The organism is Anaerococcus jeddahensis (genome assembly GCF_001182725.1).
Classification (GTDB): domain Bacteria; phylum Bacillota; class Clostridia; order Tissierellales; family Peptoniphilaceae; genus Anaerococcus; species Anaerococcus jeddahensis.
Genome location: NZ_CWHU01000005.1, coordinates 230686 through 288356 on the forward strand (window position 1 = coordinate 230686; position 57671 = coordinate 288356).

The 57671-nt window shown below is 29.0% G+C and carries 55 protein-coding genes and 2 other annotated features (2 of these 57 only partly in view); of the genes, 41 read left to right on the forward strand and 14 right to left on the reverse strand.

What is annotated here, in order from left to right; translation table 11 throughout:
• Nucleotides 1-744 carry the 3' portion of an IS3 family transposase gene (locus BN2087_RS04200; protein WP_049690609.1) on the forward strand. 111 nt of this gene lie to the left of the window's left edge, so 744 of the gene's 855 nt are visible here — the last part of the coding sequence; the start codon falls outside the window, past its left edge; it ends in the stop codon at nt 742-744.
• Between the two features lie 19 nt (nt 745-763).
• On the opposite strand, the gene BN2087_RS04205 is transcribed toward BN2087_RS04200, so the two are convergent.
• The 3 genes from BN2087_RS04205 to BN2087_RS04210 all read right to left on the reverse strand — a co-directional run bounded on the left by BN2087_RS04205 (nt 764) and on the right by BN2087_RS04210 (nt 3066).
• On the reverse strand, nt 764-1633 hold the full coding sequence (locus BN2087_RS04205) for an IS110 family transposase (protein WP_082144176.1): 870 nt from the start codon (nt 1631-1633) through the stop codon (nt 764-766).
• A 265-nt stretch (nt 1634-1898) separates the two neighbouring features.
• Complete coding sequence (locus BN2087_RS09410; protein ID WP_245190820.1) at nt 1899-2105, reverse strand: aldehyde ferredoxin oxidoreductase C-terminal domain-containing protein; 207 nt, start codon at nt 2103-2105, stop codon at nt 1899-1901.
• Nucleotides 2077-3066: an aldehyde ferredoxin oxidoreductase N-terminal domain-containing protein gene (locus BN2087_RS04210; protein ID WP_245190821.1), complete on the reverse strand. Its 990-nt coding sequence runs from the start codon at nt 3064-3066 to the stop codon at nt 2077-2079. The genes BN2087_RS09410 and BN2087_RS04210 overlap by 29 nt, the downstream gene beginning before the upstream one ends.
• Nucleotides 3067-3263: 197 nt before the next feature.
• Here BN2087_RS04210 and BN2087_RS04215 point away from each other — a divergent pair, with 197 nt between their 5' ends.
• The 13 genes from BN2087_RS04215 (at nt 3264) to BN2087_RS04275 (ending at nt 17861) form a co-directional block, all read left to right on the forward strand.
• Nucleotides 3264-4859: an alpha-glucoside-specific PTS transporter subunit IIBC gene (locus tag BN2087_RS04215; protein ID WP_049690610.1), complete on the forward strand. Its 1596-nt coding sequence runs from the start codon at nt 3264-3266 to the stop codon at nt 4857-4859.
• A gap of 51 nt (nt 4860-4910) precedes the next feature.
• Entirely contained in the window at nt 4911-6236 is a 1326-nt protein-coding gene (locus BN2087_RS04220; RefSeq protein ID WP_049690611.1) for a 6-phospho-alpha-glucosidase, read from the forward strand.
• Between the two features lie 64 nt (nt 6237-6300).
• The gene (locus tag BN2087_RS04225) at nt 6301-6993 is read left to right on the forward strand and encodes a MurR/RpiR family transcriptional regulator (protein WP_049690612.1); all 693 of its coding nucleotides are present in this window, start codon (nt 6301-6303) and stop codon (nt 6991-6993) included.
• Nucleotides 6980-7756, forward strand: coding sequence for a MurR/RpiR family transcriptional regulator (locus BN2087_RS04230; protein WP_049690613.1), 777 nt, complete (start codon nt 6980-6982; stop codon nt 7754-7756). The genes BN2087_RS04225 and BN2087_RS04230 overlap by 14 nt, the downstream gene beginning before the upstream one ends.
• Nucleotides 7757-7854: 98 nt before the next feature.
• Entirely contained in the window at nt 7855-8265 is a 411-nt protein-coding gene (rpsL, locus tag BN2087_RS04235; protein WP_049690614.1) for a 30S ribosomal protein S12, read from the forward strand.
• A gap of 132 nt (nt 8266-8397) precedes the next feature.
• On the forward strand, nt 8398-8868 hold the full coding sequence (gene rpsG, locus BN2087_RS04240) for a 30S ribosomal protein S7 (RefSeq protein ID WP_049690615.1): 471 nt from the start codon (nt 8398-8400) through the stop codon (nt 8866-8868).
• A gap of 8 nt (nt 8869-8876) precedes the next feature.
• Nucleotides 8877-10949 (forward strand): elongation factor G, encoded by a 2073-nt coding sequence (gene fusA / locus BN2087_RS04245; RefSeq protein ID WP_049690616.1) that lies wholly within the window; start codon nt 8877-8879, stop codon nt 10947-10949.
• Nucleotides 10950-10962: 13 nt separating this feature from the next.
• Entirely contained in the window at nt 10963-12159 is a 1197-nt protein-coding gene (tuf, locus tag BN2087_RS04250; protein ID WP_049690617.1) for an elongation factor Tu, read from the forward strand.
• Between the two features lie 107 nt (nt 12160-12266).
• Nucleotides 12267-14771, forward strand: a complete 2505-nt coding sequence (mprF, locus tag BN2087_RS04255; RefSeq protein ID WP_049690618.1) for a bifunctional lysylphosphatidylglycerol flippase/synthetase MprF — start codon at nt 12267-12269, stop codon at nt 14769-14771.
• A 72-nt stretch (nt 14772-14843) separates the two neighbouring features.
• Nucleotides 14844-15632, forward strand: coding sequence for a hypothetical protein (locus tag BN2087_RS04260; protein ID WP_049690619.1), 789 nt, complete (start codon nt 14844-14846; stop codon nt 15630-15632).
• Nucleotides 15633-15644: 12 nt separating this feature from the next.
• Complete coding sequence (locus BN2087_RS04265; protein WP_049690620.1) at nt 15645-16163, forward strand: peptidylprolyl isomerase; 519 nt, start codon at nt 15645-15647, stop codon at nt 16161-16163.
• A gap of 91 nt (nt 16164-16254) precedes the next feature.
• Complete coding sequence (locus BN2087_RS04270; RefSeq protein WP_049690621.1) at nt 16255-17316, forward strand: guanine permease; 1062 nt, start codon at nt 16255-16257, stop codon at nt 17314-17316.
• Nucleotides 17317-17324: 8 nt separating this feature from the next.
• Nucleotides 17325-17861, forward strand: a complete 537-nt coding sequence (locus BN2087_RS04275) for a phosphoribosyltransferase family protein (RefSeq protein WP_049690622.1) — start codon at nt 17325-17327, stop codon at nt 17859-17861.
• A gap of 251 nt (nt 17862-18112) precedes the next feature.
• On the opposite strand, the gene BN2087_RS04280 is transcribed toward BN2087_RS04275, so the two are convergent.
• The 5 genes from BN2087_RS04280 to BN2087_RS04300 all read right to left on the reverse strand — a co-directional run bounded on the left by BN2087_RS04280 (nt 18113) and on the right by BN2087_RS04300 (nt 21624).
• Nucleotides 18113-18670: a manganese efflux pump MntP gene (locus BN2087_RS04280; protein WP_049690623.1), complete on the reverse strand. Its 558-nt coding sequence runs from the start codon at nt 18668-18670 to the stop codon at nt 18113-18115.
• A gap of 76 nt (nt 18671-18746) precedes the next feature.
• Nucleotides 18747-20072 carry a S41 family peptidase gene (locus BN2087_RS04285; RefSeq protein ID WP_049690624.1) on the reverse strand — a complete coding sequence of 442 codons (1326 nt, stop codon included), beginning with the start codon at nt 20070-20072 and terminating at the stop codon, nt 18747-18749.
• A gap of 44 nt (nt 20073-20116) precedes the next feature.
• Nucleotides 20117-20680 (reverse strand): tRNA 5-(aminomethyl)-2-thiouridylate-methyltransferase MnmM, encoded by a 564-nt coding sequence (gene mnmM / locus BN2087_RS04290; RefSeq protein WP_049690625.1) that lies wholly within the window; start codon nt 20678-20680, stop codon nt 20117-20119.
• Nucleotides 20667-21218 carry an ImmA/IrrE family metallo-endopeptidase gene (locus BN2087_RS04295; RefSeq protein WP_049690626.1) on the reverse strand — a complete coding sequence of 184 codons (552 nt, stop codon included), beginning with the start codon at nt 21216-21218 and terminating at the stop codon, nt 20667-20669. The genes mnmM and BN2087_RS04295 overlap by 14 nt, the downstream gene beginning before the upstream one ends.
• Before the next feature lie 7 nt (nt 21219-21225).
• The gene (locus tag BN2087_RS04300) at nt 21226-21624 is read right to left on the reverse strand and encodes a helix-turn-helix domain-containing protein (RefSeq protein WP_049690627.1); all 399 of its coding nucleotides are present in this window, start codon (nt 21622-21624) and stop codon (nt 21226-21228) included.
• 139 nt (nt 21625-21763) lie between these two features.
• On the opposite strand from BN2087_RS04300, the gene dinB reads away from it, so the two are divergent.
• A complete protein-coding gene (dinB, locus tag BN2087_RS04305; RefSeq protein ID WP_049690628.1) occupies nt 21764-23002 on the forward strand; it encodes a DNA polymerase IV in 1239 nt (412 codons plus the stop codon).
• A 107-nt stretch (nt 23003-23109) separates the two neighbouring features.
• On the opposite strand, the gene BN2087_RS04310 is transcribed toward dinB, so the two are convergent.
• Nucleotides 23110-23517, reverse strand: coding sequence for a VOC family protein (locus tag BN2087_RS04310; RefSeq protein WP_049690629.1), 408 nt, complete (start codon nt 23515-23517; stop codon nt 23110-23112).
• Nucleotides 23518-23607: 90 nt separating this feature from the next.
• On the opposite strand from BN2087_RS04310, the gene BN2087_RS04315 reads away from it, so the two are divergent.
• The 8 genes from BN2087_RS04315 to BN2087_RS04350 all read left to right on the forward strand — a co-directional run bounded on the left by BN2087_RS04315 (nt 23608) and on the right by BN2087_RS04350 (nt 32160).
• Nucleotides 23608-24552 carry an NAD(P)-dependent oxidoreductase gene (locus tag BN2087_RS04315; protein WP_049690630.1) on the forward strand — a complete coding sequence of 315 codons (945 nt, stop codon included), beginning with the start codon at nt 23608-23610 and terminating at the stop codon, nt 24550-24552.
• Between the two features lies 1 nt (nt 24553).
• Nucleotides 24554-25168: a uridine kinase gene (gene udk / locus BN2087_RS04320; RefSeq protein ID WP_049690631.1), complete on the forward strand. Its 615-nt coding sequence runs from the start codon at nt 24554-24556 to the stop codon at nt 25166-25168.
• A gap of 1 nt (nt 25169) precedes the next feature.
• On the forward strand, nt 25170-26975 hold the full coding sequence (gene glgB, locus BN2087_RS04325) for a 1,4-alpha-glucan branching protein GlgB (protein WP_049690632.1): 1806 nt from the start codon (nt 25170-25172) through the stop codon (nt 26973-26975).
• A complete protein-coding gene (locus BN2087_RS04330) occupies nt 26968-27438 on the forward strand; it encodes a hypothetical protein (RefSeq protein WP_049690633.1) in 471 nt (156 codons plus the stop codon). The genes glgB and BN2087_RS04330 overlap by 8 nt, the downstream gene beginning before the upstream one ends.
• 2 nt (nt 27439-27440) lie before the next feature.
• Nucleotides 27441-28589: an FAD:protein FMN transferase gene (locus BN2087_RS04335; protein ID WP_082144177.1), complete on the forward strand. Its 1149-nt coding sequence runs from the start codon at nt 27441-27443 to the stop codon at nt 28587-28589.
• A gap of 300 nt (nt 28590-28889) precedes the next feature.
• Nucleotides 28890-30368, forward strand: coding sequence for a DUF1846 domain-containing protein (locus BN2087_RS04340; RefSeq protein WP_049690634.1), 1479 nt, complete (start codon nt 28890-28892; stop codon nt 30366-30368).
• A gap of 374 nt (nt 30369-30742) precedes the next feature.
• Nucleotides 30743-31519, forward strand: coding sequence for an enoyl-CoA hydratase-related protein (locus tag BN2087_RS04345; protein WP_049690635.1), 777 nt, complete (start codon nt 30743-30745; stop codon nt 31517-31519).
• A gap of 50 nt (nt 31520-31569) precedes the next feature.
• Nucleotides 31570-32160 carry a membrane lipoprotein lipid attachment site-containing protein gene (locus BN2087_RS04350; protein ID WP_049690636.1) on the forward strand — a complete coding sequence of 197 codons (591 nt, stop codon included), beginning with the start codon at nt 31570-31572 and terminating at the stop codon, nt 32158-32160.
• Between the two features lie 49 nt (nt 32161-32209).
• Here BN2087_RS04350 and BN2087_RS04355 read toward each other — a convergent pair whose 3' ends face one another.
• Nucleotides 32210-34351, reverse strand: a complete 2142-nt coding sequence (locus BN2087_RS04355) for a metallophosphoesterase family protein (protein WP_049690637.1) — start codon at nt 34349-34351, stop codon at nt 32210-32212.
• 179 nt (nt 34352-34530) lie between these two features.
• Nucleotides 34531-34751: a binding site (T-box leader), on the forward strand.
• Between the two features lie 51 nt (nt 34752-34802).
• Between BN2087_RS04355 and BN2087_RS04360 the strand changes: the two genes are divergently transcribed.
• The 12 genes from BN2087_RS04360 (at nt 34803) to serS (ending at nt 46853) form a co-directional block, all read left to right on the forward strand.
• Entirely contained in the window at nt 34803-35906 is a 1104-nt protein-coding gene (locus BN2087_RS04360) for an ABC transporter substrate-binding protein (RefSeq protein WP_049690638.1), read from the forward strand.
• Between the two features lie 19 nt (nt 35907-35925).
• Nucleotides 35926-36891, forward strand: coding sequence for an ABC transporter permease (locus tag BN2087_RS04365; RefSeq protein WP_049690639.1), 966 nt, complete (start codon nt 35926-35928; stop codon nt 36889-36891).
• 1 nt (nt 36892) lies between these two features.
• Nucleotides 36893-37639 carry an ABC transporter ATP-binding protein gene (locus BN2087_RS04370; RefSeq protein ID WP_049690640.1) on the forward strand — a complete coding sequence of 249 codons (747 nt, stop codon included), beginning with the start codon at nt 36893-36895 and terminating at the stop codon, nt 37637-37639.
• 110 nt (nt 37640-37749) lie between these two features.
• Nucleotides 37750-38637, forward strand: a complete 888-nt coding sequence (locus tag BN2087_RS04375; RefSeq protein ID WP_049690641.1) for a DUF2232 domain-containing protein — start codon at nt 37750-37752, stop codon at nt 38635-38637.
• Nucleotides 38634-40637: a DHH family phosphoesterase gene (locus BN2087_RS04380; RefSeq protein WP_049690642.1), complete on the forward strand. Its 2004-nt coding sequence runs from the start codon at nt 38634-38636 to the stop codon at nt 40635-40637. The genes BN2087_RS04375 and BN2087_RS04380 overlap by 4 nt, the downstream gene beginning before the upstream one ends.
• Nucleotides 40618-41058, forward strand: coding sequence for a 50S ribosomal protein L9 (gene rplI, locus BN2087_RS04385; protein ID WP_049690643.1), 441 nt, complete (start codon nt 40618-40620; stop codon nt 41056-41058). Before BN2087_RS04380 ends, rplI begins: the two co-directional genes overlap by 20 nt.
• Nucleotides 41058-42380 carry a replicative DNA helicase gene (gene dnaB / locus BN2087_RS04390; RefSeq protein WP_049690644.1) on the forward strand — a complete coding sequence of 441 codons (1323 nt, stop codon included), beginning with the start codon at nt 41058-41060 and terminating at the stop codon, nt 42378-42380. Before rplI ends, dnaB begins: the two co-directional genes overlap by 1 nt.
• 1 nt (nt 42381) lies before the next feature.
• On the forward strand, nt 42382-42945 hold the full coding sequence (locus tag BN2087_RS04395; RefSeq protein ID WP_049690645.1) for a GNAT family N-acetyltransferase: 564 nt from the start codon (nt 42382-42384) through the stop codon (nt 42943-42945).
• Nucleotides 42935-43696, forward strand: coding sequence for a DnaD domain-containing protein (locus tag BN2087_RS04400; RefSeq protein WP_049690646.1), 762 nt, complete (start codon nt 42935-42937; stop codon nt 43694-43696). The genes BN2087_RS04395 and BN2087_RS04400 overlap by 11 nt, the downstream gene beginning before the upstream one ends.
• Nucleotides 43693-44652, forward strand: a complete 960-nt coding sequence (locus tag BN2087_RS04405) for an ATP-binding protein (RefSeq protein WP_049690647.1) — start codon at nt 43693-43695, stop codon at nt 44650-44652. The genes BN2087_RS04400 and BN2087_RS04405 overlap by 4 nt, the downstream gene beginning before the upstream one ends.
• 8 nt (nt 44653-44660) lie before the next feature.
• Complete coding sequence (locus tag BN2087_RS04410) at nt 44661-45323, forward strand: NAD(P)H-hydrate epimerase (protein ID WP_049690648.1); 663 nt, start codon at nt 44661-44663, stop codon at nt 45321-45323.
• A gap of 35 nt (nt 45324-45358) precedes the next feature.
• Nucleotides 45359-45524 (forward strand) — a binding site (T-box leader).
• Nucleotides 45525-45563: 39 nt separating this feature from the next.
• Nucleotides 45564-46853: a serine--tRNA ligase gene (gene serS / locus BN2087_RS04415; protein WP_049690649.1), complete on the forward strand. Its 1290-nt coding sequence runs from the start codon at nt 45564-45566 to the stop codon at nt 46851-46853.
• Nucleotides 46854-47095: 242 nt separating this feature from the next.
• On the opposite strand, the gene BN2087_RS04420 is transcribed toward serS, so the two are convergent.
• Genes BN2087_RS04420 through BN2087_RS04435 form a run of 4 tightly spaced genes read right to left on the reverse strand, consistent with a single transcriptional unit; the run spans nt 47096 to nt 51106 of the window.
• Nucleotides 47096-47632, reverse strand: a complete 537-nt coding sequence (locus BN2087_RS04420) for a 5-formyltetrahydrofolate cyclo-ligase (RefSeq protein ID WP_049690650.1) — start codon at nt 47630-47632, stop codon at nt 47096-47098.
• The gene (locus BN2087_RS04425; RefSeq protein ID WP_049690651.1) at nt 47632-48324 is read right to left on the reverse strand and encodes a radical SAM protein; all 693 of its coding nucleotides are present in this window, start codon (nt 48322-48324) and stop codon (nt 47632-47634) included. Before BN2087_RS04425 ends, BN2087_RS04420 begins: the two co-directional genes overlap by 1 nt.
• Entirely contained in the window at nt 48324-49199 is an 876-nt protein-coding gene (locus BN2087_RS04430; protein ID WP_049690652.1) for a YihY/virulence factor BrkB family protein, read from the reverse strand. Before BN2087_RS04430 ends, BN2087_RS04425 begins: the two co-directional genes overlap by 1 nt.
• The gene (locus BN2087_RS04435) at nt 49196-51106 is read right to left on the reverse strand and encodes an alpha/beta hydrolase family protein (protein ID WP_049690653.1); all 1911 of its coding nucleotides are present in this window, start codon (nt 51104-51106) and stop codon (nt 49196-49198) included. Before BN2087_RS04435 ends, BN2087_RS04430 begins: the two co-directional genes overlap by 4 nt.
• A gap of 113 nt (nt 51107-51219) precedes the next feature.
• Between BN2087_RS04435 and hpf the strand changes: the two genes are divergently transcribed.
• The 6 genes from hpf to secA all read left to right on the forward strand — a co-directional run.
• Nucleotides 51220-51753, forward strand: a complete 534-nt coding sequence (gene hpf / locus BN2087_RS04440; RefSeq protein ID WP_049690654.1) for a ribosome hibernation-promoting factor, HPF/YfiA family — start codon at nt 51220-51222, stop codon at nt 51751-51753.
• 111 nt (nt 51754-51864) lie between these two features.
• Nucleotides 51865-52896: a 3-dehydroquinate synthase gene (aroB, locus tag BN2087_RS04445; protein WP_049690655.1), complete on the forward strand. Its 1032-nt coding sequence runs from the start codon at nt 51865-51867 to the stop codon at nt 52894-52896.
• Nucleotides 52883-54112, forward strand: a complete 1230-nt coding sequence (aroA, locus tag BN2087_RS04450; RefSeq protein ID WP_049690656.1) for a 3-phosphoshikimate 1-carboxyvinyltransferase — start codon at nt 52883-52885, stop codon at nt 54110-54112. Before aroB ends, aroA begins: the two co-directional genes overlap by 14 nt.
• On the forward strand, nt 54113-55600 hold the full coding sequence (locus tag BN2087_RS04455; RefSeq protein WP_049690657.1) for a shikimate kinase: 1488 nt from the start codon (nt 54113-54115) through the stop codon (nt 55598-55600).
• The gene (gene aroQ / locus BN2087_RS04460) at nt 55581-56009 is read left to right on the forward strand and encodes a type II 3-dehydroquinate dehydratase (protein ID WP_049690658.1); all 429 of its coding nucleotides are present in this window, start codon (nt 55581-55583) and stop codon (nt 56007-56009) included. Before BN2087_RS04455 ends, aroQ begins: the two co-directional genes overlap by 20 nt.
• 129 nt (nt 56010-56138) lie before the next feature.
• Nucleotides 56139-57671, forward strand: partial view of a preprotein translocase subunit SecA gene (gene secA, locus BN2087_RS04465; protein ID WP_049690659.1) — the 5' portion only. The gene runs 1182 nt beyond the window's last position; 1533 of the gene's 2715 nt are visible here — the first part of the coding sequence; the start codon lies at nt 56139-56141; its stop codon lies beyond the right edge, outside the window.

Here is a 57671-nt window from a genome sequence, read left to right on the forward strand (position 1 = left end):
ATTAGAAATAAAAATATAGAAAATAAAATATCCGAAATATACAACAATCATAAAGGAAGATATGGTGTAAGAAGAGTATATAGAGAATTATTGAATCAAGGATATACAATAAATCATAAAAAAGTTCAGAGAATAATGCATGAATTAAAACTATTTGGTAAAAGACCTAGAGAAAAATACCATTCATACAAAGGAAAAGTAGGAAAGATTGCTGACAATATAATAAGCAGAAATTTTAAAGCTGATAAGCCATTACAAAAATGGAGTACTGATGTATCTCAATTTAACTTTCCATGGGGTAAATGCTACATTTCACCAATACTTGATATGCATACAAATGAGATAATCTCGTATGACTTATCGTTAAGTCCTAATTTAGAGCAAATATCTAATATGTTAATGAAAGCATTTAACAAATTTCCGAAACTAAATAGCTTAATATTGCATTCAGATCAAGGTTGGCAATACCAACATAAATATTATATAAATGAGCTCAAGAAACATGGTATTATCCAATCAATGTCAAGAAAAGGTAATTGTTATGATAACTCAATTATGGAAACATTTTTTGGAAGATTAAAGAACGAAGTTTATTATGGTTACGAAAAGAGCTATAGCTCTTTTGAAGAATTTTCTAAAGCAATAGAAAAATATATCTATTATTACAATAACGAAAGAATTCAGAAGAAAACAAAATGGATGCCACCTACAAGATATAGGTTGGCATCAACAACAACTAATTAATTAAATATTGTGTCCAGTTTTATTGGTACACTTCAATTCCTGAAAATTCTTTTGCTATTTTGTATTCTTCTAATTCTGTGGCGATTTCTTTCATTTGTGATAGAATATTATTAAGAGTTTTGTTTATTACTCTTAGAAATTCAATCGAGTCTAGGACATTCGCATCTATTTTTGAGTTACTAGATGAGATTGTTGGGATTGATTCTAAGGCATTTTGGTAAATGGTTATTGCTTTTTGTGCGTTTGGATGATATCCCTTTTTCTTTGCCCATTTTTCATAATCATTTACAAATTGCTCTTGACTTCTTTTTAATATCTTTTCACTATTAGTCCATCTTTCTACAAAGTCTATTAGTTTATCTTTTTGATAATTACCATTTGCATGGGGGATTAGTTTTTTTAGTCCTGGATGTCTTTTTTCTATTTCTTTGTCTAAATAGTTTAAGTGATTTATTCTTAGTTTTTGGTAATGTTGATAGGATCTGTTTAATTGTTTTAATCTTACATATTCTTCTTTATCTTCTTTGAATTGTATTAGATCATTCCAGTTCATTAAACCATATTCAGCTATGTGTATAGCATCTTTTTTATCTGTTTTTACATTTCTAAAACTTAAGGCTTGGCAAAATCTTTTCATTTTTAATGGATTTATTACGCTTACAAAAAATCCTTCATTTACTAAACTAATTAAGATAGGAATATGATAAATTTCTGTTGCTTCCATAACTATTTTTACATCTTCATCTAAAGATTTAATTTTAGCAATTAATTTATTTACATCATTTTTTACATGATAAATATTAAATGGTTTAAAGATGACTTCTTTCCCAAATCCTAAGGCTGCAACTGTACTTTTAGATTTTGATACATCAATTCCTATTGAAATCATAAATACCTCCAATAAATTTTTATCTACCTACACAATTATCCACTCAGTTTAGCTCGTTACACGGGTGTATTAACCCAACCTGCTTAATCGAATTCTTGATAATGGAAGGTAGCAGACTGTTTCGAGTACGGGTGTATTATCCCAAATGGGCTGCGTCTGTTACCTTCATTATATTAAAAAAAGTGTAGGTAGAAAGTTTTTTCTACTTACACTTTTATAGTACTAAATGGATATTTTTTTAGTTTGTTAACAGCCTGAGCTTAAATTACTTTAGGCTCTTTTCTAATTTTTCTATTTTTTCACTTAAATCTTCCAAATCTTTTTTACTATAAGAAGAATTTGAAATCTTATTTACAGTATCTTTAATATTTGATAAATCTTTAGGATCTACCGAAAATAAACAAAGTCCTGCTGAATCTATTATTTTGGCATTTGATTTAAATTTATTTTTTTTTCTTTTTCTTTTTTTCAATCTCTATACCATATTTTTTTTCTAAATATTTTTCACCATTTGCAAGGTCAGTATAAATTTTTTTTCTATTTTTATCCACAAGATCTTTGGAAATTTTTTCTAACTCATCAAGTCCTAGATTTTTAAAATTATAAATACTGTTTAAATTTTTGTAGGAAAATTCAATTGCATTTGATAGGCCAAATTGGTCAATCCCATATTCATCGAGCCTATTTTTTATCCTTTCTAACTTATTAATTTCATCATCAGAAAAGCTTTCTTTTACGGAAAAAATACTTTCTTTCTTGGATATTTTTTTAGAATAACAACCCAAAAGGCAAGATTTACAAATCCTATTTTCATTTTTTTCAAATATAGTAGGAGTTTTAATTTCTCTTAAATTATTTTTTTTGATTGTTATGGAAAAAACATTTTTTTCTAATAAAAAATTTCCCATATTTTTTGAACAGCCACGATACTCATCTTCAATCAATCTTGATAAATAATCTCCCCTAAGTGCAGATTCGGTGATATAAATTGAAGAAGTATCCTCTCCGTATTTTTCTTTTAAATATTTATTTTTTAAACTATTGGAATTTTCCATTTCTTCTATCTCGTTAAATAAAACTTTATCTCCATCAATAAAAATTTCACAAGGTTTTTCGCTTTTTTCATATAAAACAAGCCCATAATAAGAAGAACTTTTTAAAAAATAAGAAAAATTTCCACCCATACTAGCACTTTTTATTTTATTTTCCTTATTTTTAACCATTAGCATAAATTTATTAATAGGATTTTTAAAATCAATCAAAGATGAAGAAAAAACTATAAAGGGATTTTCTATATCTTTATTTTCATTAAGCCACCAAAGAGATAGTCCAAATCCTCCCAAATAAAAATCACTAATTTTTTTATCAATATATTGGATTTTTGTTTTCTTTTTGCAAAGATCCACTAATAAAATTTTATAATTATCTTTCATACTAACCTCATTTTTTATTTTTAAAGCTTTTAAACATGGTACTAGTATTTTTTTAAAATTATATGTGAAAATTCACAAAAGAAAAATTTACAATGCAATTTGTTAAGAAGCCCTAAATTCCAATCTTTATTGACATTTGTTTAAATTTCTAATATTATATAGGAGAAGATAGCGTTTACCTAAAGGAGGTTTTAAAAATGATGGAGAAAATTCAGAAGTTCGGAGGAGCGATGTTTACTCCAGTAATGTTATTTGCTGTTTCAGCAGTACTTATTGGATTTGGGATATTGTTTACCAACGAACAAATACTAGGATCTATTGCTGCAGAAGGAACTTTCTGGAGAGGATTCTGGGATATGGTTCTATCTGGTGGATGGACTGTATTTAATCAATTGCCACTTTTATTTGCAGTTTCCTTACCAATCGGACTTGCAAATAAACAAAATGCTAGAGCTTGTATGGAATCATTGGTTATTTATTTAATATTCAATTATTATGTAGCTTCCATACTAGGAACTTGGGGATCAGTTTTTGGTGTTGATTATGCACTTGAAGCTGGAGCAGAAACAGGACTTGCAAATATTGCCAATATTAAAACTCTTGATATGGGTATGATGGGCGCTTTGTTAATTTCAGGGCTTGCAATATTTTTACATAATAAATATTTTGATACAAGACTTCCTGAATGGCTTGGAGTTTTTAGAGGCTCAGCCTTTGTTGTAGGACTTGGATTTATTGTAATGATTCCAACAGCAGTTCTTGCTTGTTTGATCTGGCCAAAAGTTCAAATGGGAATTTCAAGCTTCCAAGGATTTGTAACTTCTGCTGGTGGATTTGGAGTTTGGGTATTTATTTTACTTGAAAGATTATTAATACCTTTTGGTTTACATCACTTATTGTATGCACCAATCTATTATGATTCAGTTTTAGTTTCTGGTGGAATTTATGCAGCTTGGGCAAGACAATTACCAGAAATTGCAGCAAGCACAAAACCATTACTAGACCTTGCACCTTATGCAGCCTTTACTGCTACAGGTTGGTCAAAATTATTTGGTTGTGCTGGTATAGGACTTGCTTTTTATAAAACTGCAAAGCCTGAAAACAAAAAGAAAGTTGCAGGACTTATGATTCCAGTTGTAATTTCAGCTATAATGTGTGGAGTAACTGAACCAATTGAATATACATTCTTATTTATTGCACCACCACTATTTATAGTTCATGCAATTCTTGCAGCATGTCTTTCAACAATCATGTATTACTTGGGAGTTGTAGGAATATTTTCTGGAGGAGCTATTGAGATGGCATCTTTAAACTGGATTCCACTAATGGCAAATCACTGGCCAACTTATTTAAAAATGTTAATTGTTGGAATTGTTTCCATTGCCGTTTGGTATTTTGTATTCACATTCTTGATTGAAAAATTTGACTTTAAAACTCCAGGTAGAGAAGTTAAAAGTGATGTTAAACTTTATTCTAAAAAAGAATACAGGGGCAAAAAAGGTGAGACAAGCCCTAAAGATGCAACAAAAATTGACGCAAAAGATGAGTTCCAAGTTATGGCAGATGAAATTTTAATAGGACTAGGTGGCCCTGAAAATATAAAAGATTTCACAAACTGCGTAACAAGACTTAGGGTAAATGTAAAAGATCCTGAAAAAGTTATGGAAAATGAATACTTTAAGCAAATCGGAACTTATGGAACAAGTAGAAACGGTAACTCTGTCCATGTAATTGTTGGAACAAATATCCAATATGTTGCTGATGAATTTGGACAAATTTTAGAAAACGAATAAAAAAATAAGAAAAAATAAAAAAATAAAAAATTTAAAACAAGGAGAAAAACAATGAAAAAATACGCTATAACAATTGCAGGTGGTGGATCAACATTTACACCAGGAATGATCTTAATGCTTATGGATAACCTTGATAGATTTCCAATTAGATCAATTAAATTATATGATAATGATGAGGACAGACAAAATATAATAGGGAATGCATTTGACATTTTCATGAAAGAAAGACATCCTGATATTGAATTTATTCACACACTTGATCCTGAAACTGCATTTTCAGACACAGACTTTGTAATGGCACAAATCAGAGTTGGTAAATATGAAATGAGATCAAAAGATGAGAAAATTCCACCAAAATATGGAGTAATCGGACAAGAAACTTGTGGACCAGGTGGAATTGCTTATGGACTAAGATCAATCGGTGGAGTAATTGAAATTTTAGATTATATGGAAAAATACTCACCAGATGCTTGGATGTTAAACTATTCAAACCCAGCAGCTATAGTTGCAGAAGCAACAAGAAGATTAAGACCAGACTCAAAAATTATAAATATTTGTGATATGCCAATTGACTTAATGTACAAGATGGCAGATATGGTTGGTCTAAAACACTGGAAAGAGTTAGATTTCTCATACTACGGACTTAACCACTTTGGTTGGTTTACAGAAATCAAAGATAAAGATGGAAATGATTTGATGCCACAAATCAAAGATCACGTATCAGTAAATGGATTTGCTGATGGAATAGGAACAGCACAACATCTTGATGAATCTTGGATTGAAACATTTACAAAGGCAAAAGATGTTTATGCACTTGATCCAGAAACAATACCAAACACATATCTAAAATACTATCTCTACCCAGATTTCGTTATGGAACATACAGACATTAACCACACAAGAGTTGATGAAGTAAAAGAAGGAAGAGAAAAAGAAGTATTTGGTTTATGTAATACAATCACAGATAGGGGAACAGCAGAAGGAATCGACTTTGAAATTGACGCTCACGCATCATATATAGTTGATCTTGCAATAGCTCTTGCAGAAAATACAAAAGAAGTATTTCTATTAATAGTAGAAAATGATGGAGCAGTATCAAACTTCGACCCAACAGCAATGGTAGAAGTTCCATGTATAGTTGACAAATCAGGATACAAGAAAATTTGCCAAGGAAAAATTCCACAATTCCAAAAAGGAATGATGGAAGAGCAAGTTTCAGTAGAAAAACTTGCAGTAGAAGCTTGGATAGAAGGATCTTACCAAAAATTATGGCAAGCACTTACACTTTCAAAAACAGTACCAAGTGCAAAAGTTGCAAAATTAATTCTAGACGATTTAATCGAAGCAAACAAAGACTTCTGGCCAGAACTTCATTAAAAATAAAAATAAATCCTAGTAGCAGTATAATGTTACTAGGATTTTTTTATTTAATGGAGGAGATATGAAGTTTGAAGATTTAATAAAAGAAAACAAGGAAAAATTTACCCAAACAGATATTGCTATAATAGACTTTATTGTAAATAACAAGGATAAAAAATTAGATTTATCCATAAATGAGCTTGCAAAAAAATGCCTTACATCAAGGACAAGTATATTAAGATTTAGCAAGAAATTGGGATTTGATGGCTATAGCGAATTTAAATATTTTATAAACAAAAAAGAAGAAGCAGAAAAGCTGGAAAAAACCTACCAAGAAGATGAAAAACTTGACAACTTATTTGAAAAAATTAAAAATTCAAACAATATATTTATCTACGGAAATGGGGATTATGAAGATATAATTAAAAATATTATAAAATCATATTTAAAAGATCTTGGACAACTTTCAGAAAGTTATCAAGGAAGAGATGAAATAACAACCTTCAATAAAAATTCTCTAAAAGATTCAACCATATTTGTAATAGACCTATCAAACGATCCAGATTGTCTGGAATTATTAAGCCAGATATCAAATGAAAGTATAAAAAAAATCCTCATTACTGATAGCTTTTCCAAGGACTTTTTGGGAGAGTACACAATTCATATAAAAAAGCTAGAAAAAAACAAGCTAAATTTGCTATCAGAAAATTTAAAAGAAATAGAGAAATTTTTTATAAAATATGAAAGCTACAGGATAAAAAATGAAAATAAATGATTTAATAAAAGAAAATTATAAATTTCTAGACAATAACGACATAAAATTATATTCCTACATAATCCAAGAAAAAACAGATTTTATAGAAAAAACCCTCAAAGAATTTTCGAAAAAATCAAAATTTAGTGAATCAGCCATAGTAAGTTTTGCCAAAAAAATTGGACTTGAAGGATATTCAGAATTAAAATACCTAATGAAGTGGGAAAGAGAAAAAATAGTAGATTTTGATGAAAAAGAGATAGACTATATCTACAACGATATAACTTTATCAATGAATATGATTAAGGCCTTAAATTTAGATGATTTATTTAAAAATCTAGAAAAATCACATAGGGTTTATGTAATTTATACTGGCTATATCCAAAAAAATCTTGCAGAAGAGCTAAAAAGAAACTTACTAAATATAGGTTTAATTGCCTACACTTTAGATATAAAAAAAGATTTAGACTTACTAAATAATAATATAGAAAAAAATGATATAGTTTTTGCCCTATCATTTTCAGGAGAAAACAAAAGCTTGATAGACTTCATAAAAAAAATAAAAAAAGAAATAATCCTAGTATCAATTACAAAACTTTCAAACAATAAACTGTCCCAAATGTCAAATTATAATTTAGCCTTTCAATCACACGAAGTATATAGGTATGAAGAAAACACATCAATAAGACCAGTAAGTCAATATTATGTCATAATAGATTTTTTAGTTTTAAAATTTTTAAATTATAGGTCAAAAAATAAAAAGAAAACAGATAAAAGCCTTTAAATTACTTGACATATATATACTAAGAGTGTAAAATTATTAAGGATTGGCGTAAAGCCAATTTTTAAGATGATTAAAATTTAGAAAAAAGGAGGTGCATTATGCCTACAATTAATCAACTTGTTAGAAAAGGTAGAAAAACTACTAAGGAAAAATCAGATACACCAGCTTTAGGTTATAACTTCAATACACTTAAAAGAAGACAAACTAAATCTCAATCACCACAAAAACGTGGAGTTTGTACTTCAGTAAGAACAGTTACACCTAAAAAGCCTAACTCAGCTTTGAGAAAAATTGCCAGAGTAAGACTTACTAATGGTGCAGAAGTTCTTTCTTATATACCAGGAATCGGACACAATCTTCAAGAACACTCTGTTGTACTTATAAGAGGAGGAAGAGTAAAAGACCTTCCAGGTGTTAGATACCATATTATAAGAGGTACTCTTGATACAGCAGGAGTAGAAGGAAGAAAACAAGGTAGATCTAAATACGGAGCTAAAAAAGAAAATTAGTAGTATTTAGATGTAGTGCATAATGTACTAATATATATAAAGTATATGTGCACACGAACGGCTTTAAGGTCGTTTAAGGCCTTATGGTCGAGTACTAAAGATATTACTAAATTGGTAAAGGAGGGAAGCAAAGTGTCAAGAAAAGGACATATACCAAATAGAGAGGTAATGCCTGATGCTAAGTATAACGATAGAGTTGTAACAAAACTTATAAACAATGTTATGCTAGATGGTAAAAAAGGTGTTGCTACAAAAATAGTTTATGATGCTTTCGATATAGTTGGAGAAACTTCTGGAAATGATCCATTAGAAGTATTCTACCAAGCTTTAGAGAATATTATGCCAACACTAGAAGTTAAAGCTAGAAGAATCGGTGGAGCTAACTACCAAGTACCTATGGAAGTTAGACCAGAAAGAAGACAAACTTTAGGTTTAAGATGGTTAGTTAACTTCTCAAGAGCACGTGGTGAAAAAACTATGGTAGAAAGATTATCTAAAGAAATTTTAGATGCATCAAACAATGCTGGTGCCAGCGTTAAACGTAAAGAAGAAATGCACAGAGCTGCAGAAGCTAATAAAGCTTTCGCACACTATAGATATTAGGGGGATCAATGTCAAGAGATGTCTCATTAAAAGAAACCAGAAATATAGGTATCATGGCACATATCGATGCTGGTAAAACAACAGTAACAGAAAGAATGTTGTATTATACCGGTAAGATATATAAAATTGGTGATACTCATGATGGTACAGCAGTAATGGATTCCATGGACCAAGAAAAAGAACGTGGAATAACAATCGGTTCTGCTGCTACAACATGTTACTGGGATGGTCACAGAATTAACATCATAGATACACCGGGCCACGTAGACTTCACAGTAGAAGTTGAAAGATCTCTAAGAGTTCTTGATGGTGCCGTAGCACTTTTTGATGCTAAAAGTGGTGTAGAACCACAATCTGAAACAGTTTGGAGACAAGCTGACAAATATGACATTCCAAGATTTTGTTTTATAAATAAAATGGATGCTACAGGTGCAGATTTTTATATGTCTGTAGATACAATAAAAGAAAAATTAAAAGCAAATGCAGTACCTATAGAAATTCCTATAGGAGCTGAGCAAGAATTTGAAGGTGTAGTTGACCTAGTAACAATGGAATCTGTAACATACAAAACAGAAGACCTAGGAGCTCACCCAATCAAAGGCGAAATTCCAGAAAATTTAAAAGAAAAAGCTGAAGAATTTAGAGCAAATCTTCTAGAAGAATTATCAGAAATTGACGACACTATCATGATGAAATATCTTGAAGGTGAAGAAGTTACTGTAGAAGAGATGAAAAATGCAATAAGAAAGGGAACAATTGAAAAGAAAATTTTCCCATGTCTTTGTGGATCAGCTTACAAGAACAAGGGTGTACAAGCATTACTTGATGCAATAGTTGACTACATGCCAAGTCCACTTGATATACCAGATGTTCAAGGAACAGATCCTAAAGATGACGAAAAAGTTCTTCAAAGACACCCTGGAGATAATGAACCTCTATCAGCTTTAGCCTTTAAAGTAGTAACTGACCCATATGTTGGTAAGTTAATCTATGTAAGAATCTACTCAGGAACAATTGAATCAGGTTCATACATCTACAATGCTACAAAAGGAAAAAGAGAAAGAGTTGGAAGAATTCTACAAATGCACTCAAACAAACAAGAGGAAATCGAAACAGGTTATTGTGGAGATATTGTAGCTCTTCTAGGACTTAAAAACACAACAACAGGAGATTCACTATGCGTTCAAGATGATCCAATCATCCTTGAAAACATGGAATTCCCAGATCCAGTTATTTCAGTAGCAATTGAACCAAAAACAAGAGCTAGTCAAGATAAAATGGCTTTAGGACTTCAAAAACTTGCAGAAGAAGATCCAACATTTGTTACAAAAACAGATGAAGAAACAGGACAAACAATAATTTCAGGAATGGGTGAATTACACCTTGAAATTATCGTTGATAGATTGCTTCGTGAATTTAAAGTAGAAGCTAATATAGGTAATCCACAAGTAGCTTACAGAGAATCTATCACACAACCTGCAGAAGCACAAGGTAAGTTTGTAAGACAATCCGGTGGTTCTGGTCAATACGGTGATGTTGTTCTTAGAATTATGCCTGGAAAAGAAGGCGAAGGAATTACATTCGAATCCAAAATCGTTGGTGGTGCAATTCCAAAAGAATACATTAAACCAGTTGAAGAAGGTGTTAGAGAAGCAGCTACTCAAGGTATACTTGGTGGTTATCCAATGGTTGATATGCACGTTGAAGTATTCGATGGTTCTTACCACGAAGTAGACTCATCAGAAGTTGCCTTCCACGTAGCAGGATCTATGGCTCTTAAAAATGCAGTAGCAAAAGCTAAACCAATTTTACTTGAGCCAATGGAAAAAGTTGAAATTACAACACCAGATGAATATCTAGGAGATGTAATGGGAGATGTTTCATCAAGAAGAGGAAAAATTGATGGAATGAATCCAAAAGATGGAATTCACATATTAGATGCTTACATTCCACTTTCAGAAATGTTTGGATATGCAACAGATCTAAGAAGTAAAACTCAAGGTAGAGCAACATATTCAATGCAATTTGATCACTATGCTCAAGTACCTGAAAGTGTAAAAGAAGAAGTTTTAAGTAAATAATTAGGAGGAAACAATGAGTAAAGAAACATTTGAAAGAAGTAAACCACATATTAATATTGGTACAATCGGACACGTAGACCACGGTAAAACAACAACAACAGCAGCAATCACCCAAGCATTAAACAAAAAATATGGAACAGGTGAATTCATAGACTACGATAAAATTGATAAGGCTCCAGAAGAAAGAGAAAGAGGAATCACAATCAATACATCAGTAGTAGAATACGAAACAGAAAAAAGACACTACGCACACATCGATGCCCCAGGCCACGCTGACTACGTTAAAAACATGATTACAGGAGCAGCACAAATGGACGGAGCAATCCTAGTAGTATCAGCTGCAGACGGTCCAATGCCACAAACAAGAGAACACATCCTATTAGCAAGACAAGTAGGAGTTCCAAAAATCGCAGTATTCCTAAACAAAGAAGACCAAGTAGACGATCCAGAACTAATCGAATTAGTAGAAATGGAAGTAAGAGATCTACTATCAGAATACGACTTCGACGGAGACGATGCACCAGTAATAGTAGGATCTGCATTAAAATCATTACAAGAAGGCGGAGAAGGCGAATGGTCAGATAAAATATTAGCTCTAATGGATGCAGTAGACGAATACTTCGACATCCCAGAAAGAGATAACGACCAACCATTCCTAATGCCAGTAGAAGACGTAATGACAATCTCAGGAAGAGGAACAGTAGCAACAGGAAGAGTAGAAAGAGGAACACTAAAACTAGGTTCAACAGTAGAAATCGTAGGCCTAACAGATAAAACAAGAGAAGTAGTAGTAACAGGAATCGAAATGTTCCATAAATCACTAGACGTAACAGAATCAGGAGATAACTGTGCATTACTACTAAGAGGAGTACAAAGAAACGAAATCCAAAGAGGACAAGTAATAGCAGCACCAGGCTCAGTACACCCACACACAGAATTCGAAGGCCAAGTATACGTACTAACCAAAGAAGAAGGAGGAAGACATACCCCATTCTTCTCAGGCTACAGACCACAATTCTTCTTTAGAACAACAGACGTAACAGGAGACATCCAACTAGAAGAAGGAACAGAAATGGTAATGCCAGGAGACAACGCAACATTCAAAATCAAATTACAAAAACCAATCGCTCTTGAAGAAGGATTAAGATTCGCAGTAAGAGAAGGTGGAAGAACAGTTGCCTCAGGAGTTGTTTCTAAAGTAATAGCTTAATTAGCTTAAAATTTGAAATAAAATAAATATTTAAAAGGCGGGGTAATCCCCGTCTTTTTTTAAAATTATATTTTTAAATTATGTCAAATTTAAATTCGAGGTAAGAAATGAGAGAAAAATTAAGTAGCTTTAAAGAAATTTTTAAAAGTGTTTTTTTTATATCTGTACTGATTCTTGTAATTATACAATTTAGAAAAATTTCAAAAGAAATTAAGGTTGATGATATAAAATACATTTTTTCAAATTTATCGATTATTACTTTACTTCTAATGGGAATTTATGGGATTTTTGCAAATATTCCTGCTTCTTTGTATGATTTTATTTTTAATAATGAAATTGGAAATGATTATGATAAAAAATACATAGGTGAAACTGGATTTTGCATTAATAATTTCAATGACCTTTTGGGACTTGGTGGATTTATTTCTATTGGTCTTAGGTCAGCTTTTTATGGCAAGGGTCATGAACCTACAAAACTTGTGAAAAAAATTTTTGAACTATTGGTATTTTTACCTTGTGGTTTATCTTTTTTTTCTATTATTTCTTTAATTTCTATAGGTTTTCACTCAAATCCTGGCTTGGAAAAGTATATGTTCCTTCTTATAGGGGCAAGTTTTTACCTTCCTATATTAATTGGTCTATCTTTTTTTGGAAAAATCAGATTTTCTAAAAAAAATCAATTTAAATTATTTTTGATTTCAATTGCTGAATGGTTTGGGGTGATGAGCTGTTTTGTAGTTATAGGTATTTTGATGGGGGTAAAGTTTGATATTTTAACCTTATCTACCCTTGTAGTTGCAGCTAATATTGTTGGATATATTTCTATGATTCCTGGGGCTATTGGATCTTTTGATCTAATTATTTTATTTGCTTTAAAAAGTCAAGGAATTGACCAAGAACTTGCGCTTTGCTGGATTCTTCTTTATAGGTTATTTTATTATATTGTGCCATTTTTCCTAGCTTTTGTATTTTTTACAAAGAATTTCTCTAAGGCATTTGAATTTAGGGAGTCAGATTTTGTTAAAAAGCTTGTTAAAAATATTCTTCTTGTTATAGATGCAGCTTTGATGTATATTTTTGGGCTTTTTATGATTTTGGCAGCAACTTTGCCTGACAAAGCCTATGGGGGAGGAATTTTAGCTAAATTAAATCCTATTAGAGCATCGGCAATTTATCAATTTCCTTCTATGCTTTTTGGATTTATTTTTATTATTTTGGCAAGAGCTTATATTTCAAGACAAAAAAAATCATTTGCCTTGAATAATATTGTCATGATTCTTGTATTTTTTTACACTTATGTGACAGGTTATAGCCTTTCTACTTTAATTTATATTTTAATAATGTTTGTGATTAATCTTCTTACAAAAGATGAGCTTTACACAAAACAATTTATTTATGCTAGCGAAGATAGGTTTATTGATTTGTTTTTGGCAAATTTTATGCTTGTCGTTTATGTTTGGAAGATTTTAAAACACGGATCTATTATTGATGTAAATATCAGTGAGGCTGATGATTTTATTTTGATTCCTTTTGAATATAGCTTTATTTCTATAATTGTGACTATTTCCATAATTTATTTTATTTCCTATCTTTTGGTTAGATTTTTAAGAGGAAAAAAGATAAAAATTGGGGAGAAATATGATTATGACAGGTATATTGATTTATTAAGAAATCAAGGCGGATCAAAGGTTGCTTTTTTATCATTTTTGGATGATAAGGATCTTTATTGGTTTAGTAAGGATTCAAAGGATTTGGCTTGCCTTCAAATTAGGACTGTTGCTGATAAGGTCATAGTTATGGGAGATCCTATTGGTAATGAAGAATATTTTAATGAACTTTTGGATAAATTTATTAATGAAGCTGATAATTTGGGTTATAATATTGTTTTTTATGAAATAAACAAGGATATAACTATGAAAGTTCACGAATATGGTTTTAATTTTATGAAATTTGGTGAAAGTGCCAATGTTGATCTTGATGAATTTAATCTTGATGGTAAGAAAAAGAAAAATCTTAGAAAAACAATAAACAAAATTTCTAGAGATGGATATACTTTTGAGGTTATGAAGGGTCCTTTTGACGGGAAAACTATAAAAAGACTTCAAGAAATTTCAAATTCTTGGCTTGGTGATAGCAAGGAAAAAGGATTTTCTTTGGGATTTTTTGATAAGGATTATTTGAATATTGGGGATATTGGTCTTGTTAAAGATCCTGATGGAAAAATAATAGCCTTTGCCAATCTTTGTCCAATTTATTATAAAAATTGGGCGACAATTGATCTTATGCGCTATGAAGAAAATGTTGATGGTTTGATGGATTATTTGTTTATAAATATTTTTTCATATCTTAAAGAAAATAATATTAAATATTTTGACCTAGGCATGGCTCCTCTTTCTAATGTTGGAGTGATGAGACATTCATTTTTGCAAGAAAAAATGGTTTATATGATTTTTAAATTGGGAGATCATTATTATTCTTTTGAAGGACTCAAGGCTTACAAAGATAAGTATGCAAGTTTTTGGGAAGAGAGATATCTTTCTTATTCTAAAGGCTCTTCTTTGATTTTTTCAGCCCTTAGTTTGTTTTATACCATAAATAAAAAGGTAAAATAAATTTTACAATTGGCCAAAAAATTTAGGGTAATATTAATAATAGGCTAAAGTTTTAGAAAAAGAGGAGGCTATATGAATAAGGCTAAGGAATTTAAGGACAAATTAAGGGAGATTTGTGATAAAAATCAAATAAAAACTCTATTTAAGGATAAAAAAACTTCTGTAGATATTTTGATTGATTTTAAGTCAGGAAATTACACAGGAATTAGGTTATCTAAGGATATTGATGGAGAAAATATTGAAATTGATAGCAAATATTCTTGGATAATAAACAAGGATAGGCCATCTGAGTGGGTTGAGCTTGATCCTAAAGTTAAAAATGCCTTGGATTATTACGCCATTTCTCATTTTGATTATGATGATATAGACGAAGATGATTTTAAGGATTTAAATAAAAATTTGGAGAAAAATCTTGTAAAAGAATACCAAGAAAAATGCGAAAATACTCTAGCTTTGGTAGCAGATCAGATGCAAAAAATCAAAGATCAAGATTATGAGAGAAGTTTTATAAAAGATTTTGTAAGTAAATTTGACCAAATAAGAAAAAAAGATTCTTATACCTTAAAATACAAGGACAATTCTGTTAATATTAAAATCAATACAAAAAAAGAAAGTATAAAAATAAAAAATAATTATTCTTATGATAAAAAATTGAAAATAAAAGAATTGGTTAAAGGCTTTGATATAGGAAAAATTGAATCTTATCTTGACGAAAAAAGAAAAAGAGAAGAGTATAATAATAAAATGATGGCTATAGAAGATTCATTCGAAAGATCTTCTGTTCATACAAGTGTCGAATCCTTACCAGATGATAAAAAGGATCTTGATAAGGATAGAAGTGAAAGAGAAAATAAAAAATAAAGGGAGATGTAGATGGAAAATCCAATAGTTACATTTGAAATGGAAGATGGAAAAGTTTTTAAGGCTGAATTGTATCCAGAAATTGCCCCAAATACTGTAAGTAATTTTATTTATTTAATAAAAAACAATTTTTATGATGGGTTAATTTTTCACAGGATTATAAAAGATTTTATGATTCAAGGTGGAGATCCACAAGGAAGCGGAATGGGTGGCCCTGGATATTCTATTAAAGGAGAATTTTCATCAAATGGTTTTGAAAATAATTTAGCTCACGATAAGGGAGTTTTATCTATGGCAAGATCATTTATGCCAGATTCTGCAGGAAGTCAATTTTTTATAATGCACAAAAAAAGTCCACATCTTGACGGAGATTATGCAGGATTTGGAAAAATAATTGAAGGTATGGATGAAATTGACAAAATTGCAAATGTAAAAACAGATTACAATGATAGACCTCTTGAAGATGTAAAAATTAAAAAAGTTACAGTCGATACCAAGGGAATTGATTATCCAGAAGTTGAAAAATTATAAATTTAAGGCAGATTTTTATCTGCCTTTTTTTATTTATAAAATATGGTATAATTAGATTCGTATTTTTGAAAATAAATTTTTAGGAGGATTTATGACTTTAAATGACATTATGGCTGCCTTGGGGGTTGTAATTAATGGAATTCCCCAAGCTTTGTTGGCTCTTTCGGTAGGATTTTCTGCCTTTCCTACTTCACTTGGTTTTGCTGTAGGAGTAATTGCGTGCGTGCTTTTGCAATCACCAATTCCAATTTCCATGCAAGCTGAAACAATTGCTCTTGCAGGATCTTATGGGGATGATATAAGGGAGAGATTATCTGTTGTATTTTGGGCAGGAATTATTATGTCCATTCTTGGAATTACTGGAAGTCTTAATTTTATTGTAGATTTGGCAGGAGTTTATGTTTTAAACGGAATGATGGCAGGAGTTGGCCTTATCCTTTCAAAAATTGCAATTGATGGCTTAAAGCTTAAAACTAGAATGGTAAGTTTGATTTCTATAATTTCAGCACTTATAACTTATTTTATCTCTGGAAGAAATCTTGTTTATACAATTATAATTTCCGTTGTAGTTTCATCAATTTATGCAAATATCATGAAAATGGAAATTGGAAAAGATATACAAAAAGAAGAGAGAAAACTTTCAGTTAAGAAACCTATTTTAAGTAAAAAAGTAATCAGAGGTTCTTTATCTCTTGCTTGTCTTACAATCGGCGCTAATATTGCCTTTGGAAATATTACAGCATCACTTGGTGATGGAAATTTGACTGCAAATATTGATCATTTGACAGTTTATTCAGGTCTTGCTGATTCTGTTTCTTCACTTTTTGGGGGAGCGCCAGTTGAGGCAATAATTTCTGCTACAGGAGCAAGTGATAATCCAGTAAATTCTGGAGTTTTGATGATGGCAATTCTTGGTGTGATTATGTTTATGGGCTTTTTGCCAAAACTTGGAAAATATGTTCCAGGAGAATCAATTCACGGATTTTTGTTTGTACTAGGAGCTCTTGTAACTGTACCAACAAATGCTAATCTTGCCTTTGCAGCTGGTGGTGATACAATATTAGTTGCAGGTATAGCTATGGCAACAACTGCAGCGAGCGATCCTTTTATTGGACTTGTAGCTGGAGTAATTCTTAAATTTATAATTTTATAGGAGATCTTATGGATTATTACAAATTAAATGTATGTGGACTAGAAAGAAACTTACCAATTATTCAAATTTCAGATAATTTGAAAATTGCATCATTTGTTTTGTTGGGAGATGCGGAGCTTGCAGAAAAAGCAGGTTTAGAACTTAGCAAAAAAGTTGATGCTGATATAATTCTTACAGCAGAAGCTAAGGGAATTTCCCTTGCTCATGAAATTGCAAGAAATATAGGAGAAAAATCATTTGTGGTAGCAAGAAAATCTGAAAAAGCCTATATGAATGATCCGATAAATGTAGAAGTAAATTCAATTACAACAAAAAACACCCAAAAATTATTTTTGGACTTTAAAGATGTAGAAAAAATAAAAGGAAAAAAAATAGCCCTAGTCGATGATGTCATATCAACAGGGGAATCTATGAATGCCCTTGAAAGTTTAGTAGAAAAAGCAGGCGGAAAAGTTGTACAAAAACTTGCCATTCTTGCAGAAGGAGATGCAGCGGATAGGGATGATATAATATTTTTAGAAAAACTTCCTATTTTTGAAATTTAATATAGAAATAACATTAAAAACTTCCATAAATTGGAAGTCAGAGCGTAGACAAAGTATGAATGTAGATAATATTTTATTTTAAAATAAAAATTAAGCTACGTACCATCTCGACTAAGTGAGTGAAACGAACGCACGGAGAGATCTCATGAGATTTCTCGACTCACTACGTTCGCTCGAAATGGGCAAATTTTTAGTTTATCAACAGTCTGACTTCCATAAATTGGAAGTTTTTTATTGCAAATAAAAAGCACTTATTGTAAAAATAAGTGCTCGATTAATATTTTTGTTCCTAGTATAATCAAAATTATTCCACCAATAAGCTCAGAAATTTGCTTGCTTCTCATTCCTAATTTATTTCCTATTTTAAAGGCTATTGATGAGAGGATAAAGGTTGTAAATCCTATTATTAAACTTGATGAAAAGATATTTACATCTAAAAATGCAAAGGAAACTCCGACTGCCATAGCATCAATGCTAGTTGCAATTCCTAGTGAAAAGAGGGATTTTAAACTTAAGCCGTGGCTTATTTCACAACTTGCATCTTTTGATTCCCTTATCATTTGAAAACCAATTATAAATAATAAAATAAAGGCAACCCAATGATCAATAGCTTTTATTGAATTTGCAAAGCTTGATGCTAGAAAATATCCGAGTACGGGCATAAGACCTTGAAAAAATCCAAAACAAAGACCAATGCTAAGGGTATTTTTCATGCTCGTTTCTTTTATTTGAAGTCCTTGGCAGATGCTTGCTGCAAAAGCATCCATGCTAAGGCCTATTGCTAGTATTAAAATTGAAAAAAGACTCATTACTACTCCTTTTTTTACCAAAAGTTATCAACTAAAAAACTATACTTGATATTTTTATATAAGCAAATAGAAGGCCTTAGCCTTCTATTTCTATTATTTTTTGTATTATCGGTTGATCTTTTAAATCATCGTACCTGTTTGAATCTATACTTATATCTGGGTTTGTTTTTTCTATTTCATTTATATAACCTGATTCGGTTAGGCCTATTTCTTTTGGAAATCTTAAGACATAGCCTGAATTTGGTAAATCAATTTGCAAAGGATCTGTTCCGATTCCTCCACCGTTACTTTGACTTCCTACAAGACTTGCAAGTTTTGTTTCCTTACAAAAACTTGCAAGCATTTCAGCTGATGAATAAACTGTTGAATCAATTAGTAAATAAATATTTCCCTTAAATTTTATGGAATCTTCGCTTGGATTTATTTGCATTGGGTAGGTTGTGTAATAGTCAAATTTTGAAAGAATTTCCTTGGTATCATTTGAAAAATTGCTGGAATTTAAAAATTCGCTCACACCTTCCTTGTATTTTTCTTGGCTTATTACTTTCTCGTTTAATTGGCCGTCTTTAATAAATGAATAATAATTTGTTGAGTATGGCTTTTCAATTATTAGGGGGAGAATAAAATCTTGCCAATATCTGGAATCTCCTCCCGAATTTCCTCTTATATCAATAACCAAGGCTTTTTTATTTTTTATTTTTTTGAGATAAGATTTTAAGATTTTTTGATCTTTTGTGGAATAATCGTAATTTGTCATAGAATTTATCTTAAAATATCCTATATTTTTATCTATATCTTTTGTTTCTAGATTTTCTGTCTTAAATTCATTTGAATTATTCTTTGATTTTCCAACTATATTATTTTTTTCGTTAGGCTTTGGCCCATTTTCATATTGGTTAAATTTTAAAAAGTCATTAATTTTTTTATTATCAAGACCATATCTTCTTCTTACATTTTCTTTTTCATATATATGGCTTAAATAATGGCGCCAGTCATTTTCTGGCATTTTATAATAAGTTATATACATTTCAACTGCTTGGTTTTGGTCAATTATTTGTGTGTGGTCGTTGTTAAGCTCATACAAAATTTTATTCATTCTCAAAGCAAAATCCACATCATTTTTTGAATTTCCAATATATTTTTTGAAATCTTCTTTTTTGCCTAGCCAATCAATACCATTTATTTTCTTATTTATATCAAAATAAGGATAGTAAGTTTCCAAAATATTGTAGGCGTATTCAAAATCTTCTATATATTCATCCTTTGTTAAGTCTTTCATTTCTTTTTCTTCAAGGCTTGGAAGATTGATTTTATCAGCATTTTTGGGGCTAGTAAAATTCAAAAAAGCAAGAATTAATAAAATTGAAATGATAGCAAAGGGAAAAAGTCTTCTTTTTTTCATCTAATTATCCTTTCCTTTTTAATTATAACAAATAATATTTTAACTTACACTTTTCTTATAGAAATTAAGAAGGGAGGGGTGTTAATTTGATTGAAAAAATCATATTTTATAAGTTGAAATTTTTTTTGGTCCAAATTTTTTAGAAAATCACCAACATATAAAGCCTCGTTTTTGCCAGCTTCATGGCCTGGATAAAAAGTTATTAGGATTAGGCCTTTTTCATTTAAAAGATTTAAAGCCGATTCTAGAGATTTTATGACAGACTTATAATTTGTTGTAATTGACTTATCTCCTTTTGGCAAAAATCCTAAATTATAGATAAAAAGGTCGATTTTTTCTCCTATATATTTTTCAATATTTTTATGATCATCTAGGATAAATTTAAAATTTTCCCTTTGACCTATAAGTTTTTGGCATCTTTCTTGTGAAAGTTTTTGTATATCAAAGGCATACAAAATTTTTGGATTTTTCTTATCCAAAATAAACTTTGAATCCTTTCCGTTTCCTGCAGTCATATCGCAGGCCCTTATATTATTCTCAACCCTGTTTTCTATCAAATAATGGGAAAGTTTTACCGGATTATTTATAATTTCATCAGTATATATCATGATTTCTTATATCCTTTCCGTTAATATCCTTAAAAAATCTAGAATCTGCTTCTTCTTTTTTGATTTTCATCCCCATTCTGTGCATTTCATTTAATTTGAAAATCATAAGATTTACATTTACATCATACATAGAGGCTAGCTGATTGTAGGTGTAGCCTTCTTTTATATCATTTATAAGTTCTTTCTCATCCAAAAGAAGATGGGCTGCAAAAATATTTGCACACAATTCCATTTCGCTATTTATATCAAAAAGTTCGTATTCAATCAAATTTTCATTTTTTGCCATGTCCCTGTGATAAAGGTCATGGCCTAATTCGTGAGCAAAAACCATATTTTGAATTCTTCTGTCAACAAAGGGATTGTAAAAGACAAAAGAATTTCTTTTTATAATTTTGTACATGCCCAAAAGCTTTGTATTTTCCTTAAAAGCAATTATATTTACCCCTCTTTGAATTAAAATTTCTCTTGGATCTCGGCTGTCATATTTTTTTATTAATTTTTTTACATCATCAAAAATTTGATCGTAGAAAAAAGACATAATTCACCTAATCTTTGTGAGTATTGTATTTTTTATTTTTATTTTTGGCAATATAGTAGGCCTCTTGAATAGAATCAAGAATTGCTTTTTTATCTTCCTCATCTATTTCTCCACCAGCCATAAGGCCGATTACACCATCAACCATTTCCTTTGCATCCCTTGCTCCCTTGTAGCCGTATTTTTCTCTGGCATTAAGAATAAAATTATCCTCATCAGTTACAAGATAATCGTGACTAGTATCTAAAACTTCTGCAAGCTTATCATAAATTTTCCTATATCTTGGTTTTGATTCTCCCATTTCATATCTTGAAATAGTTTTTAAAGAAACGCCAACAAGCTTTGCAAGCTCTTCTTGGGTTAAATTTTTATTTTCACGAAGTTGTCTTAACTTAGGTCCAAAACTCATATTTTCTCCTTTAATAGACACTCAAAGGCTTTTACGACATTAAAAGTCTTGACAAAAGACATTAAGCGTCTTAAAATTTAATTAAGTCATTTAATGTCATAATTATACGTTATTAGTCATTTAGTTCAAGGAGGGAAAAATGATTAGAACAATCCTACATTCAGATATGAATTCTTGCTACGCATCAATCGAAGCTAAATTAAATCCACAATTAAAAAACAAGGCAATGGCAGTTGCAGGCGATCCAAAAAATAGGCACGGGATAATTCTTGCAAAAAGTCAAGAAGCAAAAATTATGGGAGTAAAAACGGGAGAGGCAATTTGGCAGGCAAAAATTAAATGTCCAAATTTAATTTTAGTTCCTCCTCACTATGAAAAATATTTAGAATTTTCAAGAAAGGCAAGAAAAATTTATTATTCCTATACAAATAGGGTTGAGCCCTTTGGTCTTGATGAATGTTGGCTTGATGTAAGCGAAAGTTTAAAACTTTTTGGAAATGGAGAAGAAATTGCTGGTCAAATAAGAGAAAGGATGAAAAAAGAATTGGGAATTACTGTAAGCGTTGGAGTTTCATTTAATAAAATATTTGCAAAACTTGGTTCAGATTTAAAAAAACCTGACGCAACGACCGTGATAAAAAAAGAAAATTTCAAAGAAATAGTTTGGCCCTTGGATATTTCTTCTATAATTGGGATAGGAAAGGCAACAAAAAGAAAATTAAATGGAATAGGAATTTACACTTTGGGCGATCTTGCAAAAACAGATTCTGATGCAATAAGAGGAATTTTGGGAATAAATGGACTTTATTTGTGGCAATATGCAAATGGTCTTGACGATAGGCCGGTAAAAGATTATTCCTACAGGGAAGTAATAAAAACCATAGGAAATTCATCAACTCTTGTTGAAGACTTATATACAAATGAGGAAGTCTATAATATTTTTCAAATTTTGGCATTAAATGTTTCAAAAAGACTTAGGGAAGCAAAACTTTCTTCAATGGGAGTTAAAATTTTTATAAGAGACAATAATTTGTTTTCTTTTGAATTTCAAATGCCAATAAATAATCCAACCCAATCATCCATAATTCTTTCAGAAAAAGCCATAGAACTTTTTAAGAAAAAATACAAGTGGAACTTTCCCATAAGGGCACTAGGAATTAGGGCAATAAATTTAGTAGACGAAAAAATCCCAGCCCAAACTGACATATTTTCAGATTATAAAAAAATAGTAAAAAAAGAAAAAATAGACAAGGTTATTTATGATATAAGAAAAAAATACGACAAAAATGTTTTGACTTTTGCCTCATTAAAAAATAACAAAAAATTTCCAAAAGACAAAACAGAAATAGTAACCCTTCCAAATGGAAGAATTAGATAAATAGGATTTATATCCTATTTTTTATTGATAAATTGAAAAAAATATATATAGACGAAAAAAGTTTCTGCTTAGTTTTTATCTAATTAGAAACTTTTTTCAAAAAAATTTTACTCATTATCAACTGTAGCAATAATTTGCCAAAAAACCATGTACTTATCTATCAAGGTTGTAAATAATAACTTATTAATTCTTTGAGGTTGCATCAAAACTTTAGATTCTTGTTTTAATTTTGAATAAGCCTTATATAAATTTTCACTATTTGTTTCTATTACTACTCTTCCGTTATTTCCGCTAACCCAATTTTTGTCATCGGTAGTGTCAAATAGGTATACATTATTCCCATAAATTTCTAATTTTGAATTATAAATCCTATCTCTAACTTCTTTTGGGAAATTATACATTTCAAAATCAGAATATCTGATTAATTTATGAGGTGGATCAAGTTCAAAAATATCGCAATAATATTTTATCGCTTCCAAACATTTTCCATTTTTAAATGATAAGCCAACTGCCATAATAATTCCTTTCTTTATTTAAATTTAACATAAAGGTATAATAAATTCAAGATAATAAATTATGAAAAAAAAATAAAATTGGAGGCGAAAATGAAAATTTCTTTAATTGATCCTTTAATTGTTGATGATAAAATAATTAAAAAGCACAAGAAAAAAATTGAGGCTTTGGGCCATGAATTTGAATATTTTGAAAAAAGTGCATCTTCTGATGATGAAATTATTGAAAGATTGAAAGACAGTGATGTTGCTATTATTACTAATAATAAATTTTCAAAAGATGTTATTGATAATACGGATTTAAAATTGGTTGACGTAGCTTTTACTGGTTTTAATCATGTTGATATTGAGGCTTGTAATGAAAATGATATTATAGTTGAAAATGCAAGCGGATATTCTGACGATTCTGTGGCTGAGCTTGTTATTGGCCTTACAATTTCTATAATGAGAAAATTTGATCAAAATAAAAAAAATATGTTTGAAGATGAATCTTTTAATCTGCTTGGTCAAATTATTAGGGGAAAAACTGTTGGAATTATTGGTACTGGAAAAATTGGTACAAGAGTTATTGAATTGTTTAAGGCTTTTGGTGCAAATATTTTGGCCTACAGTCGAAGTGAAAAGGAAAATGTTAAAAATCTTGGGGCAAAATATGTAAGCCTTGATGAGCTTTTGAAAAATTCTGATATTGTTTCTATTCACCTTCCTCAAAATGAAAAAACTATTGGATTTATTGGAAAAAATGAGCTTGATCTTATGAAAGATAAGGCGATTTTAATTAATTGTGCAAGAGGTCCTATTGTTGACAATGATTATTTGGCAAAATTATTGAATGAAGATAAGTTAAGAGCTGGAATTGATGTTTTTGATATGGAGCCTCCAATTGAGGCGGACTATCCTTTAAGAAATGCAAAAAACGTCCTTCTTACAAATCATGTTGGATTTTTCACTCAAGAAGCTATGGATATAAGGTGCGAAATTGTTTTTGACAACTTGTATAAGTTTCTTGATGGAAAAATTGTAAATAGAGTGAATTAATATGTATACAAAAATTATAGCTATAGCAGGCGGATCTGCTAGTGGAAAATCATCAATAGTTGAATATATTAAAAATTATTTTTCAAAAGATTTGTATGTTATCGGCCACGATAATTATTACAAGGCTCATGATGATTTACCTTTTGAAGATAGGGAAAAATTAAATTATGATAGGCCGGATTCTTTTGATAATGAAATGTTTTTAAAAGATCTTTTGGATTTAAAAGCTGGTAAGGATATTGATATGCCAACTTATGATTATAACATTCACACCAGAAGCAAAGAAACCATCCATGTATCTCCAAAAAAAATAATTTTAATTGAGGGGATTTTGGTTTTGTATGATAAAAGAATCAGGGATATTTTGGATACTTGTGTATTTATTGACGCAGACAGTGACGTTAGACTTCAAAGAAGAATTTTAAGGGATACCAAGGAAAGATCAAGAAGTTTGGAATCTGTTTTGACCCAATATATTAAACAAGTTAAGCCCATGCATGAGAAATATGTTGAACCAACCAAAAAATACGCCGACATAATAATTCCAAGAGGTGCAAAAAACACAAGAGGAATTGAAATTTTAATTAAGCATATTGAAGATTTGATTGAGGAATGAGATGGATGTGAAATTGTTTGATGTTGATTATGGAAAAATCGAATCCTATTTAAATGGAAATTCTAAAGAAGGCCATAAAATTTTTGGAGCAATAAAAAAAGATGACGGTTATCTTTTTAGGATTTTCGCGCCAAGAGCCGATATGGTTTATATCAAGGGAGATTTTTCAAATTGGCAAGAGATTCCCATGTTTAAAAATGAAAAATATGGATATTTTTATAAATTTATTAAGGCAAAAATTGGAGATTATTATAAATATGTGATTGAATCAAATGGGATGAAATTTGAAAAGTTTGATCCTTATGGAAATTATTTTGATGAATCTCCAGAATTTGCTACAAAAATTATCGATACTTCCTATAATTTTTCTGATGAAAAATGGATGGAAAAAAGAGAAAAAAATTTGGATAAGCCTGTAAATATTTATGAAATTCATCCTGGAAGTTGGTTAAGGTATAATTCTATGCCAAATTTTTTGGATATAGTTGATAAATTAATTTCTTATGTAAAGGATATGGGCTACACCCACATTGAACTTATGCCAATTACAGAACACCCATATTATCCTTCTTGGGGCTATCAAGTTTCTGGATTTTTTGCTTCATCTTCAAGGTACGGTTCTATAAATGATTTGCAAAAATTTGTAGATCTTTGCCACCAAAATGATATTGGAGTAATTTTAGATTTTGTAATAGTTCATTTTGCGAAAGATTATTATGCCCTAAAATATTTTGATGGTCACAGCCTTTATGAATCTGATTATGAAGATTTGCAATATTCAGAATGGGGCAGTTTAAATTTTGATTATTCCAAAGGTCATGTAAGAAGTTTTATGAAATCGGCTATCAATTTTTGGATAGAAAAATGCCATTTTGATGGAGTAAGAATTGATGCTGTTTCTAATATGATTTTTTATGATGGAAATAAAGATAGGGGAGAAAATCCAAATAATATTAATTTTTTGAAGGATTTAAATTATAATCTTTCAAAAGATTATCCAAATTTTATGAAAATTGCTGAGGATTCTTCTGCTTATGAATTTGTAACTTGTAAAAATTCTAATGATAGCCTAGGTTTTGACTACAAGTGGGACCTTGGTTGGATGAATGATACTTGCAAATATTTTGAAATAGATTCAATAAATAGGCACATGTATCAAGAAAAAATTAATTTTTCTATGTTTTATTTTTATAGGGAAAATTTTCTCTTACCATTAAGCCATGATGAGGTAGTTCATTTAAAAAAACCTATGATTAACAAAATGAATGGTTTTTATGAAGATAGGTTTAAACAGTTGAAATTATTAAATACTTATCAAATGACCCATCCTGGCAAAAAATTAAATTTTATGGGAAATGAGTTTGCTACTTTTGATGAGTGGGATGAGAATAAATCTTTAAATTGGGATATTTTAAAATATCCAATCCACTCAGCTTTTAAAAATTTTATTAGGGATTTAAATTATCTTTACAAGGAAAACCCAAGCTTTTACAAAAATGATTTTGAAGAAAAAGGATTTTTGTGGAAGGTAGTTGATGATAATAAAAATTCTGTTTTTGCCTATGAAAGACTTGCAGAAGATCAAAGATTTTTGATAGTATTAAATATGACAAATACTTACAAAAAATCTTATCCTATTTTTTATGATGAAGAATTGATTTTTGTTGAAAAAATAAATAATTTGGGTGAAAAATATGGTGGAGATAAATATAAAAGAGAAAATATAAAAATTAGTAAGGGGGAAAATCTTAAGCTGGAGCTTTGGGAATATGAGGCTGTGGTTTTTGAAATATTAAAAAATGAGTAGAAATAAAGAAGCTATCAATCTTTCTTGGTTGGTGGAAAAATGGACTATTTGGGATAATTCATATTTGAAAAATATTTGGCTAAATCTCGATACTTTAGATTTGGTTAGGATTAATGATGAAATTAATGACAATGAAGATATTGAAGAATCCTATATTGATATTGAAAATAATATGGACGAATTTGTTTGTATGCCTGGTCGTGAGGCTGTGAATGAAAAACTTGCTAGGGAAGTTTTTATGGATTATTTGGATAGCGTTGATAAGGATAGGCTATTTGAAAATTATAATGAATATTCTGCTGATGAAGAATTTTTGGATTTGATTTATGAGCTAGGTCTTGAAGATAAACTTCAAGATTTTAGGGATAAAGTTGCAGGATCTATCCTTTTAAACTGGGCTAATGAAGAAGATATAAAAGTAAACAAAGACATGGAAGTAATAGATTTATATGGTAGGAATTAGTTTTGAAAAATAAAAAAATAAAATTTAGTTGTTTAGTGCTAGGCTTGTGTTTAGCGCTTTCATCTTGTAATAAAAAAGTTGAAAAAGTGAAATCTGAAGCAAAAAGCAATATAAAAAATGAAATAAGCCAAGAAAATATTAAAAGTTCAAATATTTCAAATGAAGAAGGACTAAAAAAATATGATGTAACAATTTATGATTATTTTGACACAGTTACAATTTTCACAGCTTATTGTAAAAATGAAGAAGAATTTAATAAGTACAAAGACTTAGTTGATAAGAGAATGGCTGAATACCATAAACTTTTTAATAATTATGATAAATTCGAAAATGTAAATAATTTTACAACTATAAATGAAAATGCTGGAAAAGAAAAGGTTAAGGTTGATCAAAAAATAATCGACATAATTAAAGAAGGTAAAAAATGGTACGATGAAACTGATGGCGATATTGACATTGCCTACGGTAGGGTTTTAAAAATTTGGCTAGATTTAAGAGAAGCTTACGAAAAGGACAAAGATAAAATTAAACTTCCAAGCGATAAAGAATTAGAAGAAGCCGCAAAGCATAAAAATATTGATGCAATTGAAATTGATGAAAAAAATAAAACTGCCTACATCAAGGACAAGGAAGTTCAAATTGATATTGGTGGAATTGGAAAAGGCTATGCAACAGAGCTTATAAAAAGAGAATTAATGGAAAAGGGATTAAAAACAGGAATTTTATCAGTCGGTGGAGATGTTGCAATAATTGGAGAAAATCCAACAAGAAAATCTGGGCTTTTCAAAATAGCAATAAAAGATCCTTCTCTTTCAGAAGAACATCCTTACGCTGCAATAGTTTCTGTAAAAAATACTTCAGTTGTAACTAGTGGGGACTATGAAAGATACTTTGAATTAAATGGTAAAAGATATCATCATATTATAGATCCTGCAACAAATTATCCATCTACAAAATTTAAATCAGTTTCTGTAATTACTGATGATATTGCTAACGCAGACGCTCTTTCAACAGCACTTTTTATAAAAGATTTAGAAGAGGGAAAAAAATTAGCTAAAAAATTTAATGCAGAAGCCTACTGGATTGATCAAGACGGAAATACATTTAAAACTGACAATTGGGACAAATATGAAATAGATAATGAAAATTAAGATGCGAATTTGCATATATGATTGTATACAACTCCCCAAGCACGAATATCTAACTCCAAAAATTGTTGATTTCTAAATTTCAAAATTCTAAAATCGCAAACTCGCTAAGGCTCAAGCAGTGCGATTTTTGACGAATTTTTAAATTTGAAATCAAATCAATTTTTTCCGTATGAAATTCTTAGCATGGGAATTTGTATACTTTGTTAAAATAATAAGATGCAAAATCGCATCTTTTTTTTATTTAGATATTCAAAATTTTTTTCAACTAGTATATAATATTATCTATATTAGGAGGTAAGAATGGTAGAAAATGCTTTTAATAATGATAAATATATAAAAATCCAATCGGAAAGAATTGAAGAGAGGATTAAAGAATTTGATAAATTGTACCTAGAATTTGGTGGAAAATTATTTGATGATGCTCACGCATCAAGAGTTTTGCCAGGATTTTTGCCTGATTCTAAATTGCAAATGCTTAAAAAATTAAAAGATATTACAGAAATTGTAATTGTAATTAATGCAAATGATATTGAATCAAATAAAATAAGATCAGATCTTGATATAGGTTATGATAGTGAGGTTTTAAGGTTAAAAACATCTTTTGAAGATTTGGGATTTTTTGTAAATTCAATTGTAATAACCCAATTTGATAACCAACCATCAGCAATAAAATATGGAAAATATCTTGATAGTTTAAATATAAAAAATTATAGAACTTATGATATTGAAGGTTATCCAAATAATATTCCTCACATTATAAGTAAAGATGGATTTGGAAAAAATGATTATATAGAAACTACAAGAGATTTGGTAGTTGTAACAGGTCCAGGACCTGGAAGTGGAAAGCTTGCTACTTGTCTTTCACAAATGTATCTTGAAAATGAAAGAGGAGTAAACGCAGGTTATGCAAAATTTGAAACTTTTCCAGTTTGGAACCTTCCTTTAAAACATCCGGTAAATATTGCCTATGAAGCTGCAACAGCAGATTTAAATGATGTAAATATGATTGATCCTTATCATCTTGAAGCTTATGGAGAAACAACTGTAAATTATAATAGGGACGTTGAAGCTTTTCCAATTTTAAAACAAATGTTTGAAAAAATTTCTGGATCTTGCCCTTACAAATCACCAACAGATATGGGAGTAAATATGGTTGGTTTTTGTATAGATGACGAAGAAAAAACTATAGAAGCTAGTAAAAATGAAATAATAAGAAGATATTATAACGCTCTTGTTGACTATAAACTTGCAAAATCAGATTATAAGCCAGTAGAAAAAATTGAAATTTTGATGAGTGGTTTAAATCTTGAAAAAAGCGACAGGAAAGTTGCAGAAAAAGCAAGAGAAAAACAAAAAGAAAAAAATGCAGAAATTTTTGCAATTGAACTTGGCAAAGGAAAAATTGTTACAGGAAAAAAATCAAAATTGATGTCATCACCTGCAGCATGTATTTTAAATGCCTTGAAAGAAATTTCTGGAATAAATGATGAAATACCATTAATATCCCCACACATCCTAGAGCCTGTAATAAAACTAAAAGAAGATATATTAAAAGAAAGAGACGAATCACTTTCTGTAAATGATGTATTGATTGCTCTTTCAATATCAGCAACAACAAATCCAGTTAGTCATTTGGCTCTTGAAAATTTAAATAAATTAAAGGGACTTGACGCTCATTCAACAATAATTTTGGACGAAAGCGACAAAAAAACTCTATTAAAAATGCATTTTAATTTCACCCAAGATCCTGTTTTATCACAAGGACATTTAAATATTTAAAAAATCCCCAAAATTGGGATTCAGAGCATAGACAAACCCTCAAGCACGAATATCTGACTTCAAAAATTGTTGATTTCTAAATTTTAAAATTCTAAAATCGCAAACTCGCTAACGCTCAAACAATGCGATTTTTGTCGAATTTTTAAATTTGAAATCAAATCAATTTTTTCCGTATGATATTCTTAGCATGAGGATTTGTATACTTTATCGACAGTCTGAATCCCCAAAAAGGGGATTTTTTATTTGCAAATTTATTTTTTAAAAATTCAAATAAATTTATAATTTTATTTACTATATTTGCTTGACAATAATTAATCAATGTTATAAGATGAATTTATAGAAAGCGTTTTTAAAAAAATCTTAAAGGAGAAAATATGAATAACGTAAAAGTAGATGTAAAAAATGAAATTGCTTATGTAACAATTGATAGACCAAAAGCTTTGAATGCTTTAAATTCAGAAACTTTAAAAGAATTAAATGAAACTTTTTCAGATATAAGAGATAGAAAAGATGTAAAAGTTTTAATTCTTACAGGTGGCGGAGAAAAATCTTTTGTAGCTGGTGCTGATATTTCTGAAATGGTAAATGCTACAGCTCAAGAAGGAAGAGCAATGAGTATGCTTGCTTATGAAACTTTCAATATGCTTGAAGAAATGCCACAAGTTACAATTGCAGCTGTAAATGGCTTTGCTCTTGGTGGCGGTTGCGAAATTTCTATGGCTTGTGATATTAGAGTTGCTTCTAAAAATGCTATATTTGGTCAACCTGAAGTTGGTCTTGGAATTATTCCAGGATTTGGTGGAACTCAAAGACTTCCAAGACTTGTTGGAAAAGGAATTGCAAAAGAATTAATTTTTACAACAGATTCTATAAAAGCTGACGAAGCTTACAGAATTGGTCTTGTAAATCACGTTGTTGAAAAAGAAGAATTAATTGATTTTTGTACAAAAATGGCAGAAAAAATTATTTCAAAAGCATCTTATGCAATAACTCTTGCAAAACAAATTATAAATCTTGGACTTGAATCTGACCTTCACACAGGAATCCAATTAGAAGCAAATACTTTCGCATCAACTTTTGAAACTCACGATAAAAAAGAAGGAATGACAGCCTTTTTAGAAAAAAGAAAAGCAGATTTATCTGATTTTTAATTGAAATTTATTAGCCCAGTTTAACTGGGCTTTTTTTAAAAGGAAAAATTATGAAAAACAAATTTATATATTTACTTTTTTTGGCCCTGATTTTATCTGGGTGTTCAAAAAAATCTACAAGAATTATTGAAAATGATTCGAATACTAATGATGAAATTATTTCAAGTGATTTTAGTGAAAAAAATTCACCTGATAAGACTTCTATAAAAAGTAATAATCTTGAAAAAAATTCAGCTAAAAAAACTGAAAAAAAGGATAATGAAGATCAAAAAGAAAATTTAAATCTTTTGACCGATACTGGATCTTACTCAGCAACTTTAATTGATAAATCTCAAGCAGATCCTAGATTTGGATATATTGATAATGTAAAATTTGAAAATGGATACTTAGTTTTCACTGGTGTTTTAAATTATAATGAAAACTTACATGAAGGAAGTGGAGATACAGTTTTTGATCAAGGAGAATACAAGTTTAAACTTGATGAAAATGTAAAATTATTTGCAAGAAGTGGCCTTGCAGAACCTGAGTATATGAATCAAAAAGAATTTATGGATTATGTAAATGAATGTATGGGAAGTGGTTTGGCATTTATTATAAATGTTGAAGATTCTCTTGCAAAAGAAATTATCATTTCAAGTTAAAAAAACTCTTGCAAAAAATTTAATGGTTAAAATTTTTTGCAAGAGTTTTTTATTTTTCATCTTCATATTCCACATATGAAAAATAGTGGTCTCTTTCGTTTAAATCTTCATTTTCGTAAGTTTCTATTACTTCCTTGTTGATTGATTTTACCAAATCTATTATATATGATCTTAGATTTGCTCTTCCAAACATTTTTTTGCCCAAATTTTGTTTTATACTTGTAACTTTTTGATAATTTACTATATATTTTGCAAGATCAACTCCTTGGACTCTTCTTTTTTTGACAATAAATTTTGATATAAAGGTCAAAAGATCATAGAGTGTGTTTGATTTTCTTTTTAAATATCTTATCAAGCTTCTAAAAAATAATCCCTTTATGGAAACTAGCTTGTCAAAAAAGGCATCTTTTGATCCGTCTATTTCAAATCTTATATTTTTAGTTAAAAATTCAAAAATTTCATTTATTTCTTCTTGGCAATAATCTATAAATTCATCTGTGATTGAATATTGTGGATTATTTAATTTTGCCATAAATTCTACTACAAAAGAAGGAGTAGTTTTTTCATCAAGGGCCCTATACTGGTAAATATAATTTGCAAAATCGTAAAGAGTATGGCCATCTTTTGAAATTTTCATAGAAAGTCCCTTTTTCATGATCTTATCGTAATAATAAATCATATTATCGGTAGTCATAATTTTTTCTTCAAATTGTTTTATTAAAATTTCCAAACATTCTTCCAAATTTTTCGCCTTAATCAAGGCGTGGGACTTGTATGAATCAATTTTTATAAAAATTTCCCCATCAGCCTCAAGAATATTTACAAAACCTAATTTTTTTAAGTGAATAGGAAAGATATTTTTATAAATTTTTAAAAGTTCATTTATATATCCATTTTCTGGAAGTATATATCCATTTTCTGGAAGCCTTATTTTTAAATTTGAATTTAGCCTATCAAGGGCAAATTTTTTTATATCCATTTCAGAAATTAAAGGATTTTTTGCCATTGAATGAACGTAATTAAACAAGACATCCTTTAGGGACAATTGGTTTTTTAGGGCATAGGCTATTGAATTATCAACTTTTATTAACTCATCCGATAAATTTGTAAAGGTAAATGATTTTATTAGTTGAGTTTTTGAATCAAGGGAGAAGCCTTGAAATTCTTTTACATCATCCAAAATATTAAGGTGTCTTATTGGGAGGGGATAGGTCACGGTTGAACCTGTTTGAATATTAAATATTTCATTTCCCAAAGCTGACTTATATTTTGCAGTTCCATTTTCGTGCAAGTGACCTGTAAATAAAAATTTCACTCCCATATCAGCCAAAACTTCTATTGGAAGTTTATCGTTAACTCTTGGATCACTATCTTTGTATTTTTCATTCCAATTTTTTATGATAAAGGGTCCCAAAACCAGTCTTTGGTCTCTAAAATTTGGAATAAAAGCATGGTGAGAAATTACAAAAACCATATCAGCTCTTTTTTTGGCCTCATCTATTTTTTCTATTGCCCATTTTATTAAATTTTTATCAAGAGCACCAACAACATTATTTTTTCCGTCTTTGTGATTTTGCTCGTAATCACAAGAATAAATTGAAGTATCAAGAAAAATTAAGGATAGGGAGTTTTTTTCTTTTAAATTTGTATTTATTCTTGCAACATATGAACCATATCCTTGACCGTAATAGGAATTTTTAAAATTTCTATTATATTTTTTATTAATGAAATCAAGATAGGATTTAAAAATTCCTGTATCCTTATAAAATTCTAAAACTTTATCCTTGTACAAAAAATCATAAATTTCAAAAAATTCTTTAGGCCCAATCCAATCGGTACTTTTTAAATTTTTATAGTCAAAAGCCTGCTTATTATTTATGTCGTGGTTTCCTGGAATTAAAAAAATTCTTCTTGAAGGATCTTCGTCTATCCAAGTTTTTAAAATTTCTTTTACTTCATAATGAGAAAGTTTTTCCCCGTCTTTTGTCAAATCACCAGGAATTATTATATATTTGCTATCATTTAAACTGGAAAGATTCAAAGCTTCTTTCAAAAGGCCTTGTCCTTCAACCAAAAATTTTCTATCATATCTAATAGCCATATTAAATTCTTTATTATCAGCCATAAATTCTCTTGCCAAAATATGGGTGTCAGAGATAATGCTTAATTTTATATTTTTTTCATTTTTCATAAATTCCACTTCCCTTTTCATCTTAATTTAAATATACCCCATAAAGAAAAATATGTTTTGAATTTGCATTTTAAAAATAAAAAATTAAAATAGCAATTGAATAATTTTTTTGAAGATAAAAAAATTTTAAATTTAATCTTGACTAAATTAGTATGGATTGTATAATATTTTCGTAATATAAAAAAGCAATGAAAAGAAGAGTAGGTTTGTCATACTTTACAGAGAGGTTATTTGCTGAGATTAACCAAGTTAAAACAAATTGAAATGCATCTTAGAGTTCTACACCGATATTAGGCTGTAGCGGCTTCTCCCGTTAAAGAGATAAGGGTTAATAGACCCTGAGAGATTTTTATTATTTAATGAAAATAAAAAGGTGGAATCACGGTAGCTCGTCCTTTGTTAGGACGGGCTTTTTCTATTGTTTTTTATAAAAAAATATTTAGGAGGATTTATGAAAATAAAATCAAAAATTGTTGGAGTCTTACTTATTGGATCTCTTGTTTTTACAGGATGCCAAAGTCAAATAAATAATGGAGAAAATTCAACTGAAAAGAAAAGTTCAGTTTCAAGTGAAGTAAGTAAAAAAGATAAAAGATTTGAAGATGTTCAAAAAATTGCCGCTGAAAATGCAAAAAAAGATATCAAAGAGGAGCCAAGATACAAGGATAAAATAAAATTAGGATATTCTGGTGACTTGTGCTTGGGTGGACCAAATATTGCAAATTTAAATGGATATTTTAAAAATCGTGATGTTGAAGTTGAATTTGTAAATACAAAAAATCCTAAAGATGCTCTTGGAAGTGGAAAACTTGATGGTTTAGTTGGAGAGTTTGCAGCCATGGTTGTTCCTGCTACAAAAGGACTTGATATAGTATTTTCATCAGCATCTCACACAGGATGTAAATCACTTTATGTTTTAAATGAAAGCAAAATTACAAAAACAAAAGAGCTTGAAGGAAAAAATCTTGCAATAACAAATGGAATTGGAAATTCAAATCACAATACTGCTTTAAGATTTTTTAACCACGATGATGTTGATCCTGATAAGGTTACTTACAAACAAGTTGATAATGCAGCAGTTATCCAAGCAATGAAAGATGGAGAAATTGATTCTGCAGTTTTGGATGATCAATTTGCCAAAAAATTTGTTGATAAGGGAGAAATTAGAGCTATTAGATCTATGACTCATGATGATGATTTTGGAAAAGAAGTTTGCTGTGTCCTTGCCTTTAATGGAAAATTTGCAAAAGAAAATCCATTAATAGCTGAAAAGATTGCATCTGCTATCCAAGAAGCAAATTCTTACATGCAAAATAATCCGAAAGAGGCTACACAAAAATTATTTGACAATAAGCTTGCAAGTGGAGATTTTGATGCAGGACTTGAGCTTATAAAATCTTATGATTATTCTGTAAAAAATGATCTTGCAGAAAAAACTTTAAAATCAATTTTCACAGATTATAAAGAAATTGGTCTAATTGAAGATGAAAGAAGTGTTGATGAGTTAATGAAATCATACTGGCTTCCAATGGGAAGTTTTTATGATGAAAAATAAAATTAAAAAAGGATAAAATATGGAAGAGATTAAAGACGATAATGGAAAAAAAATAATTTTTAGAAAAATTTTGCCAATAATTTTTGGGATATTTTCAATTTTAGAATATTTATATTTTCCAAACTATGACAAAGAAATGATAGCTACGCCCGTATATTTATATTTTTTGATAAGTTTACTGGCAATTTATGGGATGTTTTTTATAATATCATTTAAAAATGAAAAGTTAAGCGAAAATTTGGATTATAAGGCGCCCTTATTTGCCTTTGTCTTTTTGCTTTTAACAATTTATGATCTTTTAACTTTAAAATTTTCGATTTTACCATTGCCATATTTTGCATGGCTTGATATGATCATGAATTCTATGATTGCCGACAAGGGATTTTTGCTTGAATCAACTCTTGCAAGTTTGAAATTATTATTTACAGGATATTTTATAGGATCAATTATAGGAATTACTACTGGAATTTTTGCTGGATATTCAAAAAAAGTTGATTATTGGGTTGATCCTTTTTTAAAATTATTGGGACCAATTCCTACAACAACTTGGATTCCTGTAGTTATGGTTCTTGCGACAAGTCTTTTTGGTGGAGCTGTTTTTATAATTGGACTTGGTGTTTGGTTTCAAACAACTCTTGCAACAATGACAGGAATTAAAAATGTCGATAAATCTTATTATGAAGCTGCCAAAACTTTGGGAGCAAGCCAAAATGAATTGGTAAGAAAAATTGCTCTTCCATCAGCAAGTCCAAATATTTTTCAAGGATTAATTTCAGCCATGAGCTCAGCTTGTACATCACTAATTGTTGCAGAAATGCTCGGTGTAGAATCTGGACTTGGTTGGTATATAACTTGGAAATCTTCATGGGCAGATTATTCTTCAATGTATGGAGCAATAATTATTTTGGCCCTTACCTTTATAATAGTAAATGTAATTTTAAAAAAGATTTCTAACAGGGCCTTAAGTTGGCAAAAGGAAGTGTAGAATGGAAAAATTAGAATTAAAAAATGTATCAAAAGTTTTTGAAAAAATTGACGAAAATGAAAAAACACACGCTCTTAAAAATATAAATTTATCAATAAAAAATAATGAATTTGTTTCGATAGTTGGCCCATCGGGTTGTGGAAAATCAACCATGTTAAGATTGATTTCAGGTCTAATTAAACCAAGTCAAGGTGAAATTTTATTGGATAAGAAAATTATTGATAAACCCTCATCAAGAAAGGGCATGGTCTTTCAAAAACCCACACTTTTTCCTTGGCTAAGTGTTGGAGAAAATGTAGGATTTTCTGGATCCTTAAAAAATGAAGAAAAAATTGACGAGAAAGAAATTGATCAAATGTTAAAAAAAGTAGGCCTTTATGAATTTAAAAATTCTTATCCAAAAGAATTATCAGGAGGAATGGCTCAAAGAGTTTCATTAATTAGGACTATGATTTCAAAACCAGAAATATTTTTGCTTGATGAGCCTTTGGGAAGCCTTGATGCTTTCACAAGAATGAATATGCAAGATGAAATTTTAAATTTGTGGCAAGAAATTAAAAATCTTATGATTATGGTAACTCATGATGTGGAAGAAGCTGTTTATATGTCTACAAAAATTATAATAATGGAACCAAGACCAGGAAGAGTTAAAGAAGTTGTAGATATTAATTTGGATTATCCAAGAGATAGGACAAGCCAAAAATTTATTGAATACAGAAATAAAATTTTAAAAGTTTTAAATTATTAATTTATTTTTTAAAAAATCAAATTAAGCTAACCTTATTTTTTGGTTAGCTTTTTTTTGTAAAAATTGTATAATTTATGTGATAAACATCCTAAAAAATAGAAAGGATTTTTATGGTTGATTCTAAAAAAAATGAAAGAGTAAGTGCAATAATCTTTGGACTTATAAATGTAGGACTTGTTTTTCTTTCTACATATTATTTGATTTTTGCATTTTGTGTGCCGATTTTTACGGCTATAAAATTGTGGGATTTGGATGATAAAAATAAGCCAATATTTTTATTTGTTAGCGGATTATTTTTGGCTTTAATTGATAGAAATTTAGCTTATTTTCTCATGCTTCCAATGTTAATAGCTGGACTTGTAATTTATTACATAATTAAAAGAAATAAAACTGACAAGGATTCAATAAAAATTCTTACACTAATATTTTCAGTTTTATCTTTGGCGATTATTGGGTATCTTTACACTAAGACAGGTTTAAAAATAAATGATTTAGTAAAAAATATAGAAAAAGTATTTGTTGAACAAGATTTTAAATTTGATAAGGAAATAATAAGAAAAAGTTTAAAAACTATGCCATCTCTTGTAGTTTTCTTCTCATTAATTTATAGTATGATTTCTTTAAAATTGGTTAGAAATTACTTGAATTATAAAAATGAAAATATAAGGGATTTAAGAAGAGTTAATACAATAAGAATTGAAGTTAAAGATTTAATACTTATTTTTGCCTCTTTGATTATTTCTATAGTTTTAAGTAAACTCTTAGGATTTTCAAAAGAATTTATATATTTAAATTCAATAATGACTTTAAAATTAATATTTTCTATAAATGGAATTTTACTTATAGATTATTTTGTAACATTAAGGAAAAACAAATTATCAAGAGTCTTTAATTGGTTTTTATTGTTTATATTATTTTCCTACGCTGGAGAAATAATTGCCCTTATTGGTCTTATTGATACATTTGTTAATCTTAGAAAAAAAGTGAGGATAAGATGAAAGATAAATTAAGGTATTTTACAAAAGAAAATTATATATTTATACTGATATTGCCTCTTATTATTTCTTTAATCTTATTTTTTTATGAAAAAATATTTGCAACTATTGGTCTAATTTTTGTGGTTTTATTATATTTTTACATAAAAAAAATAGATGATCACAATGAAGATTATTTTCAAGCTTATATTGATGAGATGGATTATTCTTTTGATGAAATAACCAAAAACGTAGTATTTCAAATGCCATTTCCAATAGTAATTTTGGAAGATGGAAAAACAATCAAGTGGCATAATTCAAATTTTAAAGAATTGTTCGAAGCTAAAAATTTGATAGGAAAAAGTGTAAATAACTTTATAGCAGATTTTAATTCAATTGATTTTACAAAAAAATCCACAGATCCTATAACAGTTGATATTTACGGTAAGGTTTATGAATTTTATTATTCTACAATAAAAAGAGAAAAATTTGATGATGAGCTTACCTTTGTCTATGGAATTGACAATACAAGTGATGAAAATATTAAAAAAATATTTAAAGATAGAAGACTTGTAGTTTTAACGATGTATATTGATAATTTTGATGATTTAAGACAATCAACCAAGGCAAGTGACAGGTCATCACTTACTGGAGAAATTGATAGGCTAATAATGAATTATTTTGACAAATATGGTGCCATGGTCAGAAAATATGAAAATGATAGGTACATGGTAATGATTCATTTTGAAGATTATAAAAAAATTTATGACAGTAAATTTAAAATTTTGGATATGGTAAGGGATGTCAAAAAAGGAAATTCTATCCAACCAACCCTATCTGTTGGTGTTGGTTTATCTGGATCAAAACCATTTGACGTTTATGAAGAATCAAGGATTTCAATAGACATTGCCCTATCCCGTGGAGGAGATCAAGTTGTAATTAAAGAAGGAGATAATTACGAATATTTTGGAGGAAAATCAAAAGCAACAGAAAAAATTTCCAAAGTAAGAAGTCGTGTTATTTCTCAAACTTTAAAAAGATTGGTAGAAAATTCATCAAAAGTTTTTGTCATGGGCCACAACAATCCAGACATGGATTCTTTTGGATCATCTCTTGGAATTTATGAGGGAATAAAAAGTATTGGAAAAGATTGTTATTTCGTTTTAAATGATATAAACAAACCAATTGAAAATATTTATAATAGAACAGTTGAAGATTTGGAAGGCTTTAGGGAAGATATAGTTACAGAAATTAAGGCTTTGGAATTAATGGACCAAGGTTCTTTAGTAATTGTAACTGATAATCACAGAAAAAATTCTACAGAAGCTCCATCACTTTTGGATAAAACTGATCAAATTGTAATAATTGATCATCACAGAAGGGGAAATGATTATATTAGAAATGCTACAATTTCTTACATCGAACCTTACGCATCTAGTGCAAGTGAGCTTGTAACAGAAATTTTAAATTACTTTGATGAATCATTTAAGGCAAGAGTTCCAGTTGCAGAAGCTCTTCTTGCAGGTTTAACTGTAGATACTAAAAATTTTGTCTACCAAACAGGAGTAAGAACTTTTGAAGCTGCATCAATTTTAAAAAGATGGGGAGCAGATTCTATTATAATTAAAAGAATGTTCAAAGATGATTTTGAAATAGTTAAATATAAATCAGAAGTTATAGCTGATTCGACAGTTGTTTATGATTTTATAGCAATTGGTCATTTTAATAGGGAAATGGACGGCTCAACTTTGATAGCAAGTCAAGCGGCTGATGATTTATTAAATATAAAAGGTGTTAAGGCAAGTTTTGTTTTAACAAGATCAAACGATAAAATTCACATATCAGGAAGAAGTTTGGGAGATATTTCAGTTCAATTAATTTTGGAAAGAATAGGTGGAGGAGGACATTTGACCTCAGCTGCAACCCAACTTGATATGAGTATTGAAGAAGCAGAAATTATGCTTAAAAAAGCAATTAAGGAATATTTAGAGGAGGAAATACAAGATGAAGATAATATTGACTGAAGATGTTAAAAAAATTGGTAAAAAAGGTGAAGTAGTAAATGTAAAACAAGGTTACTTTAGAAATTTTATTTTGCCAAACAATCTCGGTGTAGAAGCAAATAAAGAAAATTTAGCTAAACTTAATGAGCACTTAAAAGAGCTTCAAAAAGAAGAAGATAAAAATATTAAAGAAGCTAATGAAAATAAAGAAAAAATTGAAAATACAGAAGTAACAATCAAGGTAAAAGCTGGAGAAAATGGAAAATTATTTGGTTCAATTACAAATATGGATATTAAAAAAGCTCTTGATGAGAAAAATATAGAAGTTGATAAGAAAAAAATCGACAAGGCTGATATTGATTCCTTAGGATCATATGAAGTTGTAATTAAACTCTACCAACAAATTTCTGCAAAATTAAAAGTGAATGTAGAGGCCGAATAATGGAAGAGTCTCTAAGGCAAATGCCTAGTGACATTAATTCAGAAATGGCCATAATTGGTTGTATAATTAAAAAAAGTGAAACCATAGACCAGGCTATACAATTAGTAAAGCCATATGAGTTTTATGATTCAAGATGCCAAAGAATTTATAAGACTTTAGTTAATATGTATCAAAAAGATATAAAAATAGATGAAGTAAGTCTTATTTCAAAATTAAAATCAGAGAACATCTTGGAAGAAGTTGGGGGAGAGAAGTTTATTTTAGAGATAACACTCTCCTCATTTTATACTCCAAACATGGACCAATACTGTGAAAATGTCAAAGAAAAAGCCTTACTTAGAGCTTTAATTGGAGCTTGCGATGATATAGTTGGAAAATCTTACGAGCAAAAAAAAGATGCCAAAGAAGTAATCGAGATGGCGGAATCAAAAATTTTTGAAATAAGCCAAAAAAATCTTGAAAAAGGTCTTGTTAGAGTTTCAGAAACTATGGATGAAACAATCAAACAATTGGAGCTTCTAAGTTTAAATGATGGAAAAATCACTGGAGTTACTACAGGAATTTCAAGTGTCGACAACAAATTATCAGGTCTTCAAAATTCTCAATTAATTTTACTTGCAGCAAGACCTGCAATGGGAAAAACTGCTCTTGGACTTACTATGGGTTGGAATGCAGCAAATGCTGGAAAATCGGTTGCCTTTTTTTCATTAGAAATGTCAACCTACCAATTAAATCAAAGATTAATTTCTATGGTTTCCATGATTGATCTTGAAAAAATAATTACAGGAAATTTGGAAGCTGACGAGTGGATTGAAATAATAAATGCAATTACAAAAATTAAAGAAAAAGAAATTTATGTTGACGAAACTCCAGGCATAACTTTGTCAGAGCTTAGGAGTAAGTGCAAAAGATTAAAAGCTGAAGAGGGATTAGATTTAATTGTAATTGATTATTTGCAACTTATGACAGGCGAGGGAAGATTTGATAACAGGCAACAAGAAATTGCACAAATTTCAAGAGGATTAAAATCTTTATCAAAAGAAATAAATTGTCCGGTTTTATCTCTAGCCCAATTATCTCGTGAGGCCGACAAAAGATCTGACCACAAGCCAATTTTATCAGACCTTCGTGAATCTGGAGCAATCGAGCAAGATGCTGATGTTGTTATGCTTTTGTTTAGGGAAGATTATTATGATGAAGATGATAATCCAAATGTTGCAAAAGTTATTTTGGCAAAGCACAGAAATGGGCCAACAGGTCTTATGGAATTATTTTTCCACAAACAATGTACGACTTTTAAAGATTTAAAACACGAAGATTAAAATGAAAATAATTGGAAAAGACGAAGACATATATTTAAAAAAATTAGACTTAGATGATGCCTATGATTTAAGAAAATGGTCAATGAACGATGATGAAAGACTAAAAGGCTACAATTATGGAAATTTTTCTCAAATTGACTGCGAAGTTTGGTTTATGAATGTAAATATTTATAGAAAAAGATATTTTGCAGTAAGAAAAATTGATAACGATGAATTTATTGCCTTTATTGGTCTAAAAAATTACAACCCAATTTTAAGGAAAAGTGAATTGGGCATTGTTTTTGATCCAAAATATACATCGAAGGGTTTTGGCTATAAGGCTATGAAAATTTTACTTGATTATTATTTTAATGATTTAAATTTTCACGAGTTAAATCTGGATGTAAATAATTTTAATAAAAGAGCAATTTCCTTGTACGAAAAATTAGGTTTTAAAAAAATTGGAAATACAACAGAAATTTTTGAAAATCAGGAAGTTTTTCCAGATGACCAATATTTTTTTACAAGAAATGGCAAAATTTATAGTTTAATTACAAAAATGAAAATAAGAAAAGATGGAAGGTAATAATTTGGAATTTAAAATTCAAAATTTAAGTTTGGATATGGGTGAAACTTCATTTGAAAATATGTTTTTAAATACATATGTTCCCATGGCAGACGGAGATAGCCTAAAAGTTTTTTTGCTTATATATAAGGATTTAAAATCTTGTGGAGAAGTTGATTTAGAAAAAATAAAAAAACAACTCATTTTTGATGATGAGAAAATGAATGAAATAATTTCATATTGGATAAATATGGGAGTGTTTAGAAAAAAAGATAGGGGCGATGGGAGCTTTTATTTTGAAATAATTTCTCTAAGACAAGCTTATTTTGGAAATTCTAATGAAGTGAAAGCTGAAACCATGCTTGATATTTCAAAAAGAAAATCTGTCATGTTTGATCAGGTTGAAAGAATTATCCAAAGACAATTGACCCCACAAGATATTAGAAGAATCCAAGAAACTTTGGAAGAATATAAGCAAGATCCTGAGCTTGTTACTGAAGCTTTTAGGCAGGCAAAAGAAGTTAATAATGTTGATGTAAAATATGTAATGGGATTTTTAAAAACTTGGAGAGACCAAAGTGTTTTTTCTTTAAATGATTTAAAAATTAAAGAAGAAAGAGCAAAATTATTGAGGGAAAAATCTCCAAGAAAATATAAAAGTGCAAAGAAAGTTTATAGGTCAAAAAATAGAAATCCAAATGAAAAATCTTTTGCCGAAAAGGCAAGGGAAGAAAGATTTAGAAGAATTCTTGAAGGAGGGGATAAAAAATGAGTCCCAATGATAATATTTCAAGAATAATTGAAAAAAGAAGAATAGATAATTTAAAAAATCAAGAAGAAAGAAAAAAAGAAATCTACGAAAAATTTCCAAGAATTAGGGTTATTGACAAAACTATTGCATCACTTGGTCAACAAGGAGCAAAAATCGCCCAAGGTGGAATGGATGTAGAAGAATATAAAAGAAAATTAAAAGAGCTTGATAGGGAAAAAGAGGAAATTTTAGTTAAAAATTCCTATCCTAAAGATTATTTGAAAATCCACTATCATTGTGAAATTTGCAAAGACACTGGTTTTGTAAATACTAAAACTTGCTCTTGCAGGAAAAAACTTATAATTGAGGAAAAATATACTCAATCAAATATAAGTAGACTTATTCAAAGAGAAAATTTTAGGACTTTTAATCCGAATTTATATTCAAAAAATCTATACGAAAATTATCCAATAAGTCCTTATGAAAATATAAAAAGAGTTGCAAACCAGGCCAAGGCCTACGCTGATAATTTCCCAAAATCTTACAGGAATCTTTATATATTTGGAGATGTTGGAAGGGGAAAAACTTTTTTGATAAATTCTATAGCCAAGGAAATTTTGGATAAAAATTATTCAGTCCTTTATCTTACAGCCACAAAATTATTTTCTTTTATGAACGATTATTTGTATGCATTTTCTGAAAGAAAAGAAGAATTAAAGGGAATGTACGATTTAATTTTTGAGTCAGATCTTTTGATAATTGATGATTTGGGTAGTGAAAATGATAGAAATTCAAATGAATCAAATTTATTTGAAATTGTAAATGATAGGATTATTAACAAAAAACCTATAATTTTTTCATCAAATTATTCTGAAGATGAGCTTATGGAATTTTATGGAGATAGGATTTTTTCAAGGATAATTGGTTCAAGCGATGTAATGGAAATTTTTGGAGAAGATTTAAGACTTTTATTTTAGGAGATATTATGCTTGTAGTAGATAGACAAACCATGCAAAATATTGATAGCTATGCCATAAACGAGATTAAAATTCCATCCCTTTGTTTGGTTGAAAGAGCAGCTCTTTCTGTGATGGATAATATAAATCTTGATATTAGACACTCTTTTGCAATTATTGTTTCTTGTGGAAATAACGGAGCCGATGGACTTGCTCTAGCAAGAAATTTGCTAGCACTTGGAAAAAATTGCCATATTTATATTATTGGAAATAAAGAGAAGGCAAGCAGAGATTTTATCATTAATTATAATGCTTGTAAAAATCTTACGAAAGAAATTTATCCGATTGAAACTATTGAAGATATGAATTTTTTGAGGGAAAATCTTGATAAGGTTAATACAATTATTGATGGGATTTTTGGAACAGGTTTAAATAGGCCTGTTTCTGGAATTTATGCAAATATTATTGAATTAATAAATGAAAAAAATATCTACACAATTTCCATAGATCTTCCTTCAGGTTTTGACGCAAATGGTGAAAATAATTATGGATCTTATGTTGATAGTGATTTAATTGTTTGCATGCAAATTTTAAAAAAGGGTCTTTATGAAGATAATTATTTTAGAGATAAAACTGTAGTTTGCGATATAGGCCTTCCAAAAATCGCAATCGAAAAATTTATAAATATTTGAAAAAAAAAAAAATAAAAGTATATTAGAATTAATTGAATAAAGCTGTGATGAGAAGTAGTAATTAAAAATAGCCTCTAGAGAGAAGATGGTTGGTGAAAATCTTTGGTGAAAGTTAATGAATCCGTCTTTGAGCTTATAAATTAAAAGTGAATGAATTTATTTCATTAAATTGGGTGGTACCGCGATAATCTCGTCCCTTTTTGGGACGGGATTTTTTTGTAAAAAAATTTAGGAGGAAAGATGTTAGACATAAAATTTGTTAGAGAAAATCCAGAACTAGTTAAGGAAAATATTAAGAAAAAATTCCAAGATGAAAAATTAGTTTTGGTAGATGAAGTTATTGAACTTGATGAAAAATTAAGGGATGTAAAAACTGAAGGAGATAATTTAAGGGCAAAAAGAAATAAAACTTCAAAACAAATCGGTGCTCTTATGGGCCAAGGTAAAAAAGAAGAAGCTGAAGAAGTTAAAAAAGAAGTTGGAGATATTAACGACAGACTTGTTCAAATTGAAGAAGATACAAGAAAATTCCAAGACCAATTAAAAGAAAAAATGCAAGTTATTCCACAAATGATTGACGATTCAGTTCCAATAGGAAAAGATGATACAGAAAATGTGGAAATCGAAAGATTTGGAGAAAATGTAACTCCAGATTATGAAGTTCCTTACCATGTTGATATTATGGAAACATTTAATGGAATTGATTTAGATTCTGCAAGGGATACATCAGGTGCTGGATTTTATTATCTAAAAGGAGATATTGCAAGACTTCATTCAGCAATTCTTTCTTACGCAAGAGATTTTATGATTGACAAGGGATATGAATATCACATTCCTCCATTTATGATTAGATCTGACGTTGTTACAGGAGTAATGAGCTTTTCTGAGATGGAAGATATGATGTATAAAATCGAAGGCGAAGACTTATATTTAATTGGAACAAGTGAGCATTCAATGATTGGTAAATTTATAAATTCAATCACAGACGAAGATGATATGCCATTAAAAATGACTTCATATTCACCATGTTTTAGAAAAGAAGTTGGAGCTCATGGAATTGAAGAACGTGGAGTTTATAGAATTCACCAATTTGAAAAGCAAGAAATGGTTATAATTTGTAAACCAGAAGATTCAAAGAAATTTTACGATGAATTGTGGCAAAATACTGTAGAATTTTTCAGATCTTTAGAAATTCCAGTAAGAACACTCGAATGTTGTTCAGGAGATTTGGCAGATTTAAAAGTAAAATCTTGTGATGTTGAAGCATGGAGCCCAAGACAAGGAAAATATTTTGAAGTTGGTTCATGCTCAAATCTTGGAGATGCTCAAGCAAGAAGACTTAAAATAAGATTAAGAGGAGAAAAAGGAAACTATTTTGCCCACACATTAAATAACACAGTAGTAGCTCCTCCAAGAATGTTAATTGCATTTTTAGAAAATTTATTACAAGAAGATGGCTCAGTAAAAATTCCAAAACCACTACAAATGTATATGGGTGGAATGGAAAAACTTGTTCCAAAAAATAAATAAAAAAAACTCATAATAAATACTAAAAAAATCCTAGCCAAATGGCTAGGACATACTGTTGACAAACTAAAAATTTTTCCATTTCGACCGAGTGCAACGAGCGGAGAAATCTCATGAGATCTCTCCGTGCGTTCGTTTCACTCACTTAGTCGAGATGGATTTTAGCTTAATTTTATTTTTAAATCATTAATGAATTATTAAACTGACTTTGTCTACGCTCTGTCCTAGCCAAATGGCTGGGATTTTTAATATGTGTTTTTATCTGTAATTATTAAATCTAATTTTTGGTCAAAATGATCAAAATTTAATTTGTAAGATTTATTTATTTGGTAAAATAAACCGATGTAAAAGGACTTGTGATTTTTTATATAATTATCATAAAATCCTCCGCCATAGCCAAGTCTGTATTTATTTTCATCAAATGAAAGTCCTGGTACTATAGTAAGGTCTATTTTTTCGCTAGATTTTTCTAATTTTGATGTTTTAATATTATATTTTCCATTAACAAGATCATCAAATGATCTTAGTAAAACTGCTTTCATTTGATGTTTTCCTGTAATCTTTGGTATATAAACTTCCTTTTTATCTAAAAATGCTTTTTTTATTATTTCTTTCGTGTCAATCTCATCATCCATTGAATAATAAATAAAAATTGATTTTGCATTTTTATAATAATTACTAGATAAAAGTTTATTCTTTATCTTCTCATCAAAAATTTTTTTATCGGATGGGGAAATTTTTTTTCTATTATTTATAAAATATCTTCTAAGCTCATTTTTCATCAGCCTACTCCAAAATCTGTAATATTATATAGGTAGTCAATTTTTGGATTTTCTTTTAATTTATCGTGGTATTTTTCTAAAAACCAAGCCAAAAGTTCATCATCTCTTTTTACATCAGTTGAATTTTCATTAAAAACATTTACTGTTGCATGGGAGAAATGATTAAAAATTATATCCATGTCATTTTCAATCATTTCTTTTGTTTGTCCCTTTATTCCAACCATAATGCAAGGAGAATCAAAATATTTTAAAACATCTTCGTAAGTTTTAAAGCTTGCTCCTTTTTTTAGATAATTTTCACGAAAATCATTGTCAAAAGTTTCTACACCAGTTTTAATAATTATTTTTTGATTTTTAAAATATTCTCTAATCTCTTTCACTTTTTTTCTATAAATCCAATGACATTCAAAAAAGAGGGTGTGGATATTTTTTGAATCGACAAGATCTTTTATTATTTTTTTGGTATTTTCTGTTAATTCAAAAAATGATGCTGAATCTATTACTTCTAAAACGCCATATTTTCCTGTAATTTTTTCCAAAACTTTTTTATTAATTTGGTCAATTTTTTCTTCATCAATTTCGTTATCTTCTATATAATCGCAAAACCTACATTTTCCCCACCTACATGGTCTTGCTTTTAGAAGAACTATTTCTCTTTTATATTTTTTATCAATTTCTGCGTATCTTTCCATTATTTTAATTTCCTAAAAGTATTTTTTGTTTTCATATAAGCTGCTATGATTTCTGCTCCTAAAATTATAGTAAGGGAAAATAAAAGCATCCAAACCAAAAGGGCAATTATTCCAGCAAGAGCCCCATAAATTACTGACATATTGCTTAAATTATTTAAGAAAAATGAGTAGGCAAAACTTGTTATCGTAATCATAATTCCAGTTGAAATTGATCCTACCAAAGCATCTTTAAAACTTATTTTTACAGAATTGTTGTAGGGTGCAAATTTGTAAAGAAGACTTAGGCCTAATATTAAAATTAGTGGTGGGACTATTCCTGAAACTAAATTTACTAGCCATGAAAATTCTTTTATTGAAAAATCGGAATTTACAAGTTTTAAAATATCATCAATCAAATTAAATATTCCCTTTGAATAAATTCTTAACAAAAATATAAAAATAAGGATAAAAATTAATACAAAAGTGTACAAAAATCCAAATATTTTATTTTTTATCATAGAATGATCATCTTCAATACCGTAGGCAACGTTAATTGCAAGAATTATTTTTGAAACACCCTTTGATGCTGACCAGAGGGCAAATATTAAAGTTATGGTCGAAATTGTAGAAACTGAAGAGGAATCAAAAATAGATTTTACAATTACCATTATTACTCCTCTTATGGAATCTGGTAAAAGTTTTATAAAATCAATTACCACATCCTCATTTCCTCTCATATAAGTTGTCACCAAATTTAATAAAACCAAAAGCATTGGAATCGCGGCTGACAAAAAATAATAGGAAAGGGAAGAGGCAAGGGTCATTAGGTCGTGATTTTTTATTCTTTCAATTAAATTCACAATGAATTTTTTAGAATTTCTCTGATTTATTTTCATTTTAAAAACCTATCAAACCATTCTTTTATAGCCTCAAGCCTTTTTATTCTTGCTTTTGGCTTTCCTGATCTTGACAACTCGTGATTTTCTCCGTGGAAAATATACATTTTTGATTCGACTCCGTTTTCTTTTATTCTTGTATACATTTGAAGACCTTGTTCCAATGGACACCTATAATCTTCGTCAGAATGAATAAACATAGTTGGAGTTTTTACATTTTTTGCATATTTTATTGGGGATTGATCCCACATTTTTTCTAGATTATCCCAAGGATTTGCTCCAGTTTGGTCTGGACCAAAATAATATCCAATATCAGATGTTCCATAAAATGAAGTCCAATTTGAAATAGATCTTTGAGAATTTGCAGCCTTAAACCTGTTTGTATGAGAAATAATCCAATTTGTCATAAAACCACCGTAAGATCCTCCATAAACTCCCATTTTATTTTTATCAATTTGTGGAAATTTTTCTATTGCAAAATCTGTAAAATTCATCAAATCTTGGTAATCAATTGAACCATATTTTCCTCTTATATCAGAAAATTTCACTCCATTTCCGCTTGAACCATGAGGATTTGTATAAATAATTATATATCCTTCATTTGCAAAAACTTGGTGCTCGTGGTGGAAAATATTTGAAAGTTCTGTTTTTGGTCCCCCGTGAATTGATAAAAGTGTTGGATATTTTTTGTTTTTATCAAAATCTACTGGAAAAAGGATATAGCCTCTAATTTTATCACCGTTTGATTCATAGAAAAATTCTTCGATTTTTCCAAGAGATGAATTTATTTTATTATCAAGTAAAATTTTTCCGCTTTTTTTATCTTTTAAGTGAGAGAGCCTATCTTCTGTCATGGCGAAATAATAAATATTTTCATCAGAAACTACAAAGTCTTCAACACATCCTGAAATTTCTAGTTTTAAATTTTTATTTTTATCAAAGGAATAAAGTTTTGACTCTTCTTTTTCTGTAACTAAAAAATAAAGTTTTTGATTTTTGTAAGAAAAAGTTTTAAAGGATTCAAACCTTGCATCACTTCCTATAGAATTTCCAAAAGATTTGTCAAAATCATCTGGAGAAATTTTTTCGAAATTTCCAGATAGATCACTTTTATAAATAAAGGCATCTTCATTTATTCCGCCTTTTCTCATATCAGTTGCAACAAAAATCAAATTATCTTCTTCATCAAAAAATAAATCATAAAAAGAAAAATTATTTTCTATTATGATTTTTTCTTTCATTGTTTTTAAATCTAAAATTATTAAATCTTCCCTTAGTCTTGAAACTTCATTGTCATTTTTTCCAATAACAATGGCAAGTTTATCTTTATTTTCATTAATTGCAAAAGCATCTAAACTCACATCAGAAAATTCTCTTAATTTTTTTAAGCTTTGGTCATCTTTTTTGTACAAATAAAGGCTTTCTGGATCATTTTTTATAAAACCTGAACCGTTAAAGTAAAAAGGTACTTTTGTAATTTCCGTGTAAAAAGAATTTTCCTTTTCTTCATCTTTTTGTTTTTTTTCTTTTTTTTCACTTGCTTTTATTAGATAATATCCATTTTTTAAATCTTTAAGGTAGGATACATTTTTATTTATTTTAAAATAAAGTTCTCCTACTCCTACAGACCTATCTTTTTTGTAAAAATAATCAAAGTCATCGTCTGATTTTTCCTTATAAATTAAATTATCATCTTGATCGAAAATAAATTGATTTATTGAATTATTTTCAGAAATTTTATAATTTTTGTTTTTTTCTATATCGAAAAGATAAAGATAGGAATTGTATTTATTTTTATCTAAATTTGCATTTGTTTTTAAAAATGCAAGAAATTTTTGATCATTTGATATTTCAAGATTTGAATAAAAATCATAAGTTAAAATATCCTTTATTTTTGTTTTCTCCATATTTCCTCCTCATTTTATCTCATTATACAATATATTTTAATAAAGAAAAAACTAAAGGTTTACATAAACTTTATAGGGGTATATATATAATATCAAAACGATGGAGGTTCAATATGAAACTTAATATTAAAGGTAAAAACATCAATGTTTATGAAAGCTTAAAAGAAGAAGCTAAGGAAAAATTTGATAGGCTTGACAAATACTTCAACAAGGAAGAAGAAATGGACCTCAAATTTTCTACCGAAGGTAATTTAAAAAAAGTTGAATCAACCATTTTTCTAAAAGGTGGAACAATTCTAAGGGCAGAAGAGGTAAATGATAATTTCTCAACTGGAATTGACAAGGTAATTGATGCCTTGGTTCGCCAAATTAGAAAGCAAAAAACAAAACTTCAAAGAAATAGAAGAAATGGCGAGTCAATCAAATTTGAATCATTTGAAAGTTATGAAGAAGAAAAAGAAGAAAATCTTCCAAAAATCAAAAGAGAAAAAGAAATAGCTCTAAGACCTATGAGCGACGAAGAAGCTTGTATGCAAATGGAACTTTTAAATCACGATTTCTTTTTATATCTTGATGACCAAGAAATGAAAACTAGACTTGTATATAAAAGAAAAGATGGACATTACGGATTAATCATTCCTGAATAAATAAATTAGCTGCTGCAAATTATTTTGCAGCAGTATTTTTTTGCCTACAATTTGATATAATATATTTAAGTAAATTTTGAAAAATATTTTTTAAAAAAAGAAAGAGAAAAAATGAAATTAAGAGTTGATTTGGAAAACCCCTATGAAATAGAAATAGGTTCAAATATTATAAAAAAATTAAATAGGTATTTAAAAGAAAACTACAAAAATTCAAAAATTTTGATAATAAGTGATGATTTGGTATATGAAATTCATGGAAAAAAACTTGAAAGAGAACTTGAAGGGTTTTCTTATAAAAGATTTATTTTAAAAAATGGAGAAGAATCAAAGTCTACAGAAAATTTGGTGAAAATTTTAGAATTTGCAGCAGAAAATGAATACAGGAGAAATGATTTGTTTATTGCCTTAGGGGGAGGAGTTGTTGGAGATATTTCTGCTCTTTCTGCTTCTTTATATTTAAGAGGACTTGATTTTATAATGATTCCTACTACATTTTTATCATCAATCGATTCATCAGTTGGTGGGAAAACTGCAGTAAATCTAAAGGCAGGGAAAAATCTTTGTGGAAGCTTTTACCAGCCAAAAAAAGTTTTTATAGATACAGATTTTTTAAAAACTCTATCAGATTATTATTTTAAGGATGGTTTGGCTGAAGCAATAAAATACGGAATGATCAGGGATAAGTCTATTTTTGATGAAATTTCAAAAGAAAATGTAAGTAAAACTTATGAAAATCTTCCAGAAATTATAAAAAAATGCTTAGAAATAAAAAAAGAAGTGGTTAAAGAAGATGAAAAAGACTTTGGGATAAGGCAAATTCTAAATTATGGCCACACCTTTGCCCATGCAATCGAAATAAATTCAAATTTCAAAATTAGTCACGGTCATGCAGTAGCCCTTGGTATGAAAATTATGGTAAAAAATTTTTATCCAGAATTTTTTGATGATTTTGTAAAAGTTTTAAAAAAATATGACCTGGACTATAATATAAATTTTGATACAAACGAAATTATAAAAATTTGCAAGTTAGACAAAAAATCAAGAAAAGATAAAATCAACATTATTGTTGTAAAAAAACTTGGAACTTGCGAGATTTTAAATATAGATTTTAAGGATTTGAGGGAAATTTATGAAAACAGATAATATTTTAATCCACCCATCAAGGCTTGAAGGTGAAATTGACGCTATTTCTTCAAAATCTTTTGCCCATAGAGCTTTAATTTTGGCTGGACTTTGCAAAAAGCCAACAAATATTTATATAAATGAATTTTCAAAAGATATAAATGTTACAATAGAAGCTTTAAAAAATTTGGGAGTAGAAATCGAAAAAAATGAAAATTTTGTAAAAATAAATCCCCCAAAGGAAAAAATAGAAAATTCTACAATAGATATGTACGAATCAGGATCTTCTTTAAGATTTTTCACAGGAGTTTGCTCTCATTTTTCAAAAAATACAAAAATTATTGGAGAAAAAAGACTTGGCCAAAGACCAAATCTAGAATTAATAGATAATTTGAGAAAAAACGGCCTAGAAATTTCATCTGATAAAATTCCATATTTTGTAAAAGGAGAATTAAAAGCGGGGGAATTTGAATTCTTGGAAAATAAATCAAGCCAATACATAAGCTCAATTATGCTTGCATCAAGCAAAATAGCTGGAAAAATTTATATAAAATTAAAAGAAAAACCAGAATCAATTGGCTATATTGATATAACAAGGAAAGTTTTAAAAGACTTTGGAGTTGATGTTAAAAAAGAAAATAATTCCTGTTTTATCGAAAATCCCCAAATAAAATCTCCAAAAAATTACTATGTAGAAGGTGATTGGTCAAATGCAGCCTTTTTTTATGGGGCAAATCTTATAAATTCCAATATAAAAATAAATAATTTAAAGGAAGATTCCATGCAAAAAGACAGGGAAATTGTAGAAATTTGCCAAAAAATAAAAAAATGTAAAAGAGAAAATGAGAAACTAACCATAGATATTTCCCAAATTCCAGATCTTTGTCCTATAGTAGCAGTCTTACTTACTTTTCTTGATAAAAAATCTTATATTGTAAATGGGAAAAGATTAAGGCTAAAAGAAAGCGACAGGCTTGAATCAACTTCAAAAATGTTAAATGATTTGGGAGCAAAGTGTGAAATTATTGGAGATGGTCTAGAAATTTCTGGAAAAATCATAGGAGGAGAAGTCGACTCCTTTAACGATCATAGAATCGTTATGGCTACAAGTATAGGATCTTTAATGGCAAAAGATGATATTGTTATAAAAAATTATAAGGCAGTAAACAAATCCTATCCTTCATTTTTTAAAACTTTTGAAAAATTAGGAGGAAAAATCGAGTATTTAGGAGCTTAAATGGAAGATTTAAAAGAAATTAGAAATCAAATTAATAAAATTGATAAAGAAATTATAGATTTATTGGAAAAAAGATTTGACCTTTCAAAAAAAGTTAGGGCCTACAAAATTTCTCACAATAAAAAAATTTATGATCCAGTAAGAGAAAAAGAAATATTAAAAAAAATCAAAGATAATAATCCAAAATACGGAAAATATTTTGTAGGGATTTACCAAGAAATAATGGACCAATCCAAAAACCTACAAAAAGAAAATGAAAATTATGGACTTTTGGGAGAAAAACTTGGTCATTCTTATTCAAAAATAATTCATGAAAAAATCGGATATTATAATTACCAATATTTTGAAAAAAACGAAGAAGATTTGGATGAATTTTTTGAAAAAAAAGATTTTAAGGGGATAAATGTAACAATTCCCTACAAAAAAACTGTAATAAAATACCTTGATCATGTATCGGATAAGTCAAAAAAAATTGGAGCAGTAAATACAATAGTTAATAAAAACGGAAAACTTTACGGCTATAATACGGATTATTTTGGATTTTTCTTTAATCTTAATAAAAATAAGATTGATATAAAGGATAAAAAGTGTCTGATTTTGGGAAAAGGCGCCTCATCAAAAACTGTAGAAGAAGTTTTGAAAGATATGGGTGCAAAAGAAATTGTATTTTTATCAAGAAGATTTGAACCTTTTTTCAATGACGAAAAAACTTATAGGGATTTTGAAATAATTATAAATACAACACCTGTTGGCATGTATCCAAAAAATGGAGAGTTTTTAAAAGATATAAAGCTTGATAATTTCAAAAATTTAGAAGCTGTTGTGGATTTAATTTATAATCCAAATATGACAAAAATTTTAATTGATGGAAAATTAAAAAATATAAAATATGCTTGCGGGATTGATATGTTGATTGCCCAAGCAGTGAAAGCTTGCGAATTATTTTTGGATAAAAAATTTGACGATTCTATGATTAAAAGAATTAGAGATTCCCTAATGAAAGATCAAATAAATCTTGCCCTAATTGGCATGCCAGGATCAGGAAAAACATCTCTTGGAAAAATTTTGGCTAAAAATATGAATAGAAAATTTATTGACCTTGACCTAGAATTTGAAAAAAAATATGGAAATATAGAAAAATTTTTCAAAAAATATGGGGAAGATGAGTTTAGAGATAAGGAAATTCAAATACTTAAAGAATTTTCAAAAAAAACAGGGCTAATTATAAGCTGTGGCGGTGGAATTGTTGAAAAAGAAGAAAATTATTATAGGCTTAAAGAAAATTCTCTGATTGTAAATGTAAAAAGAGATTTAGAAAAATTAGAAGTTGATGGAAGGCCTCTTTCAAAAAAATATAAAATCACAGACCTTTATAATAAAAGAAAAAATTTATATGATGAATTTAAGGACTTTGAAGTTGAAAATAATAATTTAAAAACTTGCGCAAAAAAAATCGAGGAGAAATTTTATGAGAATATTAGTAATTAATGGACCAAATATAAATATGCTAGGAATTAGAGAAAAAAATATATATGGAAATAAAAATTACAAGGATTTGATAAAATATATAAAAGATTTTGCAAATGAAAATAATATAGAAATAGAAATTTACCAATCAAATTCTGAAGGGCATATTATTAATAAAATCCAAGAATCTTACAATTCTTATGATGGAATTATTATAAATCCTGCAGCCTATACCCATACATCAATTGCAATTTTGGATGCATTAAAAGCTGTAAATATTCCAACTGTTGAAGTACATTTGACTGATATTGAAAATAGGGAAGATTTTAGAAAAAAATCCTACGTATCTTATTTTGCAAAAAAAACCATAAAAGGCAAGGGATTTGACGGCTACATTGATGCTATTAAATATTTGAAAGAAAATTTTTAAATAAATTGAATAAATTATTTTACATTTGATAAAATTTCATTTAATATTATATGAGTGATAGTTTAATCTTACTCGTTGATAAAAGGTCATAAAAAGGGTAGGATATAGATTGAATTAGAGGTGAAAGATTTGGCGTTATTAAATATATTTAAATCATTTAGTCAAAAAGAAATTGCCAACAACCAAAAATTAGTTGACAAAATTTTATCACTAGATGAAGACATGCAAAAATTAACAGATGAACAGTTACAAGCAAAAACAGATGAATTCAAAGAAAGACTAAAAAATGGTGAAAGCCTTGATGATCTTTTGGTAGAAGCATTTGCTACAGTAAGAGAAGCAAGTGATAGGGTTTTGGGAATGAAACACTATCCAGTGCAATTACTCGGAGGAATTGTTCTACATAATGGACAAATTGCAGAAATGAAAACAGGAGAAGGAAAAACTTTGGTTGAAACTCTCCCTGCTTATTTAAATGCACTTGATGGAAAAGGAGTCCATATAGTAACAGTAAATGATTACCTAGCAAAGCGTGACCAAGAGTGGATGGGAAAAGTTTATTCATTTTTAGGTCTTACTGTAGGTTGTATTATTTATGGACTTACAAATTCTGAAAGACAAAAAAATTACAATTGTGATATAACTTATGGAACAAACAACCAATTTGGTTTTGATTACCTAAGAGATAACATGGTTATTTATAAAGACAACATGGTTCAAAGAGGCCTTCATTATGCTATAGTCGATGAGGTCGATTCAATTTTAATAGATGAGGCTAGAACTCCACTTATTATTTCTGGAGAAGGCGACGAATCCACAGATACTTATGTAAAAGCAGATGAATTTATTAAAGGTCTTGAAGGAAGAATTTTAGATCCAAACGAAGATTTAGACCAAGATCCTTTCGACAGAGAATTTGTTGTAGAAAAAGTAGACTTCTTGGTTGATGAAAAAAGAAAATCATCAAATCTTACAGAACAAGGTACAGCAAAAGCCGAAAAATTCTTTGGAATTGAAAATTTATCAGACCCAGAGCACCTTGAGCTTGCCCACTACATTAACAATGCCCTAAAAGCAAACACAACAATGACAAGAGATATTGATTATGTTGTAAATAATGGCGAGGTTATGATTGTAGATGAATTTACAGGTCGTATCATGCAAGGAAGAAGATATTCAGATGGTCTTCACCAAGCAATTGAAGCAAAAGAAGGAGTTGAAGTTCAATCAGAATCCAAAACTCTTGCAACAATCACCTTCCAAAATTACTTTAGGATGTATGATAAATTATCAGGAATGACTGGTACTGCAAAAACTGAAGAAGAAGAATTTTCAGAAATTTACAGCTTAGATGTTGTAGAAATTCCAACAAATAGACCAATTCAAAGAGTTGATGATGTTGATCACGTTTATATAAACGAAAACGGTAAATATAATGCAATTATTGAAGAAATCAAAAGAGTTCATGCAACAGGTCAACCAATCCTTGTTGGTACAATTTCAATTGAAAATTCTGAAAAATTATCAAATGCTCTTAAAAAAGAAAAAATTAAACACGTTGTACTAAATGCTAAAAACCATGAAAGAGAAGCTGATATAGTTGCTCAAGCTGGTAGATTTGGATCAGTTACAATTGCAACAAACATGGCAGGCCGTGGTACT

Bases quoted from the DNA above. Each gene is read 5' to 3' on its own strand.
- BN2087_RS04205 (WP_082144176.1), bottom strand. From the start codon at position 1,633: ATGATTTCAATAGGAATTGATGTATCAAAATCTAAAAGTACAGTTGCA.
- BN2087_RS04210 (WP_245190821.1), bottom strand. From the start codon at position 3,066: ATGAAAGATAATTATAAAATTTTATTAGTGGATCTTTGCAAAAAGAAA.
- BN2087_RS04215 (WP_049690610.1), top strand. From the start codon at position 3,264: ATGATGGAGAAAATTCAGAAGTTCGGAGGAGCGATGTTTACTCCAGTA.
- BN2087_RS04220 (WP_049690611.1), top strand. From the start codon at position 4,911: ATGAAAAAATACGCTATAACAATTGCAGGTGGTGGATCAACATTTACA.
- BN2087_RS04225 (WP_049690612.1), top strand. From the start codon at position 6,301: ATGAAGTTTGAAGATTTAATAAAAGAAAACAAGGAAAAATTTACCCAA.
- BN2087_RS04230 (WP_049690613.1), top strand. From the start codon at position 6,980: ATGAAAATAAATGATTTAATAAAAGAAAATTATAAATTTCTAGACAAT.
- rpsL (WP_049690614.1), top strand. From the start codon at position 7,855: ATGCCTACAATTAATCAACTTGTTAGAAAAGGTAGAAAAACTACTAAG.
- fusA (WP_049690616.1), top strand. From the start codon at position 8,877: ATGTCAAGAGATGTCTCATTAAAAGAAACCAGAAATATAGGTATCATG.
- tuf (WP_049690617.1), top strand. From the start codon at position 10,963: ATGAGTAAAGAAACATTTGAAAGAAGTAAACCACATATTAATATTGGT.
- mprF (WP_049690618.1), top strand. From the start codon at position 12,267: ATGAGAGAAAAATTAAGTAGCTTTAAAGAAATTTTTAAAAGTGTTTTT.
- BN2087_RS04260 (WP_049690619.1), top strand. From the start codon at position 14,844: ATGAATAAGGCTAAGGAATTTAAGGACAAATTAAGGGAGATTTGTGAT.
- BN2087_RS04265 (WP_049690620.1), top strand. From the start codon at position 15,645: ATGGAAAATCCAATAGTTACATTTGAAATGGAAGATGGAAAAGTTTTT.
- BN2087_RS04270 (WP_049690621.1), top strand. From the start codon at position 16,255: ATGACTTTAAATGACATTATGGCTGCCTTGGGGGTTGTAATTAATGGA.
- BN2087_RS04275 (WP_049690622.1), top strand. From the start codon at position 17,325: ATGGATTATTACAAATTAAATGTATGTGGACTAGAAAGAAACTTACCA.
- BN2087_RS04280 (WP_049690623.1), bottom strand. From the start codon at position 18,670: ATGAGTCTTTTTTCAATTTTAATACTAGCAATAGGCCTTAGCATGGAT.
- BN2087_RS04285 (WP_049690624.1), bottom strand. From the start codon at position 20,072: ATGAAAAAAAGAAGACTTTTTCCCTTTGCTATCATTTCAATTTTATTA.
- mnmM (WP_049690625.1), bottom strand. From the start codon at position 20,680: ATGATATATACTGATGAAATTATAAATAATCCGGTAAAACTTTCCCAT.
- BN2087_RS04295 (WP_049690626.1), bottom strand. From the start codon at position 21,218: ATGTCTTTTTTCTACGATCAAATTTTTGATGATGTAAAAAAATTAATA.
- BN2087_RS04300 (WP_049690627.1), bottom strand. From the start codon at position 21,624: ATGAGTTTTGGACCTAAGTTAAGACAACTTCGTGAAAATAAAAATTTA.
- dinB (WP_049690628.1), top strand. From the start codon at position 21,764: ATGATTAGAACAATCCTACATTCAGATATGAATTCTTGCTACGCATCA.
- BN2087_RS04310 (WP_049690629.1), bottom strand. From the start codon at position 23,517: ATGGCAGTTGGCTTATCATTTAAAAATGGAAAATGTTTGGAAGCGATA.
- BN2087_RS04315 (WP_049690630.1), top strand. From the start codon at position 23,608: ATGAAAATTTCTTTAATTGATCCTTTAATTGTTGATGATAAAATAATT.
- udk (WP_049690631.1), top strand. From the start codon at position 24,554: ATGTATACAAAAATTATAGCTATAGCAGGCGGATCTGCTAGTGGAAAA.
- glgB (WP_049690632.1), top strand. From the start codon at position 25,170: ATGGATGTGAAATTGTTTGATGTTGATTATGGAAAAATCGAATCCTAT.
- BN2087_RS04330 (WP_049690633.1), top strand. From the start codon at position 26,968: ATGAGTAGAAATAAAGAAGCTATCAATCTTTCTTGGTTGGTGGAAAAA.
- BN2087_RS04340 (WP_049690634.1), top strand. From the start codon at position 28,890: ATGGTAGAAAATGCTTTTAATAATGATAAATATATAAAAATCCAATCG.
- BN2087_RS04345 (WP_049690635.1), top strand. From the start codon at position 30,743: ATGAATAACGTAAAAGTAGATGTAAAAAATGAAATTGCTTATGTAACA.
- BN2087_RS04350 (WP_049690636.1), top strand. From the start codon at position 31,570: ATGAAAAACAAATTTATATATTTACTTTTTTTGGCCCTGATTTTATCT.
- BN2087_RS04355 (WP_049690637.1), bottom strand. From the start codon at position 34,351: ATGAAAAATGAAAAAAATATAAAATTAAGCATTATCTCTGACACCCAT.
- BN2087_RS04360 (WP_049690638.1), top strand. From the start codon at position 34,803: ATGAAAATAAAATCAAAAATTGTTGGAGTCTTACTTATTGGATCTCTT.
- BN2087_RS04365 (WP_049690639.1), top strand. From the start codon at position 35,926: ATGGAAGAGATTAAAGACGATAATGGAAAAAAAATAATTTTTAGAAAA.
- BN2087_RS04370 (WP_049690640.1), top strand. From the start codon at position 36,893: ATGGAAAAATTAGAATTAAAAAATGTATCAAAAGTTTTTGAAAAAATT.
- BN2087_RS04375 (WP_049690641.1), top strand. From the start codon at position 37,750: ATGGTTGATTCTAAAAAAAATGAAAGAGTAAGTGCAATAATCTTTGGA.
- BN2087_RS04380 (WP_049690642.1), top strand. From the start codon at position 38,634: ATGAAAGATAAATTAAGGTATTTTACAAAAGAAAATTATATATTTATA.
- rplI (WP_049690643.1), top strand. From the start codon at position 40,618: ATGAAGATAATATTGACTGAAGATGTTAAAAAAATTGGTAAAAAAGGT.
- dnaB (WP_049690644.1), top strand. From the start codon at position 41,058: ATGGAAGAGTCTCTAAGGCAAATGCCTAGTGACATTAATTCAGAAATG.
- BN2087_RS04395 (WP_049690645.1), top strand. From the start codon at position 42,382: ATGAAAATAATTGGAAAAGACGAAGACATATATTTAAAAAAATTAGAC.
- BN2087_RS04400 (WP_049690646.1), top strand. From the start codon at position 42,935: ATGGAAGGTAATAATTTGGAATTTAAAATTCAAAATTTAAGTTTGGAT.
- BN2087_RS04405 (WP_049690647.1), top strand. From the start codon at position 43,693: ATGAGTCCCAATGATAATATTTCAAGAATAATTGAAAAAAGAAGAATA.
- BN2087_RS04410 (WP_049690648.1), top strand. From the start codon at position 44,661: ATGCTTGTAGTAGATAGACAAACCATGCAAAATATTGATAGCTATGCC.
- serS (WP_049690649.1), top strand. From the start codon at position 45,564: ATGTTAGACATAAAATTTGTTAGAGAAAATCCAGAACTAGTTAAGGAA.
- BN2087_RS04420 (WP_049690650.1), bottom strand. From the start codon at position 47,632: ATGAAAAATGAGCTTAGAAGATATTTTATAAATAATAGAAAAAAAATT.
- BN2087_RS04425 (WP_049690651.1), bottom strand. From the start codon at position 48,324: ATGGAAAGATACGCAGAAATTGATAAAAAATATAAAAGAGAAATAGTT.
- BN2087_RS04430 (WP_049690652.1), bottom strand. From the start codon at position 49,199: ATGAAAATAAATCAGAGAAATTCTAAAAAATTCATTGTGAATTTAATT.
- BN2087_RS04435 (WP_049690653.1), bottom strand. From the start codon at position 51,106: ATGGAGAAAACAAAAATAAAGGATATTTTAACTTATGATTTTTATTCA.
- hpf (WP_049690654.1), top strand. From the start codon at position 51,220: ATGAAACTTAATATTAAAGGTAAAAACATCAATGTTTATGAAAGCTTA.
- aroB (WP_049690655.1), top strand. From the start codon at position 51,865: ATGAAATTAAGAGTTGATTTGGAAAACCCCTATGAAATAGAAATAGGT.
- aroA (WP_049690656.1), top strand. From the start codon at position 52,883: ATGAAAACAGATAATATTTTAATCCACCCATCAAGGCTTGAAGGTGAA.
- BN2087_RS04455 (WP_049690657.1), top strand. From the start codon at position 54,113: ATGGAAGATTTAAAAGAAATTAGAAATCAAATTAATAAAATTGATAAA.
- aroQ (WP_049690658.1), top strand. From the start codon at position 55,581: ATGAGAATATTAGTAATTAATGGACCAAATATAAATATGCTAGGAATT.